This is a genomic window from Paenibacillus sp. CMAA1364 (genome assembly GCF_054373195.1).
Genome location: NZ_JBITNB010000012.1, coordinates 1 through 57,671, shown reverse-complemented (window position 1 = coordinate 57,671; position 57,671 = coordinate 1). Strand labels below are relative to the sequence as shown.

At 40.7% G+C, this 57,671-nt stretch carries 49 protein-coding genes and 1 riboswitch (1 of these 50 running past the window's edge); of the genes, 14 read left to right on the top strand and 35 right to left on the bottom strand.

Features of this window, described 5'->3' with window-relative positions:
* The 4 genes from ACH8E3_RS09610 to ACH8E3_RS09595 all read right to left on the bottom strand — a co-directional run.
* A protein-coding gene (locus ACH8E3_RS09610; RefSeq protein ID WP_458632410.1) for a family 20 glycosylhydrolase crosses the window boundary here: on the bottom strand, positions 1 to 119 show its start. 1,774 nt of this gene lie to the left of the window's left edge; only the first 119 of its 1,893 coding nucleotides appear in the window; it begins with the start codon at positions 117 to 119; the stop codon falls past the left edge of the window.
* A 238-nt stretch (positions 120 to 357) separates the two neighbouring features.
* Positions 358 to 1,932, bottom strand: a complete 1,575-nt coding sequence (locus tag ACH8E3_RS09605) for a response regulator (protein ID WP_458632409.1) — start codon at positions 1,930 to 1,932, stop codon at positions 358 to 360.
* Between the two features lie 11 nt (positions 1,933 to 1,943).
* Positions 1,944 to 3,836: a cache domain-containing sensor histidine kinase gene (locus ACH8E3_RS09600; RefSeq protein ID WP_458632408.1), complete on the bottom strand. Its 1,893-nt coding sequence runs from the start codon at positions 3,834 to 3,836 to the stop codon at positions 1,944 to 1,946.
* A gap of 103 nt (positions 3,837 to 3,939) precedes the next feature.
* Positions 3,940 to 5,310 carry an extracellular solute-binding protein gene (locus tag ACH8E3_RS09595; protein ID WP_458632407.1) on the bottom strand — a complete coding sequence of 457 codons (1,371 nt, stop codon included), beginning with the start codon at positions 5,308 to 5,310 and terminating at the stop codon, positions 3,940 to 3,942.
* A 340-nt stretch (positions 5,311 to 5,650) separates the two neighbouring features.
* Between ACH8E3_RS09595 and ACH8E3_RS09590 the strand changes: the two genes are divergently transcribed.
* The 3 genes from ACH8E3_RS09590 to ACH8E3_RS09580 are packed head-to-tail and all read left to right on the top strand — an operon-like array spanning position 5,651 to position 9,752.
* Entirely contained in the window at positions 5,651 to 6,508 is an 858-nt protein-coding gene (locus tag ACH8E3_RS09590; RefSeq protein WP_458632406.1) for a carbohydrate ABC transporter permease, read from the top strand.
* Positions 6,509 to 6,525: 17 nt separating this feature from the next.
* Positions 6,526 to 7,869, top strand: a complete 1,344-nt coding sequence (locus tag ACH8E3_RS09585; protein ID WP_458632405.1) for a carbohydrate ABC transporter permease — start codon at positions 6,526 to 6,528, stop codon at positions 7,867 to 7,869.
* Positions 7,870 to 7,874: 5 nt separating this feature from the next.
* Positions 7,875 to 9,752, top strand: coding sequence for a right-handed parallel beta-helix repeat-containing protein (locus tag ACH8E3_RS09580; RefSeq protein WP_458632404.1), 1,878 nt, complete (start codon positions 7,875 to 7,877; stop codon positions 9,750 to 9,752).
* Here ACH8E3_RS09580 and ACH8E3_RS09575 read toward each other — a convergent pair.
* Complete coding sequence (locus ACH8E3_RS09575; protein ID WP_458632403.1) at positions 9,745 to 10,596, bottom strand: AraC family transcriptional regulator; 852 nt, start codon at positions 10,594 to 10,596, stop codon at positions 9,745 to 9,747. The two genes, ACH8E3_RS09580 and ACH8E3_RS09575, sit on opposite strands and share 8 nt — an antisense overlap.
* 145 nt (positions 10,597 to 10,741) lie before the next feature.
* Between ACH8E3_RS09575 and ACH8E3_RS09570 the strand changes: the two genes are divergently transcribed.
* Both ACH8E3_RS09570 and ACH8E3_RS09565 read left to right on the top strand, forming a co-directional pair.
* A complete protein-coding gene (locus tag ACH8E3_RS09570; protein ID WP_458632402.1) occupies positions 10,742 to 12,502 on the top strand; it encodes a DUF4091 domain-containing protein in 1,761 nt (586 codons plus the stop codon).
* The gene (locus ACH8E3_RS09565) at positions 12,499 to 13,626 is read left to right on the top strand and encodes a Gfo/Idh/MocA family protein (RefSeq protein ID WP_458632401.1); all 1,128 of its coding nucleotides are present in this window, start codon (positions 12,499 to 12,501) and stop codon (positions 13,624 to 13,626) included. The genes ACH8E3_RS09570 and ACH8E3_RS09565 overlap by 4 nt, the downstream gene beginning before the upstream one ends.
* A gap of 66 nt (positions 13,627 to 13,692) precedes the next feature.
* On the opposite strand, the gene ACH8E3_RS09560 is transcribed toward ACH8E3_RS09565, so the two are convergent.
* Positions 13,693 to 14,916: a glycoside hydrolase family 16 protein gene (locus ACH8E3_RS09560; RefSeq protein ID WP_458632400.1), complete on the bottom strand. Its 1,224-nt coding sequence runs from the start codon at positions 14,914 to 14,916 to the stop codon at positions 13,693 to 13,695.
* Between the two features lie 283 nt (positions 14,917 to 15,199).
* Positions 15,200 to 16,516: an alpha-L-fucosidase gene (locus ACH8E3_RS09555; protein WP_458632399.1), complete on the bottom strand. Its 1,317-nt coding sequence runs from the start codon at positions 16,514 to 16,516 to the stop codon at positions 15,200 to 15,202.
* Between the two features lie 113 nt (positions 16,517 to 16,629).
* Between ACH8E3_RS09555 and ACH8E3_RS09550 the strand changes: the two genes are divergently transcribed.
* Positions 16,630 to 17,508: an AraC family transcriptional regulator gene (locus ACH8E3_RS09550; RefSeq protein ID WP_458632398.1), complete on the top strand. Its 879-nt coding sequence runs from the start codon at positions 16,630 to 16,632 to the stop codon at positions 17,506 to 17,508.
* Between the two features lie 833 nt (positions 17,509 to 18,341).
* Here ACH8E3_RS09550 and ACH8E3_RS09545 read toward each other — a convergent pair.
* From ACH8E3_RS09545 to ACH8E3_RS09485, 13 genes are all read right to left on the bottom strand, one after another.
* Positions 18,342 to 19,565: a glycoside hydrolase family 16 protein gene (locus ACH8E3_RS09545; protein ID WP_458632397.1), complete on the bottom strand. Its 1,224-nt coding sequence runs from the start codon at positions 19,563 to 19,565 to the stop codon at positions 18,342 to 18,344.
* 229 nt (positions 19,566 to 19,794) lie between these two features.
* Positions 19,795 to 21,096 carry an ABC transporter permease gene (locus tag ACH8E3_RS09540; protein WP_458632396.1) on the bottom strand — a complete coding sequence of 434 codons (1,302 nt, stop codon included), beginning with the start codon at positions 21,094 to 21,096 and terminating at the stop codon, positions 19,795 to 19,797.
* Positions 21,089 to 21,994 (bottom strand): ABC transporter ATP-binding protein, encoded by a 906-nt coding sequence (locus ACH8E3_RS09535; RefSeq protein ID WP_458632395.1) that lies wholly within the window; start codon positions 21,992 to 21,994, stop codon positions 21,089 to 21,091. Before ACH8E3_RS09535 ends, ACH8E3_RS09540 begins: the two co-directional genes overlap by 8 nt.
* Before the next feature lies 1 nt (position 21,995).
* Positions 21,996 to 22,910: an ATP-binding cassette domain-containing protein gene (locus ACH8E3_RS09530; RefSeq protein ID WP_458632394.1), complete on the bottom strand. Its 915-nt coding sequence runs from the start codon at positions 22,908 to 22,910 to the stop codon at positions 21,996 to 21,998.
* Positions 22,911 to 22,917: 7 nt separating this feature from the next.
* Positions 22,918 to 23,322, bottom strand: a complete 405-nt coding sequence (locus tag ACH8E3_RS09525) for a GntR family transcriptional regulator (RefSeq protein WP_458632393.1) — start codon at positions 23,320 to 23,322, stop codon at positions 22,918 to 22,920.
* 36 nt (positions 23,323 to 23,358) lie between these two features.
* Complete coding sequence (locus ACH8E3_RS09520; RefSeq protein WP_458632392.1) at positions 23,359 to 24,078, bottom strand: hypothetical protein; 720 nt, start codon at positions 24,076 to 24,078, stop codon at positions 23,359 to 23,361.
* Between the two features lie 221 nt (positions 24,079 to 24,299).
* Positions 24,300 to 24,764: a DUF420 domain-containing protein gene (locus ACH8E3_RS09515; protein ID WP_458632391.1), complete on the bottom strand. Its 465-nt coding sequence runs from the start codon at positions 24,762 to 24,764 to the stop codon at positions 24,300 to 24,302.
* Between the two features lie 75 nt (positions 24,765 to 24,839).
* Positions 24,840 to 25,733 (bottom strand): cytochrome c oxidase assembly factor CtaG, encoded by an 894-nt coding sequence (gene ctaG / locus ACH8E3_RS09510; protein ID WP_458632390.1) that lies wholly within the window; start codon positions 25,731 to 25,733, stop codon positions 24,840 to 24,842.
* 80 nt (positions 25,734 to 25,813) lie between these two features.
* On the bottom strand, positions 25,814 to 26,134 hold the full coding sequence (locus ACH8E3_RS09505; RefSeq protein WP_458632389.1) for a cytochrome C oxidase subunit IV family protein: 321 nt from the start codon (positions 26,132 to 26,134) through the stop codon (positions 25,814 to 25,816).
* Positions 26,135 to 26,137: 3 nt separating this feature from the next.
* Complete coding sequence (locus ACH8E3_RS09500; protein WP_458632388.1) at positions 26,138 to 26,764, bottom strand: cytochrome c oxidase subunit 3; 627 nt, start codon at positions 26,762 to 26,764, stop codon at positions 26,138 to 26,140.
* 2 nt (positions 26,765 to 26,766) lie between these two features.
* Complete coding sequence (gene ctaD, locus ACH8E3_RS09495; protein ID WP_458632427.1) at positions 26,767 to 28,611, bottom strand: cytochrome c oxidase subunit I; 1,845 nt, start codon at positions 28,609 to 28,611, stop codon at positions 26,767 to 26,769.
* Between the two features lie 72 nt (positions 28,612 to 28,683).
* Positions 28,684 to 29,733 carry a cytochrome c oxidase subunit II gene (gene coxB / locus ACH8E3_RS09490; protein ID WP_458632387.1) on the bottom strand — a complete coding sequence of 350 codons (1,050 nt, stop codon included), beginning with the start codon at positions 29,731 to 29,733 and terminating at the stop codon, positions 28,684 to 28,686.
* Positions 29,734 to 30,190: 457 nt separating this feature from the next.
* Positions 30,191 to 30,379: a hypothetical protein gene (locus ACH8E3_RS09485; protein WP_458632386.1), complete on the bottom strand. Its 189-nt coding sequence runs from the start codon at positions 30,377 to 30,379 to the stop codon at positions 30,191 to 30,193.
* A gap of 290 nt (positions 30,380 to 30,669) precedes the next feature.
* Between ACH8E3_RS09485 and ACH8E3_RS09480 the strand changes: the two genes are divergently transcribed.
* Positions 30,670 to 31,566: a diacylglycerol/lipid kinase family protein gene (locus tag ACH8E3_RS09480; RefSeq protein ID WP_458632385.1), complete on the top strand. Its 897-nt coding sequence runs from the start codon at positions 30,670 to 30,672 to the stop codon at positions 31,564 to 31,566.
* 107 nt (positions 31,567 to 31,673) lie between these two features.
* Here ACH8E3_RS09480 and ACH8E3_RS09475 read toward each other — a convergent pair whose 3' ends face one another.
* From ACH8E3_RS09475 to ACH8E3_RS09455, 5 genes are all read right to left on the bottom strand, one after another.
* Positions 31,674 to 33,008, bottom strand: coding sequence for a nucleobase:cation symporter-2 family protein (locus tag ACH8E3_RS09475; RefSeq protein ID WP_458632384.1), 1,335 nt, complete (start codon positions 33,006 to 33,008; stop codon positions 31,674 to 31,676).
* Between the two features lie 33 nt (positions 33,009 to 33,041).
* Positions 33,042 to 33,614, bottom strand: coding sequence for a xanthine phosphoribosyltransferase (locus ACH8E3_RS09470; RefSeq protein ID WP_458632383.1), 573 nt, complete (start codon positions 33,612 to 33,614; stop codon positions 33,042 to 33,044).
* Positions 33,615 to 33,823: 209 nt separating this feature from the next.
* A riboswitch (purine riboswitch) is annotated at positions 33,824 to 33,923 on the bottom strand.
* Positions 33,924 to 34,008: 85 nt separating this feature from the next.
* Positions 34,009 to 34,296, bottom strand: a complete 288-nt coding sequence (locus ACH8E3_RS09465) for a hypothetical protein (RefSeq protein WP_458632382.1) — start codon at positions 34,294 to 34,296, stop codon at positions 34,009 to 34,011.
* 31 nt (positions 34,297 to 34,327) lie between these two features.
* Positions 34,328 to 35,140 carry a TrmB family transcriptional regulator gene (locus ACH8E3_RS09460; protein ID WP_458632381.1) on the bottom strand — a complete coding sequence of 271 codons (813 nt, stop codon included), beginning with the start codon at positions 35,138 to 35,140 and terminating at the stop codon, positions 34,328 to 34,330.
* 62 nt (positions 35,141 to 35,202) lie between these two features.
* Positions 35,203 to 35,922, bottom strand: coding sequence for a zinc ribbon domain-containing protein (locus tag ACH8E3_RS09455; protein WP_458632380.1), 720 nt, complete (start codon positions 35,920 to 35,922; stop codon positions 35,203 to 35,205).
* A 254-nt stretch (positions 35,923 to 36,176) separates the two neighbouring features.
* Here ACH8E3_RS09455 and ACH8E3_RS09450 point away from each other — a divergent pair, with 254 nt between their 5' ends.
* Positions 36,177 to 38,276, top strand: coding sequence for an ATP-dependent helicase (locus ACH8E3_RS09450; RefSeq protein WP_458632379.1), 2,100 nt, complete (start codon positions 36,177 to 36,179; stop codon positions 38,274 to 38,276).
* A gap of 87 nt (positions 38,277 to 38,363) precedes the next feature.
* Here the strand turns inward: ACH8E3_RS09450 and ACH8E3_RS09445 are convergent, their stop codons facing one another.
* The 3 genes from ACH8E3_RS09445 to ACH8E3_RS09435 all read right to left on the bottom strand — a co-directional run bounded on the left by ACH8E3_RS09445 (position 38,364) and on the right by ACH8E3_RS09435 (position 43,210).
* Positions 38,364 to 39,215: a M15 family metallopeptidase gene (locus tag ACH8E3_RS09445; RefSeq protein ID WP_458632378.1), complete on the bottom strand. Its 852-nt coding sequence runs from the start codon at positions 39,213 to 39,215 to the stop codon at positions 38,364 to 38,366.
* 112 nt (positions 39,216 to 39,327) lie between these two features.
* Entirely contained in the window at positions 39,328 to 40,050 is a 723-nt protein-coding gene (locus ACH8E3_RS09440; RefSeq protein WP_458632377.1) for a hypothetical protein, read from the bottom strand.
* A gap of 58 nt (positions 40,051 to 40,108) precedes the next feature.
* Positions 40,109 to 43,210: a DEAD/DEAH box helicase gene (locus ACH8E3_RS09435; protein ID WP_458632376.1), complete on the bottom strand. Its 3,102-nt coding sequence runs from the start codon at positions 43,208 to 43,210 to the stop codon at positions 40,109 to 40,111.
* Positions 43,211 to 43,554: 344 nt separating this feature from the next.
* On the opposite strand from ACH8E3_RS09435, the gene ACH8E3_RS09430 reads away from it, so the two are divergent.
* Positions 43,555 to 44,313, top strand: a complete 759-nt coding sequence (locus ACH8E3_RS09430) for a tryptophan-rich sensory protein (protein WP_458632426.1) — start codon at positions 43,555 to 43,557, stop codon at positions 44,311 to 44,313.
* Here ACH8E3_RS09430 and ACH8E3_RS09425 read toward each other — a convergent pair.
* The gene (locus ACH8E3_RS09425; protein ID WP_458632375.1) at positions 44,310 to 44,975 is read right to left on the bottom strand and encodes an NAD(P)H-binding protein; all 666 of its coding nucleotides are present in this window, start codon (positions 44,973 to 44,975) and stop codon (positions 44,310 to 44,312) included. The genes ACH8E3_RS09430 and ACH8E3_RS09425 overlap by 4 nt on opposite strands.
* Before the next feature lie 116 nt (positions 44,976 to 45,091).
* The gene (locus tag ACH8E3_RS09420) at positions 45,092 to 46,348 is read right to left on the bottom strand and encodes an MFS transporter (RefSeq protein ID WP_458632425.1); all 1,257 of its coding nucleotides are present in this window, start codon (positions 46,346 to 46,348) and stop codon (positions 45,092 to 45,094) included.
* A 548-nt stretch (positions 46,349 to 46,896) separates the two neighbouring features.
* Between ACH8E3_RS09420 and ACH8E3_RS09415 the strand changes: the two genes are divergently transcribed.
* From ACH8E3_RS09415 to ACH8E3_RS09400, 4 genes are all read left to right on the top strand, one after another.
* Positions 46,897 to 47,793, top strand: a complete 897-nt coding sequence (locus ACH8E3_RS09415; protein ID WP_458632374.1) for an FMN-binding protein — start codon at positions 46,897 to 46,899, stop codon at positions 47,791 to 47,793.
* A 77-nt stretch (positions 47,794 to 47,870) separates the two neighbouring features.
* Positions 47,871 to 49,745 carry an FAD-dependent oxidoreductase gene (locus ACH8E3_RS09410; RefSeq protein ID WP_458632373.1) on the top strand — a complete coding sequence of 625 codons (1,875 nt, stop codon included), beginning with the start codon at positions 47,871 to 47,873 and terminating at the stop codon, positions 49,743 to 49,745.
* 210 nt (positions 49,746 to 49,955) lie between these two features.
* Positions 49,956 to 50,414 (top strand): hypothetical protein, encoded by a 459-nt coding sequence (locus ACH8E3_RS09405; protein WP_458632372.1) that lies wholly within the window; start codon positions 49,956 to 49,958, stop codon positions 50,412 to 50,414.
* Positions 50,415 to 50,418: 4 nt separating this feature from the next.
* Positions 50,419 to 51,399 (top strand): polyprenyl synthetase family protein, encoded by a 981-nt coding sequence (locus ACH8E3_RS09400; protein ID WP_458632371.1) that lies wholly within the window; start codon positions 50,419 to 50,421, stop codon positions 51,397 to 51,399.
* An 85-nt stretch (positions 51,400 to 51,484) separates the two neighbouring features.
* Here ACH8E3_RS09400 and ACH8E3_RS09395 read toward each other — a convergent pair whose 3' ends face one another.
* The 5 genes from ACH8E3_RS09395 to ACH8E3_RS09375 are packed head-to-tail and all read right to left on the bottom strand — an operon-like array spanning position 51,485 to position 55,909.
* A complete protein-coding gene (locus ACH8E3_RS09395; protein WP_458632370.1) occupies positions 51,485 to 52,357 on the bottom strand; it encodes a UbiA-like polyprenyltransferase in 873 nt (290 codons plus the stop codon).
* A 25-nt stretch (positions 52,358 to 52,382) separates the two neighbouring features.
* Complete coding sequence (locus ACH8E3_RS09390; protein ID WP_458632369.1) at positions 52,383 to 53,213, bottom strand: energy-coupling factor transporter transmembrane component T family protein; 831 nt, start codon at positions 53,211 to 53,213, stop codon at positions 52,383 to 52,385.
* Positions 53,210 to 54,049, bottom strand: coding sequence for an ATP-binding cassette domain-containing protein (locus ACH8E3_RS09385; protein ID WP_458632424.1), 840 nt, complete (start codon positions 54,047 to 54,049; stop codon positions 53,210 to 53,212). The genes ACH8E3_RS09390 and ACH8E3_RS09385 overlap by 4 nt, the downstream gene beginning before the upstream one ends.
* Positions 54,050 to 54,072: 23 nt before the next feature.
* A complete protein-coding gene (locus tag ACH8E3_RS09380; protein WP_458632368.1) occupies positions 54,073 to 55,533 on the bottom strand; it encodes a Gx transporter family protein in 1,461 nt (486 codons plus the stop codon).
* Entirely contained in the window at positions 55,517 to 55,909 is a 393-nt protein-coding gene (locus ACH8E3_RS09375; RefSeq protein WP_458632367.1) for a NusG domain II-containing protein, read from the bottom strand. The genes ACH8E3_RS09380 and ACH8E3_RS09375 overlap by 17 nt, the downstream gene beginning before the upstream one ends.
* A 174-nt stretch (positions 55,910 to 56,083) precedes the next feature.
* On the opposite strand from ACH8E3_RS09375, the gene ACH8E3_RS09370 reads away from it, so the two are divergent.
* Complete coding sequence (locus ACH8E3_RS09370; RefSeq protein ID WP_458632366.1) at positions 56,084 to 57,139, top strand: FAD:protein FMN transferase; 1,056 nt, start codon at positions 56,084 to 56,086, stop codon at positions 57,137 to 57,139.
* The last annotated feature ends 532 nt before the right edge of the window (positions 57,140 to 57,671 follow it).

Sequence of the window (57,671 nt, the reverse complement as noted above, 5' to 3'; positions counted from 1 at the left end):
TCTGTTTTTGAGAATTGAACTTGTACTCCCTCTTTAGACAATTGAATATCTAGTAGATGCGCAACATCAGAGATAGCTAGTATTTGCTGTTCACCTAAGCCAGTAATATTAATATTCATGAGATCACCCTTTCACTGAGCCTGCTGTCATACCTTCAACAATATATCTTTGCAACAATAAGTATAACAGAACCACAGATACAATTGTTATCGTTAATGCTGTAAATAACAAACCTACAATCATGCTACTCGATATACATTTGAAAATAAGCCCTTGATAGACAAGGACTTTTGATCCTTTCAAGAGCTTTGTGTTGCACACCATACCGCTCTTCTCAAAGCGTTTATTAGGATGTATCTACATTACGCTATCATTTTTATAATCCTTTGGTGTCATTCCTGTCGCACTCTTAAATAACTTGCTAAAATACCGTGGACTATCATAACCAACCAATTGGCAGATATCATATATTTTTAGGGAAGGGTCTTTAAGAAACGCCTTGGCTTTAGTCATTCTTATTTCTGTTACGTAATCAATATAATTCACACCCGTCTTTTCTTTAAATAATCGACTTAAATAAATGGGGTGGATAAAAAATACATTCGATAGCATATTGAGACTGATATCTTCTGCGAAATGCTCATGAATATAACGTTTTATGTTCTCAATCATACTTCCACTGCCTGCGTTATTCTCCAATCTAATCAATTCATCATTTAAGCGCGTCAAATAGTTAGCCATATGATCTTTAATATTATTGGCATGGGTAGTCATTAATAGCAATCTAATAGATGAATATAACGTGTCTTGGAAATCAGACGTCACACTACTTAAACTATGAACATGCTGGTTTAACATATACATGGTCTGGATACAAAAGGAGTGAATTTCGCTTATACTTTGTCCGCTGGAATGATCCATATTATCAATCGCTGAATGAATTATGGTGATCAGCTTCTCTCGTTGGAGAGGAATCGCAACCATTTGAAGCATATCCATTACTATTTTCTCATCAAGACTGTAGTTGTTTAGCTGTGAATCTTCTATATCTGAATACATACTTAATTTCTGTGTATCGTGAATGATAGCATGTTGCAGAGCTTTTCCCGCTTCTATGTACGATTCTTTCACCTCAATGATTCCGACATGTCGTGAACTAATTCCGATGAATGTATCAATCCCACTCTGGGTAAGTAATGCTTGTATTGCATCTGTGAAATGTTGAATAGCACGCAACCCTGTGAGTGGCATGAACAAACAAGATATTTCATTGAGTTCATTATTAAACACATGAACTATTCCAATATGCTCCGCAGCTTCACCAACCATATGATGAATCTTATCTTTCACTGTAGTTAACGTATCATAATGATCGTAACCATCATTCAAATGAATCCGGATCAAATAATAATTCTCTTCATCTGACATTGAAAATAAGGTGCGTTGTATATTTTCAGAAGTGACATCCGTTATATATCCTTTGGCAATATTATTTAACAAGTTGTTAAGCTTCATTTGATTGTAATCCTGTTTATAAGAAGACTCGGTTCGTTCAGTCTCCATTTTATGATATATCGTTGCTAGAAGTCTCTTTAATTCACCGAAATTAACAGGCTTAGTCAAAAAGTCAACCGCACCCAAACGAAGTGCCTTTTGCGCAAATTCAAATTCACCGTATCCACTTAATATAATTGTGAATACATCTGGATATTCCACCTGAATTACTTCGAGAAGTTGTAGGCCTGTTTGTACGGGCATTTTGATATCACTTATGACAATATCCACTGGATGATGCTCCATAAATACAAGTGCCTGCGCAACCGAGTTGGCTGCTCCAACCACCTCATAGCCGAGTTCATGCCAATTCACGAACTTGGTAAGCCCATCGCATACGATTGCTTCATCATCGACAAGCAAGACTTTATAGTACATATAACTTCCCCCTAATTCGCTTCATGTGTGATCGAACTTTGTGTATCCTGCTTCATAGGTAATCTAACCAGAATAGTGGTACCTAGTTTTGATTCACTGCTTATGTGTAGTCCATAACGTTCTCCAAAGTGTAGTTTCAATCTTTGATTCACATTATTCAGTGCTATACTTTCTTTCAATGGAGACACGCCTGCTAGAACCTTCGTTAATTCTATTAGCTTCTCTTTCTCCATGCCTACGCCATTATCCATTATACGGATCATAATATCTGATTCTTCTATATATATATCCATGTGAATTGTCGGTTGAGAGACTTCATCATCAAAGCCATGAACGATAGCATTCTCTATTAAAGGCTGGATGGTTAACTTCGGTATATAGTAATTATTCATGTTAAACTTACAATCTATCATTAAGGCTATTTTTTCTCGATGTCTAAAATTAATGACTTCAATATAAGTCTGAGCATGTTCTAATTCCATCTCAATCGGTATCATATCTTCGCTTTTTTTGATGGTCATGCGCATTAATCGGCAAAAGTCCTCAATCATTCGACTTGCCTTACTCTCTCCACCTGTTTCATACATTGATTCCCATCGAATAATATCTAGTGTGTTGTAGAGGAAGTGTGGATTGATTTGCATTTGTAGCACATTCAACTCCGCATTCGTCTTATTTAATTCCAAAGTCTTTTGCTTGATCTCAGCTACATAGATCTGATCGATCAACACATTCGTATTGTCTACCATTTCATTGAACTTTTCACCGAGAACTGTAATCTCATCATTACCAGACACAGAATAATGTACAACGAAGTTATCTTTTGTAAATGTCTTCATTGCTCTCATTAACTTATTCAGGGGCAAAGATATACTAATCGTTGTCCAATAGACAACGACAATCGATAGCATAATAAGTACCGCTACTATTGTTAAACATAAATTACGAATCTTATACGCATTCTCAAGCAATCTATCTTTATTCAAGATATGAACAATAGATAGATCAGTATATGGAACGAGTTTATACACCATAAAAATATTAGTTCCTTCGACCTTACCACTATAGGAACCTTCTGGAACACGATAAATATGTTGGTTCATATAGCGAAAGTCAGAAAAGTTAGGCTCCGATATGTTCGAATGAATTCCCTTAATGGCTCCATTGCGTCCGAAAAGAAATGTGTTACCGCTTCCATAAAATGCGTAAGATTTCAATGAATCCGTTAGCACACTGATATTGACATTCAAGACAAGAACACCGATAAATTCACGTGTCTCAATGTTGTAAATAGCTTGCGTCATCGTGATCACATCTGACATACCATATTTGATACTTTCGCTCCTATAGAACATATCACTTTCCTTACTTGTATCGAACCAGACCGGATAACCATGCTGTTTAAGTGCTTCGGTATAGTATTCACTTTTTCGGAATCGATCGATGTCCCGAATGTATGCGCCGTTTCGATTACCGAACTCATCCATCATATTAAATTGGCTCTGAGGGGTAATCACTAGCATATTCGCGACGTTTCCATTATTCTGCGCTATCGTATTCAGCTTTCGTCCAATGATCACACGATTATCGTCAGACTCCGTATGCTGTAGCTTACTTACAGTCGTGCTATCGGAGTAGAATTGAACCGCTACTCGCTCTAAGGCGGTAAGCTTATCCGTCATTTGGACGTTCACGTTTTGAACGAGTAACGAAATGAACTTCTCCATATTACTTTCAATTTCAATGACATATTTATTGTACGTAAATAATGTAATAAAGATTGTGGGCAATATTACAAGAATTAGGAAGGCGATAATTAGTCGTTGAAGAATATTGATTTTGCGCAATATTTTAATAATATTATGCGAAAAGCGGCTAAAGCCATTCTGCAAGATCTTCATCATGAGTATTCACCTGCTTTGATTTATACAAGTTATGAGCTTGGATTACATTATAACCTATCTAATCAAAAAAGGACTGTTTGCACAGTCCCTTTTCTTAATTACATTATTCGTTCTTAGCTTTCTCATTGAAACTATCAAGAGCTTCGGAAGTCGCAAGTTTCTGTGCCGCTTCAAATTCCTTTACTGGATCTGCATTCGGATCTGTCAATAATTTCTGTACTGCGCGGTCGACATATATTGCGAATTCTGCCTTACCGTAGAATTCAAGTCTTCCAATAGATTTCACTTCATTCAAGACTTCTTCATATTCTTTAGGGAATTTATATAAGTCTGCGATGTTGATATCGTCTCTGACCATAACGATTGGATTCCCTGCACCTTTACTTGCAATATTCTCATGGAATCTAGTCATATAATCCTTGGACATTTGGAATTGAATATATTCCCATGCTGCATCCTTTTTATCTTGCGATGTCTTGGCGTTAATTACATAAGTACTACCACCAATTGCGGTTTTGGTAATCCCTGTTGAACCTGCTGGAGGCAACATAAGACCAATATCTTCAGGCTTCATACCGAGCGAGACAGCCCAGCTTACCCAATCCCCAGCAAACGGCATCATACCAATTTTGCCTAAGGCGAACTTTTCTACTAAGTCATTAAATTTAAGTGTAATATCGGATTGCATTACTTTCGTGGAACGTAATTTCTTATAGAATTCTGCAGCTTTAATAACTGCTGGATCAGTAAATGTCAATTCAATAGTGCCATCTTCATTCTGCTTCGTTAAGTCTCCACCTTCTTGCCACACATAATACTGAAAGAACCACTCTGTCCATTCTGCTGCAAGCGTTGCATAACCAGCAACTTGATTCGATGGATCATTGACCTTCTTGGCAACCTCAATAGCTTCGTCCCATGATTTAGGAAGTTCTGTTATCCCCGCCTTTTCAAACAGCGCTTTATTGTAGCCAAATAGCATAGGTGCGACCGTTGCTGGTATACCAAGCACTTGACCATCCATTGTAAACATATCTACGTACTCTTTAGTGAAATTACTCCATTCATCCCATTGATCGACATACCCGTTAAGTGGCTCCAGAATGCCTGCCTTCATAAACTTATCCATCATTGTAAATGATACGTTCACGTAATCAGGTGCATTCCCGGCTGCTACGGCCTGATAGAATTCGTTACCAGGGTCTCCTTCTTTAACAACCTTATTTAAGGTAATATGCGGATGACTATCTAGGAACTCCTTCTCTATGTTTGTTAAAAAGTCGTCTTGCTCCCGGCTTGTAACCCACATTGTTAATGTTACAGGTTCTTTCTCTTTCGCCTTCTCTTCTACTCCTTTATCAGGAGCAACTGGTGTAGGTGATGCTTCATTCCCCTTACTATTCCCACCACAAGCACTAAGCGTTGAAACGATAAGAACGAGTGCGAAAAAAGTTACTAATAATCTTCTTAACATTGACTAGACCCCCATTTTTTAGCGTTTTTTGTGTCTTTTCTGAATAAAGTCACCTGGTGTAATTAGAAGTATAGATCACCATGCCACAAAAAAACATGTATCAATTTGAAGATTTAGGTATGCATAATTAACTTTATGTAAACGCTTCATATTCGGTAAGTCCATTCAAACAAATTAAGGTAAGGAAGTTGAAAATGAGACTATTAGAAGTCAATAATGGATAGTTTCTATTCCCATCTTTTCTTGATAATCTGTAATTGTATTCACACTACTTACTATATGGAGGTCTCTTACAGTGGTTAATTTAGCACAAACCCAAATGCATTCGAGAGGTTACTTTTTGAGGAATAAGTTAGCCCCTTGGCTGATATTGGCTCTACCTATTGTCCTGACGGCCTGGCTCAAGTACTACTTAATTATTAAGGCGTTTTATATTTCTCTGTTCGATTATGATCCAATTAATACGCCAGGTAAGTTCATCGGTCTAGGTAATTATTCTCGCATGTTCTCAACGCAATACTATTGGGAGGCATGGAATAACACCTTCATCTTTCTATTATTAAGTATTGCGATGACTTTCTTCATTCCCATTATACAGGCATTATTTCTGAATGAAATCATTCGCATGAAACATGTTTTTACAACGCTTTATATTTTACCTGCACTCATTCCAACTGCTGTAAACGTTATCATTTGGAAATGGATTTGGCATCCCGACTACGGAGTTGCGAATCAGATTGTCCAATTCTTCGGTGGTCAACCTCAAGCTTGGCTAAGTGACCCATCTTGGACGAAATTCTGTATTATTTTCCCTGGTGTGCTAGGCGGCGGAATCAGTGTTCTTCTATATTTGTCCGCTATTCAAGGGATATCGACAGATATTATGGAATCGGCAAAGCTTGATGGATGTGTAGGTTGGAAGCGCATTCGCTATATGATTCTACCTAATATCAAATTTCTGATTTCTATCCAATTGGTAATGGCAGTTATCGCTGCGATGCAACTACTAGATGCCCCTTTCATGTACACATCTGGAGGTCCAAGTGGTGCTTCAACAACGATGGGTATCTACATTTTCAACACGTTTAAACAAGACTTTAATTATGGCCGAGGATCTGCAGCTTCGATGGTATTGTTAGTTGTGATCGTAGTGATCACCGCCATTCAAATGAGACTTGATCGTGCTGAACGCAATTAAAAAAGGAGCGACATACAATGAACAAGAATAAAAGTAAATTTAACTCGGATCGGTTGCTGCAAATAACTGCGTATGTTATCACCATTGCGTTCGTTATTTGTATGATGTATCCATTCGTGTATACCATAAGCAACGCAGCCAAAGATAACCTTAAAATTTATGATGTTCCGCCGAAAATACTACCTGACGCTGCCCAGAGTATTTCCATTGTCATGGATTACTCCGATATGGCAGGAAAAAACGAACAAGATCTTTTAGAAATGGTATTACGAGATAATACACTAGCCATGTTCACGACCAACTACGAGTTTCCAAGGGATTCCATTTTTGAATTTGAAGTATATGGTGTGATGAATGATACTACGATCTTCTATTCCAGAGCACATAAGATGAAGCTGGAGTTAATCCGAGATTTCGGGGTGTATCAGAATTCTGTGGTGAGTTCCGATGTTTTGTTACATGGAGACCGGTATATCCGAGCCAACGATTCGATAGGTTATGAATTTAATCTCTCCGGTCTTGATAAGAGACCTGCGTTGGATCAACGTGAGAACACATATACCTCATCTTTAACCAATCTGCTATCGGATAAATACCCAACAAGCGGAAAGTTCACAGTTAGTGCGGTTTCCAAACAAAATATACTGCTCCTTGAAAGCTTTAAATATTATTTCCAGTTGCCGTCGTATGTATATGCGAATAACCCAACAATTGCTAAGTACAGTTTCTTAACCTTTGTCCTTAATTCATTCATCGTAATCGGATGGGCCATTGTGACACAAGTTATCTTAAGTTCGGTTTCTGCCTTTGTTATCTCTCGTCTGCTTGGCCCAAAGGCTGGTCGTATTGTACTACTGTATTTCTTAGGCGCCATGATGATCCCATTTGCCTCCATCATGCTTCCACAGTTGATCATGTATAAAAATATGGGATTTTATAACAACTATGGCGCATTACTACTGCCCTTTTTGTATCCATTTGGATTCTACATTTATTTATTCAAAGGGTTCTTCGACCGTATCCCTGGGGACTACTTCGAAGCAGCTAAACTGGATGGGGCATCCAACCTTTATCTTTATTCAAAAATCTGTATGCCGCTTTCGAAGCCTATTATTTCACTTATTGCCCTACAGACCTTTATTGGGAACTGGAACGACTTCTTCTGGGCATGGATGGTAACCGAAGATCAGAAATTATGGACACTGAACGTTGCACTCTATAACTTGTCCATGAACGGTAGCACGAAACAGAACTTCATTCTTGGACTGTCACTTATCACTATCATTCCAGTAATTATACTCACCGCTTTAAGTTCCAAGCAATTGAAGAAAGGCATTATGGATTCCGGAGTAAAGGGGTAATGACTATGACAACATTTGAGATTATTCATATTGAGATTGAACTGCCTCACCATAAAGATGGAACAACCGTTAGCGTCATTGATTTCGGTGCGTCAACGGATAAGAAAGTATGCAACCAACAACCATTTCAGCAAGCCATTAATCATTGTAAAGATATCGGCGCATCAAGACTCATCATACCGAAAGGAATCTATCACTTTCATACTGATCCACCTGAGGGAGCTCACCTAACTCTTGATGGTTTCTCAGACTTCACAATAGAGGGTTACGGATCTGAACTCATCTTTGAACATACTAAAAAATATATTCACGTGGTGAATTCAACACGAATTCGATTGGCTGATCTGATTCTCGATTGGAATTGGGATCTCTCCCCATTGGCAAGTGTGGGGGTTATTACAGATGTGGAATCTCAGGGTGCTTACTTCGACATGAAGTTTCCGACTTATCAAGACATACCGGAAGTTTGGCCAATCCGTATTGTTGGCCCATATGATCCTATCCGTTATTCCCCTGGAGTGGCATCTGGCGTCGAATACCGTCCATACCGAAATGAGCATGCCTTAACAAGTGAACAAGAGCAGACCGATTCCCTCATGCAAGAGTTAGTGAGAGAACTATCTAATATCATTCTAGGTATGGAAAAGGTCAACACCAACACGATGCGTTTCTATACGACGAATGCCGATTGGACTATTCAACGTATAAAGCAGGGGCAATGTTACAATCTAAGACATTATGAATATGATATGATAGCCATCTTCTTATTCGATAGTAGCCATATTACGGTGGATCATGTCACCTTATACTCTTGCCCAGGAAGTGGCGTTGTCGGTAATGGCAGTATTCATCATATTCATATGAAAAGCTGTACAATAACCATCCGTCCAGGTACCGATCGTACGCTTTCTACTGCAGCAGACTGCTTCCATATTGCTAATTCTAAGGGTTATTTCATTATCGAGGATAGTGATTTCAGTTATGCAGGGGATGATTGCATCAATATTCATGACAATACAACGATGGGTATCCGCCGAATGGATGATTACACCCTGTTAGCCTTACGTGTAAGAAGAGAATCTGTATTGTTCGAAGTGGATGACGTCGTTGAATTACGAAATCCTGATCTCTCACCGATGCAATTCGAATCCAACCTTGTAAATGTAAATTATGACGAGAGAGAACTCGTATGTACCCTTACCTTTAAGGATAAGCTGCCCGACAATTTGGACGAGAATTCGGTTCTATTTAACCGTAAATTCTCAACGAACCACTTCATTATTCGGAATAATCGATTTACGAACAATCGTGCTCGCGGAATATTGATCCATGGATCTTTAGGGATTGTGGAGCACAATATATTTGATAGTATCCAGGGGGCAGCCATTCAGATTGAATCTGGATGCGAATCTAGATGGTCTGAAGGGACTGGCGTACATCAATTAGCTATACGCAACAATATATTTCGTAATTGCGATCTCAATGCTTGGCAGATGGCTGTCATTTATATGGGTGTGTATCTACCTGGTGGTAGAACGTCATACCCTATCTTTCATCACATATGGATTGAAGATAATACAATCATCAATTGTCCACGGATGGCTATGTTCCTGTCGTCTTGCAGCCATGTAACGATACGCAGAAATGCCATCATTAACTCGAATCAGATTCACCTTGATCAGCATAACTATGGTTCGAGCCAGCAAGAAAAGCCTGTCTATAATGAGATCTACGGTGGTGTCATTCATATCATGAAAGCGAGTGATGTTCACGTCACACGCAACAAATGTGTCTCGACAACTATTCAGCATGAGCATGCCATTGTTGCAGATGCCGATTCTACGCACAATATCACGATCGAGCACAATGTGGGTTTTAATTAAATCGAATAAGGTATTCAGATGGCGTTATACCATAATACTTCTTGAACATTCTACTGAAATACAGCTGATCTTCAAAACCTACAAGGCTAGAGATCTGCTGTATATTAAGGTGGGTATGCTTCATGAACTCACACGCCTTCTCTAGTCTGAATCGAATGATGTACTGCAACGGTGTTGTATCCATCATATTCTTGAAGAGTGTCGTATATCTATCGGTACTAAGATACGACATTTCAGCTAACTTACTCACATAAATCTCCTGTGCATAGTGTTCATGGATATATTTAATAGATTCATATATTTCTGCTCTGTTGTTATTCGCTTTAAGATCAAACCCTTGCGAGATTCTTCTTGAGATTATCGACAACATATAGGACAAAAGCGATGCAGAAGCAAGCTCATAGCCTGCTTTCTTATCACGCAATTCATTCATAATATCTTTGAATAGATCAGGCACTTCATTATTGACACCTACAAAGTATGGTCTGTCTTCCCCCAGTTCTGAGGCACCAAGTAGTTCCTCCACACCATAGCCGGTAAAATGAATCCAGTAGGAGATAAACTTATGTTCCTTGTAATGACCGTAGTATTGTTCTTCATGTGGCCGATATACAAATAGACTTCCCGGTTGCAGCAAATGCTCTTGCCCCTCACTTCGTACGGTCATAGGTCCTAAATAATTATAAAGAAGATAAAAGTCCTTACGCCCTTCTGCCCTGTGAGACATCTTGAAGAAAGATTCGTATTCATAGAAGCCAACAGAATTTACGAGCAGATGGCTATTCAGGTCAACAACACCAATATCATCGTCATCTGGTATTCGATAGGTACTTAGAAATTTCATCTTGTCACCCCTTCAGGAACATTTTAACACATCCTTATGTAAATACGTGAATCATCCATATACATAAAGGAAATATACATATGGTTTTGGGTTTGCAAGTTCTATACTGAAGCTATTAAATACTTAATGTAAATGGAGGCTCTTCATGAATATCTCAGTAGGTTTAGAAGATGCAAGTTATAAATATGTATACGGTGTAGTAAATAATTTTCAGATACCTTTCAATGCAAGTAAGGAGATTTCCCTTGTGTGCGGTAAGAATGATCGGGCTGCCGTTCAACTTCTTATCTATTCGGAACAGGAAACGTTAATCTCTGTTAATGATGATGCTTGCTTCTATGAAAGAGGACCAATCGATATTGTTCGCGTACATGTGGATGTACCGGGTCTGAAAAAAGGAAGCATTAAGGCTAACCTTATCGGTCTTGTGGAAGATGATGATCGTCAATTAAAGTCCGATATTATTCTTCAACAGCCGTTCATCCACGTAGTTGGTCGAAGAGTTCAACCTGTCTGGATCGAAGTAGAGATCGATAAAGACGTTAAGCCAGGTATGTATAAGCCTCAAATTAGCGTATTTGGACATCGATTGTTCGAAGACGAGGTCCTTATCAGACAGCTATCGTTCGACATCCAAGTCCTGAATACAACCCTAATGGATGCGACGGATTATTCATTTAACCTGAATTTATGGCAACACAACTCCAATATCGCTCGCAAATATGACTTAGCCCTGTGGAGTGAGGAGCATTTCGCTGTCATGGAGAACTATATCGCATCCTTGGCTGATCTTGGACAAAAGGCATTATCCGTTATCGTATCCGAAATCCCTTGGTCAGGCCAATCATCAAGCTATGATCGTATCGATCCTGCGAATATGTTCGAATATAATATTGTTCAAGTCACACGCTTAGCCAATGGTGATTGGTCTTATGACTTCGATGCTTTGAATCGTTATGTAGACATTGGTATGAGACATGGTATCACACAAGAGATTGAAGTGTTCGGACTGCTCAACATCTGGGTTCTTGAAGATGCTGGTCTTGGAAAGGTCATTGAAGATTATAGTGATGCTATCCGTATTAGATATTGGGACGAGAACACGAATACTTTCCGATACATCAAGGATATAAAAGAACTAGAGAAATATGTTCAGGCATTAGAAAAGAACTTCACCGATAAAGGCTGGATCGATATCGTAAGAGTCATCGCAGATGAACCTGCTGATTTAGAAATTTTCAATCACAGACTTAGCGAGCTTAGACAAATGGCACCTTCCCTTAAATATAAAGCAGCCATTAATCATGCCAACTTCATAGAAGAAGATATTGATGGCATGATGGATTATATCCCAGTCCTAGATTGTATCGCTAATGAATTCGACCGGATTCAGGAATTGAAGGGTCAGATCAAAGGGAAAATGTCCTATTATGTCTGCTGTGTACCTGAAATTCCGAATACTTTTATTAAATCGCACTTATTAGAGAGTAGACTTATCCCTTGGCTCGCCTTCCATATGAACATCGATGGCTTCTTACGATGGAATTATACGGTGTGGCCTAATGATCCATTGAATAAGATTGCCAATCACTTTCCAATCTTCCCAGCAGGTGATACGAACTTCGTCTATCCGGGTCGAAATGGTCAACCGCTACTATCCTTACGCTATAAATTGTTACAAAAGGGTATTCGAGATTATGAAATCTTCAATAGCTATATCGAGCAAGGTGGAGACCGCGATAAGGTTCTGGAAAAAATGAAGAGTATATTCTTATGGTCGTTCATAACTGAGCTTCATCCAAGTGCAAGAAAGACGAAAGAAGAACTCTTTTCATTACAGAATAAGGATTATGAGGATATCATCTCTGAGATTCTCACTGAAATGGTCGAAGGCGACGCTGTATGAGAATAGGAATAGCGGGTTATGGACTTCGTCTTCAGCATCTTCATACTATGTTAGCCACAATGCCCTTAGATTGTCAGGTTGTAGCCATTGCTGATCCTCGTTGTGACCAGATCAAAATGGAAATGACTATCGGATCTGAATCGATCACGTTCTTCGATAATGTAGATGACATGCTTGAAAAGATGCCGCTGGATGGTGTGATGATCGGAACAAGATGTGATCTTCATACCGAAATGGCACTGAAGGTGCTGAAGAAAAACCTACCGCTGTTTCTTGAGAAACCTGTAGCTACGAACTACCATGATTTACTTCGATTAAAAGCGGGGTATGAAGCTTCTCAATCACAGGTTATTGTCTCTTTCCCCCTTCGCCAAACAGCACTTGTCACATTGGCTAAGGAAATTATAGATTCAGGCAGAATCGGTACCGTCGAGCATGTACAAGCGGTTAATAACGTTCCGTACGGCGGTGTCTATTATCACAGTTGGTATCGTGACGAGCAAATTACGGGCGGGTTATTCCTGCAAAAGGCAACGCATGACTTCGACTATATTAACTATCTCATTCAGGATAATAATCCTATATCCGTATGTGCCATGAAATCGAAACAAATCTTCAAGGGCGATAAACCAGCCCTTCTCAAATGTAAAGAATGTGATGAGAAGTATACTTGCGCTGAAAGTACAATCGATAACGAGGACAATGGTGAGTATTGCTGCTTCGCTGTGGATACCGGAAACGAGGATTCAGGTAGTGCATTGATTCGTTATGAATCTGGCATGCATGTCTCCTATTCACAGAATTTCTTCGCACGTCGAGGCGCAGAGAAACGCGGGGCTCGCTTCCTAGGTTATAAAGGTACACTAGAATTTGATTTGTATACGAGCAAATTAAGTGTTCATATGCATCATGAAGCGAGGGTTGAGACTTATCAACTCGATACGAATACTGAAGGACATATGGGTGGAGACGCTAAGCTATTACAGAACTTCGACGATATCATGCGGGGCGGTCCATCTCACTATCCATTAGAAGATGGCTTGATGAGTGCACTACTTTGTATAAAAGCGAATGAATCTGCCAACACTAACAAGTTTTGTGATATCACATGGAATAATGAATAAATAATAATAGAGGCTATCCTACAGCAATATGCTGCGCGGATAGCCTCTTGTTATGATGAATGCTAATTACTGTTTATACAGCTCAACATCATCCACTACAACCCAATCTCCGGTTCCACCTTTATAATCCGTAGCGAAGCCATATTCGACTTGTCCGTTCGTTACATTAATATCGGATATGACTATCTGATTCCAGTTCGTTCCGTTAATGTTAACTGATCGCTCTACATCGCCGTAATTCTTAACATACATCTTGCTCGAATTATAATTCGTTGCACTACTCTTAACGACCCATGCCTTCAACGTATAGAGTCCATTGTCCAATCCACTCTTAACCTGATAAGTATTTACAATGTAAGGTGCATTAGCAGCATGCTCTAGCTTATAGTTGCCTCCATGCGTACCACCAGGATGACGAACCACATAACTTGCCGCCGTATCACCAGACTCTAGCCAACCCACCGGATTCTGGCCACCATCAGACTCAAACCCTGCGTTTACAACGGGCGTACTTGAATATACCCTCACATAATCGATCTGAAAGTCAGATGGTAAGAATGCATCTACTGGATTCCCTGCGTGTCCTTCAATGCTGAATATGACATTTCTAGGTTGGGTTGCAAATTCCGTAATGACAGATGCATTATATTCCCAGAATTTCACGCCATCCAAATAAAATTTAAGCTTTCCGTCTTTGCGCTCTAACCCATACACATGAAAGTCGCTATCTAAGGGTGATGGAGCATTGTGTTTCTTGTTACCTGCAACGAAGTGGAAATCAGGACTTACTGGCCACGTATGAAGCGTGCTTTCCACTCGGTTAGGCGCGCCCTTAGGATTTAAAGTCTCCATGATATCAATTTCCACGTTAGGATTACTCCATTGTTGCGGTTGATCCGATAACCACAATGCAGCTGTAACATTGGCATCTTTATTTATCATTTTGGCTCTAATCTCCGTGTAAGAGTCCCCTCCCACCTGGAACTTCGATTTCAATACACCTGCGGTATAGGCTTTACCATTGTAATTTTCCTTTTTTACAGATAGATTCATATTTCCACCACTTACAGATACATTGTTCGGGTTAAATGCTAAGACACCCGATGTATCATACCATAACGAGGTACCCCACTTACTGCTATTAAACGAATCAAATTCATCACTCTTAGCGTTATCCAGCGTCCAGACATTACCTCCAGGCGTAGCAGCAGATACAGTTGAAACAAAAGGGACAGAAAGAGAAGTTACCAACAAAGCCGTGGATAGGAATATACTCATCTTTTTCCTCATGATCATTACCTCCTAAGATTTCTATAGAATTTAATGGATGCGCTTTCATAATACCACTTAAAATTTTAAGAAATAATGATATAAAATAAAGAAAAAGGGTTTTATATTAACTAATCTCGATTACAAGTAAACTGCTTATGAAATGCGGCGACAAGACCAGCGCTTTAACACGGTAATATTGGGGGACATTGTGTACTTGGGCACAAGAAAAGCCACGGTAAAAGCCGTGACTGCTCAATTCATATCTATCACTTTTATTTGTTAACACACAAGTATTGTAAGACTAATCCTGTAAAATAAACTCCACTACTGTATCGTTCTCATCCGGCAGCGGATAGCTAAAATGCTCTGGCTTAGCAAAGTTGAAAAATGCATCGTTAGCAAACATAGTCACATTCCACGGTATCGACACGTAAACCTCTGCACCGTCAGATAGCATGCGCGCCTGCTTCACCTTCCCAGCCAATCCAGGTAAGTTAATCGCGCCAATCGACTCCTCAAAAATATGCGCATATAGCTTATTACCTTTCCTTGTGAAACGACCCCAATCCGGTTTTGAAAAAGAAGCTTGACCACAGCCATATATACTTTCACCATTGCGCTGCATCCACTTTCCTACTTCTTCTAAAATACGCAATGATGGCTCAGGAATTTCTCCTTGTGCATTTGGTCCAACATTGAGCAATAAATTTCCGTTTTTACTAACACACTCTACTAATTTGCGAATGACAGTGCGTGATGATTTGTAGGTTATATCCGATGCAGCGTAGCCCCAGTTATTATTAAGCGTTATGCATGCTTCCCACGGAATAGAATTGCCTGCTTCATCCGTTATCCCTTGCGGCGGAATCATTTGCTCTGGTGATGCAAAATCCCCGGAATAAATAGACGGATTACGACTGTAAATACCACTGTCTCTCTGATCATTAATCTCTAGACGATTATCGATAATAATATGCGGCTGCAAGGAACGCATCATTTCTACTAGTTCTGTTGCACGCCACTTCTCTCCTACCATTTCGCCATAAGAGTAATCAAACCACATCAAATCCAACTTCCCATAATCCGTCAGTAATTCTCTTACCTGCCCATGCATATACGTTATATAGTTTTCAAACAATGCTGAATCTCGCTTATAATCTTCATTTAACCGCATAGGGTGAATTTGATCACCAAAAGCCGGATAAGCGGGATGATGCCAATCAATCAATGAATAATAGAGTCCAACCTTCAGCCCTTCAGCTCGAAATGCTTCTAAAAATTCTCTAACCAAGTCTCTCCCAGATTGTGTTTTTGTAGATTTATAATCGGTCAACTTGCTGTCAAACAAACAGAAACCATCATGATGCTTAGCCGTAAGAACAGCATATTTCATACCTGCAGCCTTAGCTACCTTCGCCCATTCACGCGGATTATAGCGCTCCGGATTAAATTCATCAAAGTACGTCTGATAATCGTCTACACTAATATACTCGTTGTTTCTTACCCATTCGCCTCGTGCCGGGATTGCATACAGGCCCCAATGAATAAACATGCCAAAACGATCTTCCAAAAACCACTTCGTTCTCTCTGTACGTTGCTCGATCAAGCTATTTGTCATCTATCATGTCCTCCATCTATTAAGATACCCATAGTTTAGCAACGATTTGCTATAATCAATAGGCAAGCAATTATCTTTCATGGGGATTAGATTAACTTTATTGAGGTGAGTTGATGATAACGTTGGATAAACATACTAAATTTATTGCCGACCTGTTACAAAATCTGCAGGTTCACCTTGAGAATGCACAATTTACCCACTGTTATCCTGAGTGGCAGGAGCTTAATTATATCCCAAATTACAATAAATTTTACCTGATATGCGACGGCGAAGGCTGGCTTAAAATTGGCGGTCAAGAGTTCAAGCCAGTGGCTGGTCAGCTCTGCTTGATGCCTGCACATGTCGAACAATCCTATTCCACTATTAATGATCATAGGTATAGTAAATATTGGTGTCATTTTACAGCAACAATGGGTGATCTCGATTTATTTCAATGGCTTGAGGTACCCTACTGCTTGAATCTTACACACAGCTTCGAGTCGTTAAAAAATCTGTTTGAGGAATTAGCAAGTTTACATGAAGATCCATCCTTTATTTCTCGCATCAAAGAAAAATCCATTTTATTAGAAATTATTGCTTTATTTCTACAAGAAGCTGACCAATCAGAAAACTCTCACATTCAATTTACAGCCGGACGTGCTCAGGACATAGAACGATTACATGCAATCGAGCAATTCATCAACGATCATATGTCGGAGCCTGTATCTCTTGAACAAATTGCAAAACAAGTTCATCTTCATCCAAACTATCTAGTACGCTATTTCAACAAATATTTTGCTGTCTCTCCACTTAAATACTTAAATCGTAAAAGAATGCAAAAAGCTAGAGCACTACTCACCACTACCTCACTTACGGTTAGAGAAGTAGCTGAAGCAGTCGGATTTCCAGATACTAATCATTTCGCCAAAGCCTTTCGCAAAGAAAACAGCTGCAGTCCAACAGAATATCGCTCACAAGCTACTTTAGACCTTAAAAAAACGGTTCATAACTAAAACCTGTCCTTGACGATCCAGGCAATTTTTCCAATTATCCTATATTTTAGTCGAATATTTAATAAACATTTATGTTTCTCCTCTCACTACATCATGAACATCTCGGTACAAGGGAGCCTGCCGCCTAAAATTAGCTGAAGAGGATTTCCGCTTTTACTTGTTGACGTGTATTTATGGGAAGGCTCAGTTGGACAAGACTCTCAGTATTAGAAGCCATGACCAAACTTTCAAAGACAATGAGAGCGCATGAAGAAGACTTTCTTAGGTAGTTCTACGATTGAATGATAAATGGAGTGCTAGAAGACATTAATGGACCTGTGACGCAGGGGGTAGTGGGAAATGTTACTTTTGACGAAAGCTAGCAAGACGATATATCAGATAGGTGGTGTTTGAGACGAGTCCAAATGCTTTTAATTAGTAACGTATGGAAGGAGTTCTTTTCCTTTTCTAGGGCCAGAACGGGCACTTTCCTTGTTCCTTCATGGAACGATTGATTTACACGGTCACAGAGCCTTTCAATGTATTCTTGAAGTTCGGGTAAGTCTAGCAAACTATGAATCTCGATATTGTATTGAACAATCAACGTGATGTACATATTTATTCCGGAGATTTTGCATCACCAATGCAAATGCTTCCTCCGCAAGGGGAAACGGAGGAAGTAAGCGCGCAGGCTTTCTGACGATGCACTTTTCAACTTTACTAAGCCAGGGCATTTTAGCTATCCGCTGCCGTATGAGAGCGATACCGTAGTGAAATTTATTTTGCAGAATTAGGCTTATAATACTCAAAAAGTAATATGCTACGCGGGTAGCCTCTTGTTATGATGAGTGATTTTACTGTTTATACAGCTCCACATCATCCACTACAACCCAATCTCCAGTCCCACCTTTATAATCCGTAGCGAAGCCATATTCAAGTTGTCCGTTCGTAACATTAATATCGGATATGACAATCTGATTCCAGTTGCTTCCGTTGATATTAGCTGATCGCTCTACATCGCCGTAATTCTTAACATACATCTTACTCGAATTATAATTAGTTGCACTACTCTTAGCGACCCATGCCTTCAGCGTATAGAGTCCATTGTCCACTCCACTCTTAAGCTGATAAGTGTTCACAATATAAGGTGTACTAGCAGCATGTTCTAGCTTATAGTTGCCTCGATGCGTACCCCCAGGATGGCGAACCGCATAACTTGCGGCCGTATCACCAGACTCTAGCCAACCCACCGGATTCTGACCACCATCCGACTCAAATCCTGCATTTATAACGGGGGTACTGGAATATACCCTTACATAATCGATCTCAAAGTCAGATGGCAAGAAGGCATCTACTGGATTCCCTGCGTGTCCTTCAATGCTTAATATGACATTTCTAGGTTGGGTTGCAAATTCCGTAATGACAGATGCATTATATTCCCAGAATTTTACACCATCCAAATAAAATTTAAGCTTTCCATCTTTGCGCTCTAGCCCATACACATGAAAGTCACTGTCCAATGGTGCTGGAGCATTATATTTCTTGTTGCCTGCAACGAAGTGGAAATCAGGACTTACTGGCCATGTATGAAGTGTGCTTTCCACTCGATTAGGTGCGCCCTTAGGATTTAGACTCTCCATGATATCAATTTCTACGTTAGGATTACTCCATTGTTGCGGTTGATCCGATAACCACAATGCAGCTGTCACATTGGCATCTTTATTTATCATTTTGGCTCTAATCTCCGTGTAAGAGTCCCCTCCTACTTGGAACTTCGATTTTAACACACCAGCGGTATAAGCTTTACCATTGTAGTTTTCCTTTTTTACAGAAAGATTCATATTCCCACCACTTACAGATACATTGTTCGGGTTAAATGCTAAGACACCCGAAGTATCGTACCATAACGAGGTACCCCACTTATTGGTATTAAACGAATAAAATTCATCACTTTTAGCATTATCCAGCGTCCAGACATTACCTCCAGGCGTAGCCGCAGATACGGTTGAAACAAAAGGGACAGAAAGAGAAGTTACCAACAAAGCCGTGGATAAGAATACACTTATCTTTTTCCTCATGATCATTACCTCCTAAGATTTTATAGTACTTAATGTATACGCTTTCATAGTATCATTTAAATTTTTACCATATAATGCTGTAAAATAAAGAAAAGGGACTTTATATTAACTAATCTCGATTAGGAGTAGGTAGCGTAGAAACACTGGTTACTGATGAAGTTGGTGAACGTCAAGAAAAGGCCATGATAAATACCATGGCCTTTCAGTATATTCCTTCTAGTCTCCCTACCTAAATCTTATAAGCCTTCATCGCTTTACGAATCTCCTTCATCGTTGGACGCTTACCATACATGAGTACACCTGTACGATAGATCTTGGCGGATAACCAGCCGAAGAATAGAATCGATATGATTAGCGCAAGTAGTGATAACCATATCTCCCAAGCAGCCACTTCTCCGATTCCGATACGCACAATCATCGTCGTTGGAGAGAAGAACGGAATGAATGAGGATACTTTCATTAAGATGGAGTTAGGAACACTAATGCTGAAAGTCCCGATATAAAAGGCAGCTAATGATAACATCGTGATTGGCATGACCGCTTGCCCAAGATCCTCTGTACGGCTAACAATCGATCCGACTGCTGCGAATAACACAGCGTACAAGAAGTATCCTAACACGTAGAATATGAATCCGTAGATTAACACATCTAGACTGATCTGGGATAGATTCAAGTCGAAGTCTGCCATCAGTTGTTTGTTCTGCGGCATCAGTACGTTAGCTATAAGCACCACGGCGAAGATTCCGATCTGGCTCAAGCCAACGAGGAACATCCCTATTATTTTACCAAACATTTGTGTTAATGGGGACACACTTGTGATGAGAATCTCCATAATGCGTGAACTTTTCTCTGTCGTCACTTCCGCAGCTATCATATTTCCGGTCGTCATCGAAGTGAAGAAGAAGAGAATGATCAGGATATACACAACTCCGAAATTCAACATCTTGTCTGGTCCCTCTTCAGGGGCAGGATTGCCGGTACCCCCAGACTCTAAGTTGATACTCTGTGTATTGAATTCGACAGGTACACTTAGCTCCGCAACTTGTTCATCGGTTAGCGAATCTTTTACAATACTCTTGGTCTTTACTGCTTGCAAAGCACCTACAAGTTCCGACTGAGCGACTGGATTCAAATCGTCATCATCTGCGGACGAATAGATCACAGAAGGAAAATTGGCGGTATTGTCATCCGAGAACTGTAGATAACCTTCAATGATTCCCTCTTCCATATCCTTCTGTAATGCTTGGGTATCTGCAGTATCATACTTAACGAATGTGAAAGTGTCATTATTCTGCTTCTTCCAATAGTTCTCTAATTCCGCAGCATTCTCAACCTGCTGTCCATAGACTAGACCAACCCTCGTCGTCTCTGAACTTCCCTTTAGATCCTCTCCTGAGAACAGTTGAATGAAATAAGGAATATTAATGGCAATCGACATGATGAGAGCTAATACTACCGTTGTTATAACGAATGCCTTCGTCTTTACTTTATTGCGAAATGTGAAGCCTATGACTGTCCAAATATTACTCATGTGATTCACCTACCTCTTTAATAAAGATTTGATTCAGTGTCGGTTCTTTCAATTCGAATTTCTCCACCGTACTTTGTTGCATCGCCGTCTGTAAAATCTGTTGTGCAGCGGATACATCAGAAATCGTAATGAGATACGTTCCTTGCTCAGTCGTCTCCACCTGTCTTACACCTGCAATCTCGCCCAGTCCAGATACTTCACTTGTTGTTACAAGTGCAACTTCCTCCCGCGGATATCGACCTTTGATTTCTTTCAAACTACCTTGAATAATCGGATTAGAACGATCCATGATCGTGATGTGCCGACACAATTCCTCGACATGCTCCATTCGGTGAGTGGAGAATAATATACTTGTTCCTTCGTCACGAAGTTCTTTTACTGTAGATTTTAACAACTCCACATTGACTGGATCCAATCCACTGAACGCTTCATCTAGAATGAGGATCTGTGGCTTATGTACGACCGCAGCGATGAAGCCAATCTTCTGTTGATTTCCCTTCGATAATTCTTCTATCTTTTTATCATAATATTCGGGCACTTCAAATCGTTGTAGCCAATAACGTAGACTCTTATCTGCATCCTTGACCGACATGCCCCGAAGTTGTGCTAAATATTTAAGCTGATCACTCACTTTAAGCTTGGGATAAAGACCTCGTTCTTCGGGTAAGTACCCCATCGTTTGTCGAAGGTCGTTGCTATGAGGCTTGCCATTGTACAGAATACTCCCATTGTCCGGATATATAAGTCCTAATACCATTCGCATCGTCGTTGTTTTACCCGCGCCATTGGCACCTAACAAGCCGTAAATTTCTCCCTCTTCTACTCGAAGAGATAATTCATTCACTGCCGTCTTATCTCCGAATTGCTTCACTACTTTATCCAATTGCAATGCATCCATATTATATTCCCCTTTCTGATTGTACGCTCACTGACTCATCTCTGCGGATCCATAAATTCAATATCTCATCAAGCTCCAAACCACGTGTCTTTAATGGCTGTATACCTGTAGATTGAAGTACATCTTCCAACGCAAGACATTCTGTCGTTATTATTCTTAGAATTCCACCAGGGTCAAGCTCAACTTGAACAATTCCGGGTAGGCTATCTAGCGATACATGTTCACTGTTCACCCATACTTCCTTCCAATTGTCTAAAAGACTATCTTTTTCAACCATTCCGAGGACTTGACCTTGGTGCATCAGCACGATGAAATCTGCAAGCTTCTTGATCTCATCAGCCATATGCGTAGACATGAGAATGGTTGTATCCCCTTGTTGCATATATTCCTGCAATTCCGCTATCATTCTTTTCCACCCAAAAGGGTCTAACCCAGACGATGGTTCATCTAGTAACAATAGCTTCGGTCTAGCTGCCAATGCCACTGCAATTTCCAACTTTCTTCTCTCTCCCTTAGACATCTTCGTAAGTCTGGTCTGCTGGGGAACTTTGAAACTCGTCATTAATTTCTGAAAAAGAATGTGATCCCACTTGGGGTACCAATAGGAACGGAAATTCGCTATTTCTTCTGCCGTCATATGATCTTCACTGCGAGTTGTCTTCTCTGGCACATAACCGATTTGCTGTTTAATCTGCGTCGGTATACTTTGAGGATACGACTGTCCGAACCAATGTATGACACCATCATCGGGTATAACCATCTGCATGATCATATTCATTAATGTGCTCTTCCCGGAACCGTTCTCCCCCACCATAGCCACAATATATCCTTGTGGAATGGAGAGATTGAGCGGTCCTATTAGTTTATTGCGTCGCACCTTGTGAACATTCACCATTTGAACTACTACTTGCTCCATAGAAACTTCACTCCTTCCCATTCTTAGGATGATATTTCAAAGTTACAATTTCTAAAAATAGCTCCTTCAGCTCTTCTTCACTACATTGAACGGATAACCCAACATCGATGGCCTTCGTTATGGCTTCCTTTACCGCACTATGTCTAAAAAGTTCTCGTTGCATTTTCTCTACGGGAGCTACAAAAGTACCGGTTCCTTGCTTCGTTCTTAACAGCCCTTCATTCTCAAGATCCTGATAGACTCTTCGAACGGTGATCACACTACAATGTAACAAACTAGAGAATTCTCTGATCGATGGCAACAGGGTATTTTCTTCAATCTGTCCATTGATAATAAGCGCTCTAAGTTGGGTCTTTATCTGATGATATAGCGGCTCCGCGCTATTCTCGTTAATCTGAATGGGGATCCACAATTTCTACACCTCGTCTCTCGACCCTGTAATCATCATCTACAACAGATCTCTTTCTTGTAATCTACGAATGGTCAATTTACGCATTAGAGCGAGACTAATCACCCCAACGAGTAGTGCACCCCACATCACAGGCGATCGAGTACCCCATTCTTGACTCATTCTCAATGTGTATAACAGCAAGTTCCCATCGAACAACTGAATGGTCATTCCTACAATTACCGAAGCTCCCATGATCACCATAGACATCCAAAAATACTTTTTGCCACTGCATGTGAATTCGAGATGAATATAGATTCCTGTAACCGCTAATGCATATCCAATCCAGGTTAGTGTGAAACAGATATAATCTCCTATCGATACTCCAGTTCCCAATCGTCCGAAACCATAAATGATACTAAAGACAATGACACCATTTATCGCAAATGCGATGAGCATCTGGATATATCTATAACACATAATGACTTGAGGAGAGATCGGCAATGTGCGTAAGTAGATCAGCATCTGTGTGTATGAATCTTCCGTTAAGTATTTAAAAGCATGTCTCGAGAAATAAAATCCCAACATCGGAATCAGAGTAAGAAATAAAATATCCACGGATGGATTAAATGTATCCTTAGGATCGTACATTTCCACAACAAGCGTGCCAAGAATTAAACCAATATATCCCATAAATAATATAGAGTAAATAATGAGATATTTATCGCTTCTCATATCTCTCTTGAATAGCATCCAACCATCTCTTATTAACATTGCCACTCATTTCGCCTCACTTCTAAAAAGTATTACTTAATCGTCACATTCAAACTGTGCTTACTGTGTATATCGATATACACAGTGTATTATGATATTTACGCCTAGTCAAGACTTAAAGTTAATTTAATCCATACAAAAAGAGACCCGCAGTTATACTGACGGATCTCTTCATTTCAACTATTCATTTCATGAGTCTCATCATAATAACTCAGACACCTTGTCTACTAAATGCCTAGAATGACTTCCCATACAGGCTTCGTGTGACCACCCGGGTACAGAAGATATAACAGACTATATACAGTAGCACCTGTAATCGCTGTGAAGAACCACATGATTGCTGTTACCTTACCCCATTTGCGATGCTTCGCGAACTTCTCCTTGAAGGCAAGTGTTAGCGTCGTAATCCCAAACACGGCAGCAACGGTCGCAAGAATGATATGCATAATCAGAAAGATCTGGTAGAACCCCTTCAGATTCTCTGGGCCACCCCATTCGGTATTACCCACGAAGATCGTACGTGACATATAAATAATGAAGAACAATATTGCCGCGATCGCGCCACTAATCATGACCTTCTTATGCGCTTCTTTTTTACCCTTAATAATAAGAGCCCAACCGATAGCTACCAATATGGCACTGATCAAGATAAAAGATGTACTCAGTGTCGGTAGCAAGAAATATAAATCCATGAATATCCTCCTAAAAGTTATTTGAGCGTTACTTCAAGGCATACTTCGTAAAAAACTAACTTCGAAAGCATTGGCCTAAAAGTTATTTATTATGATCTCATCATCATCTTCGCGATTCTCGCTCTTATACCAATGATAGAATACATAGGCTAATATGGAAGCAAAAATAACCTCCTGTATAGACTTCATCATAATGCCACCCACCTGTTGATCCACTAGCGGACTCATGATGCTAAAGAATGTTGGACCACCGAAGTTCTCTAACAGGAATGAGGTATCTCCAGAAATACAATAACCCATCGCTTTAGCCCAGACATTCGGATCACTGAACGTCGCATATAACGTATGATTTGAGAAGATAATTAAACCACATGATGGAGTTAATAATACCATATTCAAAAAGATATATCCCATTTTGCCCAAACTAGACCCTTTTGCAGTCTCTGGAATTGGTTCAAGTAGGGTCCACCACATCAGCATTGCACTTATAAATAACACAATATAATACAGACGATGGACTTCGAAATGTAACATCACATAGTCATGTACAGCAGGAATATGATAGAAAGAGAACAATCCATTGAATAGAAGCGCTGCTACTATTGGCTGGGCAAGAAATTTCAACTTCTTAAAGGGATTGAATCGCAATATCGCACGCCATAACCAAGCTGGCATTCCCATCATAATCAATGGAGGCGCAACTAGATACGACAGTGCCATCGTCAACATATGGAATGAGAACATCATATGACCTAATAGACTCACAGGCCCTCCCTGGGCCAAGTAGAGTGTGAACATTCCAGCAATGAACATAGCCTTTTTGACCCATGACACAGGTGGTTCTTCCTTCGCAAACCTTTCACTTAGGGGTCCCACAATAAGTAAATATCCTGCTGTCATCAATAACATGAATACCAAGAATAGGGGACTCCATAAATCTGCAAAACTAAAGTATTCTAATCCAAGCATGTGATATCCTCCTAGCTTAACGTGTTTCGTGTGCTTCTTTTCATTTAAAAAAGAGGTGGCGTAAGCCACCTCTTCTTATCTTACCACCACATCCAGAAGATTGCTGTAACAACTGCAGTTCCTGCTACGAAGAATCCACCTAACATGAATACAATCGGTAACAAATGTCCTTTATCCTTCAGGTGCATCCAGTATGCCATTTGAACGAATACTTGTAACACAGCCATTACCAATAATAAGGTAATCGTAAAGGCTTTATTCACTTCCCCTGCTGCTACTGCTGCAAATGCGATAAGCGTCAGTACAATGGAAAGGATAAACACGACAATATGTTTCTGAGGTCCTTCTTGTCGAGGACGGCGATTCACTAATTTGTGCTTGATCTGTTCATCCATAGCCATACGTTAGCCCACCTTTCCAAGCAAGTAAACGACCGTAAAGACAAATACCCATACCACATCGACAAAGTGCCAATACATCGCTGACACATACACTTTAGGAGCCGTCACCACGGTTAACCCTTTTGTGTACAACTGTCTTATCAAGAAGCCGATCCAGCATATTCCGAAAATAACGTGAGCACCGTGAAAACCGACTAATGTGTAAAATGCGGAACTAAAGGCACTTGTCGTCATACTGAAATCTTTATGAATCATGTACTCATAGAACTCATAGATTTCGATAACTAGAAACCCAAGTCCCAATAACACTGTAAACATCAACCATTTCTTCAATGAAGCTAGGTTATGACGATGCATAGCTTGGATAGCGAATACACTTGTCAAACTACTAGCTAACAAGATAAGTGTTGCAAGTCCTGTCAATGGTAAACTAAAAAGTTCAAATCCTGATGGTCCATCATTCGTCTGATTACGAAGTGTAAGGAACGTGGCGAAGAGTGTTCCGAATAGTACAGCTTCGCCTCCAAGAAAGAGCCAAAAGGCAAGAATTTTGTTACGTCCTTCCAATGTTGCTCTCTCAGGATGTTGAGGTAATTGATCTGCTACGTGGTCTACATGTGTTGAAGCCATCCTTATACGCCCTCCTCTTCCAGTTCGTCTGTTTCAATATGCCAGCCATGATCATCAAAGTGAGATCTTAGCAGCATGGATCCGAACGTGATAAGAAGACCTAGACCACAAACAATCCAATTATTAAATATTAGGCTCATAAATGAATTCGTGAATTGTTCTTTGCTGAACATAAATCCAAGTCCAGCGATGAAGATTCCAACAGACATTACAAAAGGAATGATTGTTGGTGATGGCATATGGATAGGTCCAACTGGTTCAGCAGGTGTCATCTCTGTGTGACCTGCAGCCTTCTCTTTCCAATAGGCATCTAGACCGCGTACAAGCGGTATTTGTTTGAAGTTATACTCTGGTGGTGGAGAAGGAATCGTCCATTCTAATGTACGTCCATCACCCCATGGATCATTCGCTACACCTTTAGGTTTTCTAGATGTAAGGAATACATTCGTTAAGAATATCATTACACCAACACCCATTAAGAGCGCACCGATCGTACTAACTAAATTCATCATATCGAATCCCTGATTCGGTAGATATGTGAATACACGACGTTGCATTCCAATCAAACCAAGGAAATGCTGAATGAAGAACGTCATATGAAATCCAATGGCAAAGGTCCAGAAAGTCCATTTACCAAGTGTTTCACTTAACATGGTTCCAAACATCTTAGGCCACCAGTAGTGAAGACCTGCGAATAATCCGAACACCATACCACCGACAATAACATAGTGGAAGTGAGCTACTACGAAATACGTATCATGGAATTGAAAGTCTGCTGGTGCAGAAGCTAGCATAACCCCTGTGACACCGCCCATTGTGAACGTTGGAATAAATCCAACTGCGAAAAGGTTAGGTGTCGTAAAGGATACTTGCCCTCCCCACATCGTAAACAGCCAGTTAAAGATCTTAATTCCAGTAGGTACAGCAATTAACATCGTAGAGATGGAGAACAGGGCGTTCGCCACTGGTCCAAGTCCTGTTGTAAACATATGATGCGCCCAGACCATAAATCCCAAAAAGGCAATCAAGATTGTAGCGAACACCATGGAACTGTATCCGAATAGACGTTTACGTGAGAATGTAGGGATAACTTCTGAGATTATACCAAATGCCGGTAATATTAGAATGTATACTTCTGGATGCCCAAAGATCCAGAATATATGTTGCCAGAGAATCGGGTTACCCCCGCCACTAACATCGAAGAAGTTCGCGCCTAGGATCCGATCAAATGATAAGAGTACTAGGCCAACCGTAATGGCTGGGAAAGCAAACAAAATCATGGCAGACGTAATGAATGAAGTCCAAGTAAACATAGGCATACGCATAAACGACATTCCTGGAGCTCTCATTGTAATAATCGTTGCTAGAAAGTTAATTCCACCAATTAATGTTCCTAATCCTGCAATCTGCAATCCAATAGTATAGAAATCCACACCATGCGTTTCACTGTACTGAGTACCAGATAGTGGTGCATAAGCAGTCCAACCTGCATCCGGCGCACCACCCATAATCCAACTAAGGTTTAATAGAATCCCCCCAAATAGGAAAGTCCAGAAACCAAGCGAATTCAGAAATGGAAATGCAACGTCACGTGCACCGATCTGAAGCGGAATAATAGCATTCATAAGTGCAAATACAATCGGCATAACACCTAGGAAGATCATTGTTGTTCCATGCATCGTAATCAGTTCATTAAATGTTTGAGCATCGAGTAAATTATTCATTGGTTTAATCAATTGAAGACGGATAAGTATTGCTTCAATCCCACCAATACCGAAGAACAATCCTCCGCCCAATAAATACAGGACCGCGATCTTCTTGTGGTCAACTGTTGTTAACCAGTCCATTAAGCCCTTGTAGCGCTTGACACTTTGTGCGTGAGCCAAGGTTTGTACCCCCTTTAGAGTCCTTGCTGATATTTAATAATCTAATTTGTAGTTAGCTAAATATGCTGCAATACCATCAATCTCTGCATCCGTAAGCCCCATATCCTTCGGCGAAGGCATTTTATTACGAGGTTTTACCTTTTGTGGATCATGAAGCCATTCCTTCATGTTCTGTTCCACTGGATTTGCATATTCTCCAGCCGTTTCAGAATTCAGCAAGATACTTGCAACCGATTCACGTGAACCAATTCCTGTAAGGTTAGGTCCACCCACGCCTCCTTGATCTCCAACAGCATGGCAAGATAGACATGAGTTCTTGAATGTTTCTGCCAGTGCGGGATCTTCTATAGCTATCATTGGCTCTTTCATAGCTGCAACCCATTTATCAAAGGATTCTGGACTTACCGATTTTACTTTAAACTCCATAAATCCGTGTGATGGTCCGCAGAATTCCGCACATTTACCTAAGTACACACCTTCATTGGGAGCACTGAAACTGAACTTATTAATGGTGCCATCCGGATTCGTATCTAACTTACCTGATAGTGATGGTACCCAGAAAGAGTGGATAACATCTGCCGTCTTCAGCTCAAATGCAATCGGCTTATTCGTTGGAATAATTAGATCTTGTGCAGTAGTGATACCATATTGGGGATATTCAAATTCCCACCAATATTGATGTGAAGTTACTTTCACTTTCACAGCATTCTCATCATCAGCATGATCATTACCAAAAGCAAATACTTCTTTGACTGTTGGTACTGCTAGAACAAGAACTAATATCAATGGAATGACTGTCCATATCAATTCTAGCTTAAAGTTACCTTCTACTTGTTCTGGCATTTCTGTGTGTTCTGGTTTTCTTCTGAATTTAATGAGTACAAACGCTGAAATCGCAAACACAATAATTAATACGAAGAACATTATTGAGATGGACAGCTTGATTAAATCGTACTGCCCCTGTGCAACAGGTCCCTGCGGTCTAAGCACAGACAAGTCCTCACGTCCACAACCTGCCAATAGCAAGGTGAACATTGCTAGCAAAGGAAGAAGTTTCTTCATGCCCTGCCATCTTTTCATCATTATCTACCCCACTTTTTATGCAATTTGAAATATTTTTTCTAACATTGATCACAAAGAACACCTTTAAACTAACTATAGATATGTATTTGTCAATTAAAAGTATCACCTATTTTAATATAAGTTTAAGGTACTGCTTTGTCAATGATTGATGGATAGTTCACAAATTGTTCAAATATTAAAAAAGTAGCTATGTGTAGCCATTTGTAATCGCTTTCAGTTTTGGTTTCCGTTTTTATTTATTCTATTGTTCTCACATATATTCCTAGTTTTCTATCTAAACATCTATTCATCTTTATTTGCCAACTTTGTGAAGTTAGATACATAACTGTCACATATCTAATTCATCACCATCTTTACAGGTTTCGAACCTTCTATAACATTAAAAAAACCGAATTCCACGGTATAAAACCGCAGAAATCAGTCTATAAGGGCACATCCTAATATTCAATAATAATGACTACAATACAGAAGAGTTCATCCGCCCTAGTTCATGTTCTACTACAGAGGTTAATTCCTCTTCGTATCCTCCCATAATATGATACTTCCTGACGTAATCCTTTACGAATTTCTTTGGATCCTTAGGCTGGAAAATACGTGTCATTTCCCTTAGACTTTCCTTGACTTCGTTATGACCTTTTGTTGCCATAATTGTTCCCTCCCATACGCTGAATGAAAAGCTCGGGTTAAGAGAATGCCGAAAAGATCTTCCTTGAAACATCTTGGAGTAATATTCATTATATGATGGAGAGCTCACTCTTCGTTAACCTATCGAGTATCTAATAACTCAATACCCGAAAACTATTGTAGCTGAATCACTCAACCCTATTGTATCATACTTCATCACAGGTTACAGTAGTTGGGATGGATGATTATCCTTTTTTTCTTTTTATTTCAATTTATCATAAGACACTAATCACATTATTTGGAGGAAAAGAGATGTATTTATTTATCATCAACAAGAAGTCTGGTAATGGACATGGACTTCGTACGTGGAATAAAGTACAACCCTTATTACATTCCAGGAAAATTAAGTACCAGCATATCTTCACTGAGAATTCTATTCAAGCTAAACATATGCTATCAGAATTATTGCAACCGTCTACTCGTTGGCTAGCTGTCGTGATTATCGGTGGGGATGGAACCATTCACAGCACACTTCCCATTCTACAAAAGACAGGCATACCTTTAGCCGTCATTCCAGCTGGTTCTGGAAATGATACAGCACGTAATTTCGGCATTCCTCTGGATACGGACCAAGCTCTAGAAATTATTCTTAATGGAAAAGTTCAGACAGTTGATCTCATATCGACCTCAGGCGTCCTCATATTGACTGCACTTGCTATCGGCTTCGATGCAAAGGTAGCCCAGAATGTGAATAGAAGTTGGTACAAGAAATGGTGTAACCTTTTTCGTGTAGGAAGATTAGCTTATATTATTGGTATTCTTCATACGATGCTCACTTATAAACCTAGCAAGGTCAGCGTCACATGCGATCAATCCACAACTACCTATGAGAATACTTGGATGACTGCCATCTCTAATGGGGTCTCCTACGGTGGCGGATTAATGATCTCTCCCAATGCTCTTCCTAACGATGGTCAATTGGATGTCTGTATTGTGCATGGATGCTCTCGCATGCAATTATTGCGCTTATTCCCTTCTGTTATTAACGGCAAACATGTCCATCTTCCTTGCGTCACCATGTTGCGAGGAACCTCTATTTCTTTTCAAAGTGAGCACAGTAGACTAGCACTAGGTGATGGCGAGAATCTACCCAATCGCCCCCACGATTCGATTGTCTTTCCAAGTTCCCTACAGATCATGACCCCCTAAGGAACACCCTTCTTAAGAACAGTAATCCATCCCCGAAGACAAAAAGGCTAGACATTCATATCAACGAATGACTAGCCTCCATATGTAATTCAAATATATTATATACGTTATACTTTCGATTCGATCGAATGATTACCTTTCAGACCATTGAAAATAAGATTCATCATGATAGCTGTAACACTACCTGCAACGATACCATTATCGACAAGAATACGAACGCTTGTAGGCAACTGTGCGAACACTTCTGGAACCACGGTTACACCTAGACCCATGCCTACAGAACAAGCAATGATGAATAAATTCTCATAGCGGTTCAGATCCACTTGGTCTCCCAACATCCGAATGCCCGATGAGACCACCATGCCAAACAAGGCCACCATCGCTCCACCTAATACGGGGGTAGGTACAAGTTGTGTTAATGCAGCAATCTTAGGAACGAAGCCAATGACAATGAGTATACCACCAGCGACAACGATGACATCCCTTGTTTTGACACGGCTCATTTGGACAAGCCCCACATTCTGTGAATAGGTGGTGTACGGGAATGAATTGAATATTCCTCCAAACACGATAGCTATCCCCTCTGCACGGTATCCGCGAGTCAGATCCTTGGATGTAAGTTCTTTGTCCACTATTTTACTTAGAGCCATGAACACACCCGTCGATTCCGCGATACTAACGATGGTTACCAATATCATCGTGATAATAGCAGATGCATGAAACGTCGGTTTACCGAAATAGAACGGTTGTACAGCTTGGAACCAACTTGCATCCCTTAAAGGGCTGAGATCAACATGACCTAACATACCCGATACCACAGTACCGACAACTAAACCGATGAGGACAGATATAGAACGTATAAACCCTGTCGTAAATCGGTTCATCAGAATAATAAATAACAGAACACCAAAACCAAGAGATAGATTCAGTGTACTTCCGAAATCTGTCGCTCCCGCTCCCCCGCCAATGTCCGTTAGAGCAACCGGAACGAGTGTCACACCAATTATCGTCACAACTGATCCTGTGACAACAGGTGGGAATAAGGCTATCAGTTTGCCGAATAATCCTGAGAATAAGATTACAAAAATACCAGAGGCTATGATAGCGCCATATATAGCGGATATACCTTGATTCAATCCAATTGCTATCATTGGAGATACCGCCTGAAAGGCACATCCCAGCATCACGGGTAGACCAATTCCGAAGAATCGATTACCAAATACCTGTAGCAACGTAGCCACACCACAAGCTAAGAGATCAATAGATATCAGATACGTTAGTTGCTGTGAAGAGAGTCCTAATTGTCCCGCTACAATTAGGGGTACAATCACTGCACCCGCATACATTGCTAATACATGTTGAAGTCCTAGAGATAATGTCTGAACCGGATTTCTGTTTCTTTGAAAAATACGATCTTGTCTTTGTTGATGATGTTGTTGCATATTTATATTCCTCTCTCCTAGTTGTCAACCCATCTAATCTACAAACGTTACCGTTCCATTATCCAACGCTGCAATACGAACAAGAGATTCAACACGGTGACCTGCTTCTAGTAGAAGCTGACGCCCAGGTTGGAATGACTTCTCAATGACAATACCTATCCCAACGACTTGCGCCCCTGCTTGCTCCACAATTCTAGCTAGTCCGAATGCCGCTTCACCATTTGCAAGGAAATCATCAACAATCAATACGCGATCCGTAGGGTCAATGAATTTCTTCGAGACCGTAATCTCATTCGTCTCTTGCTTCGTGAAAGAATACACCTTCTGCACATAGATATCTTGTTTGAGCGTCAAGGACTTCTGTTTACGAGCGAAGATCATTGGTACATTTAATTCCAGCGCAGTCATAATTCCAGGTGCAATACCGGATGATTCAATCGTTAGCACCCTAGTAATCTTCTGATCCGCAAATCTGCGCGTGAACTCCATACCCACTTCTTTCATCAATACCGGATCCATCTGATGGTTCAAGAAAGAATCCACCTTCAATACATTATTATTGAGTACGATCCCTTCATTTAGTACTTTATCTCTTAGTAATTGCATATCCATTCCTCCTTAAATGATATCCTTGCTTTGTTGCATAAAATGATAGCCATACCATTCCCTTTAACGAGATGCCCCATTCTCAGACAAAAAGAAGCCCTCTCATCACCGCTATCTACAGCGGAAAATTAAGGGCTTCGGGTTAATCATCATACCATCACATGATGTGCTATATTCTCAATCAAATACATGGAATAGAACGAAGGAATGGGTATATATAATTAACCCGTAGTCCAATCATTCCGGTGATCGGGTAGAGACATGCAGGCCAATCCCTGCACCTATACGGCATGTTATGACGATGTAAATGTGAAATGTAACCTATGCATTATAACGCATAACACATCAAAAAATAAAGAGGTAAAGCCTTACTTCTTGTGTAGATTCAATGAATCTATAAAAAGTTACTTAGGAGAGACTTTAAATCCCTATCTTCCGTATACCGTTCTTGGCCCATATCAAGCTCTCTAATACGAATAGATATGTAATCAGCTGTAGAATCAACAGGCTTATACAGTAATGAATCCCAATCAGAGATCCTGACATTATAATTCATATCTTTGAGCATTTGTACAAGTTGCTCGTCTCCAGGTTGCTGATTCTTATTCAGAAAAATAATCCCTCTTAATTGTTTGATTTCATCCTTATGCTTCACTTCGAAATGAACGAGACACTCTTGCATGTCAACATTCCTCCATATCATATGATATATTCTAACTATCTGTCTCTGAGTCAACACCTACATACTTCTTGTATATCTGCTCATAATGAGAACCATATCGTTGCGAAAGCATATCTCCAATATCCTTCTCGATTTCAAAAAGAACCATCTCTTGCGTGAAATGGCTAAGCAATAATTCCGTCATCATGGGATGAATACTTACCATAGCACTTGTCTCTGCGTCTTCTCCTCGCGTACCAATCATGCACCATTTACGATCAACGACGAACGAGAACTTGCGTCCCATAGTGATCGAGGATTCTACCAATAATGAATCCATCCCCGGAAGGATCATATGTCGACCAAAGGATGTTTCCCCACCATCTGTAGTCCAGAGTAACTTCACCCCCCTACGCTCAGCACGCTCTAACTCATCACGTAGTAGTGTCGCTTCCTCATGTGATACATCGATAACGATTTCCTTCTCTGCGCTCTCTAGCTTATGAATCAGCGTTGATACAATGTGCATATCCCCCTGCATAGAAAGAAAAGGTGAATCTTGCGATTCCACTCTGGGCATCTGGCTCTCTATAACAGACAGCGATTCATGTATTTGGCCTGTAATCTTACGCGTCAGTTCTGAGGTCTTAATCATACTATAACGTACAGGCTCGCCAGAACTACCATGGAGATATCCCTGCTGAAAAAGACGTTGCAATGTAGCATATACATTAGAACGTGATACGCCAAGTCTTTTGGCCACCTCATAACCTGATGAAGGGCCTTTACCTGCCAATTCCACCATCACCTTAGCTTCCATCTCCGTGAACCCTAGATTTCGAAGATGATGTAATAATTGATCCATTCTTATGTCCTCCCAAGTTGCCATTACAATTGCGATCATCGAATTCATTTAACCATTCTTATTTAGATCTGTTCCGCACCACAACGCGCACACCACTTCGACCCTACAGGTAAATCAACAGCACAAATTTGACATTTAAATGTATCCACAGCTTCTTCACTATCTTGCTTCACTGTCGATTCTTCGCCATCTTGCCCTTTCCAATAACGAATACGACGATCCAGTTCTAATTGTCTCTCACGCTCACGCTCTAGCACCTCAGCTTGCTTTCGTTCACGATCTATATCCTGTGGTTGCTTCTCTACTATCTCTTCATAAGGCTCTTCCAGAATATGATCTACATCATTCACACTTAGTATTTCCAAATCTTCATGTCTTATAGACTCTTTCTTGGCTGCGACGACCTTCTCCTGCTTATCCATCGCTTCACTTTCAGACAACTTTGTGCCACAATGTGGACAATAATTCACATTCAGTTCCACCATGTGACCACATGGACACATTCTTTCATTCTGTAATTCCGCTATACGTTGACGATGCAATTCAATTTCCTCCGTTAGCGTATCACATTCTTTCGATAATCTAACAATTTCCACCTCAGCGACACTCATGTCATCCGTTTGATAGCCACTGTAGAATACTTTTCCCATCTGCAAAAAGTAAATATCTAATGCTCTTTCAATTTCGGTGATATGACTTTTGATTTTGTTGACTTCTACCATGTTTTGAGCTTTCTGGGTTACTCGATTAGCTCCACTTTTAATACGATCCATAATATCCATATCATAGCTCCTTCTTCATTTAAATGACGATAACTATACTTATTCACACTTCATAACATTCAGCATAAATAAAGATGCTCTATCTTTTGCTATTAACATCATGAGGATTTGCCTTTCCTCTTCTGATTAGCGTTATAATGAGTATTACTGATCTTCTTTTTAACCAGAACAAGTATTTCTGACTCTATCATAACAAATTTATAGTTGGATTGTGAAAGGGTATCTCCTATACAGTTCAGAAAGGTAGGCCGTAATTGACACAATTAAGCACCACATACCAATCGCATCCGGCTGGCGTGCCTATTTCCACACCACTACCCAAGACATTATATGCACCCACAACGACAAGTGTAGATCTCGTACTTGAACCAATGAAGGATGCATTCTATTTCCGCAACCTTGAGCAACAAGGGATTTACCTCAACGGTCCTCAGATCGAAGCGGTACGTCATGGTCAGGGACCACTATTGACACTGGCTGGTGCTGGGTGTGGGAAGACAACAGTATTGGCTGCACGAACAGGTTATTTAATAGCGGTGCTCGGGGTTCCCGCTTCTCAAATATTGTTGGTCACGTTCACGAGTAAAGCAGCCGCAGAGATTAAGGGTAGAATCGCGAACATTTCTTGTATTTCATCTGCTGCGGCACGTTCCGTACAAGCTCGTACATTCCATTCCTTTGGATTATCCTTATTGCGACAGTCTGGTCAACAAGAACAAATCCTTAGCGACTTCTCAACTAGACATACGATCATGAAGATCATACTTCGTCGGCTACAACTAGGTGGCACTTATGAACCTGAGACACTCTTATCTGCATTATCCTCATGGAAGATGAGAGGAGAATGGCCGAAGGATCTACCTTCTTCTACCGAAGAAGAAAAAAGGATTAAGCATATCCTCCTTACGTATGAAGAATGGAAACAAGGCCGTAATCAATGGGACTTCGATGATATTTTATTACATACAACATCCTTGCTACAAGATGCATCCACATTGAGTCAACTCCAGTCGCGGTTCACCTACGTCATGGTCGATGAATTTCAAGATACCAACACTGTTCAATATGATATCGTTCAACGATTATCTGCTGCACATCATAATCTCATGGTAGTTGGTGATGATGATCAGACCATTTATTCCTTTAATGGTGCGAAGCAGGAATCCGTTCTACATTTCGATCAAGTATATCCTAAGGCTACCATCATCACGCTACCGATTAACTATCGAAGTGATTCAAGAATCTTGGGTCTTGGTACGTCACTGATATCACATAATCAATTCAGACGTCCCAAGCAACTTGTTGCCGCAGGAGCGGAAGGTCATGCTCCTTATTATGCTTCTCCTGCGACAGTAGAAGATGAGGCATGCTTTGTTGCCAATCATATCGAAGAACAAGTGCGACTGGGACAAGTCTCTTATTCAGAGATTGCTATTCTCCATCGTACGGCTAGCAGTAGTCGTTCCATGTTAGAACAACTACTCCTTCGCGGAATTCCGTTTATCCAACACGGTAATAGTACGGTATTCTACGAGCAGACAATGATCAGAACATTGATGGATCATTTAAGATTATCTATTAACCCGCGGTGTAAGGATGCCTTTTCAAGTGCTCTAGGCCCACTATATATACCACGCGAAGAAGGCATGAATTATGTAATGGAACAAGAGAAGAAACAATCCAAGAAGTACCCTCTCATTCATCTTTCTCATTGGGATCGGCTCAAACCTTTTCAACGAGAAGCCGTGAGGGATCGAATTAAATTAATCAAGAAGCTTGCATCACTAAAGCCATTGTACGCCATTCAAGAAATGAGACGTATTTTCTATGATAAGTATCTAGAAGCTGGCGACCCCCTTCTTCATACGCAATATAAGGAGACCATAACAGACAGTCTGGATGAGCTAGAGAGCGCTGCTACGCACTTCAATAGCGTTGAACTATTCATAGCTCATGCTGACGAATTAACGTTACGTCACAACCAAATGCAGGCACATCGCAATGATGATGTAGGTCAAGCAGTACAATTACTAACCATACATCGAGCCAAAGGTATGGAATATCGCCAAGTCTACTGGATTGGTGCAAGTGAGGGCGTCCTTCCACATAGTACTGTTCTTAGAGACAAGCCTACACAAGAGATGAGAGCGACACATCCCAAGATAACCGATGCTAGCCTCGCTATCTCGGCACTTGAAGAGGAACGACGCTTAGCTTATGTAGCTGTAACTCGGGCGAAGGAGAGACTTTATATCACCTCACCTCAACAACATCATGGCAAGGCTGTCGATCCATCTCGCTTCTTACTTGAAGCATTTGGTGTATTGGGAAGTCAGACTCATGTGACCAAATAAAAAAGAAACAGTAGCCAAAGGCGTATCAGATGCCATAGGTTTACTGTTTCTTTTATTATACTTATATTTATCACATAGGTTGCGCTGTTATAACTTAATATTGCTCTCATCAAAGTATTCTTCCACCGTTAAAGTACTTGCATCTATTGCTGGTGCAAGATCCGTACCGAAATATCGAATATGCCACGGTTCATAGATATACCCCGTCTTATCTTCAGCGTCTTCTAAATATCGAATGACGAAACCATACTCTGGTGCATGTTCTGCTAACCACTTGCCTTCTTCTGTCTGTCCGAAAGTCTGTTCTAGGGCATTGCCTACACTCGGACTAGAGAGGTCCATCGTGAGACCCGTCTGATGTTCACTATGCCCTGGTGCGGAACTAACTCGAGAAGCTTCTTCCTTACCTCTATTGCGAACATTCGTATCATAAATGACCTTCTGTCGTGCATAGGAACGGTACCCCGATACAGCCCGCAACTCAATACCTTCGGATTGCGCTCTAGCAAACAACTTCTCTAAAGCTTCCGCAGCTTCTTTACGCATCATCCGTTTCTCATGCGGTCCATCAAATGAAAAGGGTACATCCGGTTCTACAAGATCTTGCGGTTCATACCCTTCTGGAAGACGCCGCTGTTTATTTACAATGACCGTGACCGCTTGGGGATTCGTTACGATTGATTCACCATCTAATTCATTCACTGTCGCCTGCAACGAATTTTCATTGCGCTTCGCCATTACCGGATCGACCGCTTGTCCACCTTGGATTACTTCCTGTTGATCCCCTTGACCTACAGGTGCCGCCTGTAATGCTTGTCCCTCTTCTTGAGCAGAGCCTCCTGTTTCAGATTGACAGCCCGCAAGAAGGAGACTAGATGTTATCATCACTGGTGCAAGCACATAGCACCAGTGCTTCAATTGCCATATCTGTAATTTCATACAAATTCTCCTCTCAGTAGCATCTTTCATATCTATGAGTTTCAATTCAATATTTTCACTTCTGTTGATTACTTCATCATACACGATATTTCTTGCATATGCATGGTCCATTCTATTCCTTAAACGATGTTTTACGTCGTTTCTCTGCATGATCAGCAGTCTTTTTTATAATTAATCGGAGTGCCTTTTGTACACCCGGAACACCTTCAAGTAATGGGGTCCAATCATCTGCATGTAGTTCTGAATCGTCTGGAGGTGAAAGGTTGATTGTCATATCTTTATAAAGAGCGCCAGGATCATGCAATCGTCCCTGCTCAGCCGCTTCTGCAAGCCAATCTGCCGGTGTTGGACCTTGCTTTTCTTTCTCTTTCGTAAGCGAAGCCTCCATTGTAGCGATCTCTTTCGTCTTAGATTCCTTTAGGGTAGACCAAGCACGAAAGATATCGGACAACAATTCTTTTCGAGACAATCCTAGAAGTGACATCATCATCAATGGATTATCATCAAGTTGTCTGGAAGCATAGGACTGCATGGATACCACATATGCACAGTTCACATCCCCACACGTACAGGTAGCTTCTCCAAGAAATATACGGATAGGTGAAGGTAATAAGGTCTGCAGCCATGAAGGAGTCTCTCCGCCAAGCAGACCATACACATCATGCGCATTCTCCGTTAGTCCCGTAACAATCTCTTGTTTCATTTGGGAAGAAATCACTTCCGTTGTGATGCTCCATTCATGACTGTTATGATCGGATAATTCATCTGAAGATACAACATACGTGCCAGTCAACAATCCTGGACGTACATCCAACTGCATTTGAGCTTCTAACACACTTCCCCCTCCTTTTCCTGATGATCGAGTACATCACCTCTTCTAATTATTCTTATACTTACATCCAATCTTCGCCTTGTAGAGCAATGAGGTCTTTCAGTTCATGATCTGACATCTCTGTTAACCACGTCTCCCCGGATCCCACTACCTGTTCTGACAGCGACTTCTTATTCTCAATAAGTTCATCTATTCGTTCTTCTAATGTCCCTTGGCAGATCAATTTATGAACATGAACATTCTTATGTTGTCCAATACGGAATACGCGATCTGTCGCTTGGTTCTCCACTGCGGGATTCCACCAACGATCATAATGAAACACATGATTAGCACGTGTTAGATTAAGACCTACACCACCAGCTTTTAACGAAAGCACGAGGAATGTTGTTCCCTCTCCCTCTTGAAATGACCGAACCATTTCATCTCGTTCTTGCTTCAGTACACCCCCATGTAAGAAGGCAGGTGCTTTGCCATACCTTGCCGCTAGTCGCGCTACAAGCAAATGTCCCATCGAGACATATTGAGTGAAGATTAACGCTGATTCGCCAATCTCTTCAATACTGTCCAGTAACTCCAACAAACGTTCCATCTTACCCGAAGCCTCAGCTTTTGTAGGGCGAGTCTCCTCCTTACCTAACAGTAGAGGGTGATCACAGATCTGTTTTAGCTTAGTCAGTGAGGATAAGACTAGACCCTTCCTAGCGATTCCTGTACGCTGCTCAATCTGCATTAACATCTGATCCACAACCGCTTGATACATCGCTCCCTGTACATCTGTTAACGTACAATACGATTTCAATTCAATCTTCTCCGGTAAATCCTTCGCAATGTCTGGATCACTCTTTAGCCTGCGAAGCATAAAGGGTGATACTAATTTATGCAATTCGTGTAACTGTTTCGGATCAACATCTCCTGTATAACGTTGACGGAATGAGGATGAGGTTCCTAAATATCCTGGATTTAGAAATTGAAATATCGACCATAACTCTAGCACACGGTTCTCTACAGGTGTTCCTGTCATAGCAATACGATGTGTAGCAGATAACTTCATTACACTTTGCGCTTGCTTCGTTCGATAATTCTTAATATATTGCGCTTCATCTAGTACGATTGCATCCCATAACACCTGTGCTAAGTCCACACCATCTCTCCCACATAGATGATATGTCGTCAGGATGATATTATGTTGTGTCACTTGTTCTAGAAATTCTTCACCGTGCAAACGTTTATTCCCATGATGGATATAGATAGACATATCTGGTGCGAAGCGCTGTAACTCACGTTGCCAGTTCCCAAGTAAGGATGTGGGGCACACAATAAGCACAGGTCGAGTCTGTTCAGGCAATCTTTCAAGAATACATGTAATCACTTGAACGGTCTTCCCAAGCCCCATATCATCAGCCAAACATACGCCGAACCCCAGATCTCTCATGGCAGCAAGCCATTGGTATCCACGTTCCTGATAAGGACGTAATACACCATGAAGCGATTGCGGAATAGGTCTAACCGGCACACTTCTAGAATTCGTTCCATCGAGAAGAGAGGATAACATGCCTATGGTTTGCATATTCATTATGGATAGACCCTTCCACAACCGCTCATCGCTATCTTCAGCAGTTAGGTGCATCCAATCGGATATTTCCATCTGACCTTGTTCATGACGTTTAATATATCGAAGTACCTGACGTATTTCTTTGAGATCTACTTCAATCCACTCGCCCCTAAATTCTGCGTAGGGTACGTTGGCTTCAGCTAACTTCGTCATTTCTTCTAACGTAAGGGTTATTCCACCCAGCGCAGCTTCCACTTCAAATGATATTAAATGATCCATTCCAAGAGATGAAGGCATATTCTCTGTATTCTCCGTTGCATCTGATTGAATCATCTTAAGGGATACACCAACACGTCTGCGGTCTTTACTCCAACGAGAAGGAAGTTGAACGCTAACCCCAGATGCCGTTAATAATGGTACAACTTCTCGTACAAAAGAGAATAATTGTTCCGGTGTGAGATCCACACCTTCTGGCGCAGGGAACGCCATAGCATCACGGATGTCAGAAGATAGAAGTGATGCTTCACCTAACAAGATTAGAAATTGTTCTTGAATCGCATGATATTGTCTTCCTCTGATCTCAAGTTCATTAAGAGACCTACCCCAGATGAAGCTTGCAGGCAACCATGTCCCATAATCGTCTTGTATCTCCGCCCAGAAGGACACATACCAACGTTGTTCATCCCCAACTATGCTAGGCTCCATTCGGATACCTAAGCTCAGACTTCCCTGCTGTAGTGAATCATCATCATCATCCTCTTCTTGCCCAAAGCTAGGAACAGAAGTACCGCCTATCACAGATACGGATTGGATTAATTCTCCCACCTCCCCAGGTGACCCTTGAATCGAAATATCACGACTCACTGTCAATAGCCCATCCCACCACAATTCAGCTAGTGGAGAATACCCTCTACGGTAATTAGCCATATAGCGAGTAAGTTTGGCTTCTATTCCTTGTATCACATCTTTAATCTCCATATGAGTAATTGCACTTAAAAAGGAATGCAGTACTGCAGCACCAGCTTCCTCCTTCGTCTGTAATCCCGCAAATGCAGGAACACCAAAGGCAAGTGGTGGCATCGATGCCGCCAATTGCAAGAAGCGCTCTACCTCTCTTTTGCCTTTCAACCTAGGCATCCAACGAGCCGTGACAATCTGCTCGCTTACACGTCTACGAGCCCCTGGCGTAATCAGTGGTGCTGTACCTGGTGCAATGCCACCATGAAGTAGCAATTCCAACGCAAAGCGAGCCACCATCACCCAATAGTTCATTTCAGCACCAGGTTGTATCCCTTGCGCAAGACAAGCCTCATCATCCCATGCTAATAACATGAGAAACGCATCTTGTGGCGAAAGGGCAAGACCTTCTAACGTCCTACCCATCAATTGACGTCTTTCGCCTCGTCTATTCGTAGCTTTGAGGTTCACAGTAGTGGATGGATATCGAAGTTCAGCTAATCTTAGTACCCCATTACCGAACGGTCGGGTGCCATCCTTCCATTCGAACTGTTTCACTACTTTCCTCCAGGCATCCACTCTTGGTTCAGACACCTCACCTGAAAAACAAAAAAATACATCGCCTAACCATACGCCAAATAGCGGTTGATTCATCGTTGTCTCCTACCGTTTCACTACGCACATATTTTTATTACCATCACATCAAGTTATTGTTGGACTTATAATGTAAAAAAACCCACCTAATGCTTACTTTCCAAGGGTGGGTTTGTAGTCTGTTCACACGAATTGATTAATTCATGAATCATATTAGAAACGCACTGTCCATTATAACATACGCATAGAATCAATAACAACCAAACAACAATCATATCAGGTGATTAACTCCAAAAAATCGGACGAGATGAATACTATTCTTACAATTATGGGTATAGATTAGATATAAGTATACAAGTTGTAAGATATCTAACCATTATGAATTCACAAGGAGGCCAATAATGATGATGAGAACTAATCCTTACAAGTGGTGGAACCTGATTTCATTCCTAGCTATGATTGCTATCAATGCATTAGCAAACACAACGCTTCTTGGCGGAAGAACAACTAGCGATGTATCTGACATGTACCCCACCTATTTAACACCCGCTGGATATGCCTTTTCGATCTGGTCCCTCATTTACATTCTGTTAGCAGGATTCATTTATTATCAATTCAGACAGTATAATGCACATCGCGAATCTGTTCAGGTCATCGGCATTTGGTTCACGCTGAGCTGTATAATCAATATCGTGTGGCTATTATTATGGCAGTACCTCTACATAGAGCTCTCTGTGTTAGCTATGATCTTCTTATTGCTTACACTCATTGTCTTGTATAGACGTACACGCAGACTAACTCGTCCTACAATTATTGAATATTGGCTTGTACAACTACCATTTACTCTTTACCTAAGCTGGATCAGTGTCGCCACGATTCTAAATATTTCTATCGCTCTCACCAAAAATAACTGGGGTGGATTCGGCTTAGAAGAGACCACTTGGGCTGTTATTATGCTCTGTGTTGGTGCTGTGTTATGCATCATGGTGAGCTCACCTTACCGAGATAGTGTATTCCCATTAGTATTCGTATGGGCATATATAGCCATCGCTATGGAGCAGAAGTCACATGAGCAAGTGTTCTTAGCTGCCTGCATCCTGTCAGTCATCTTATTCTTCTATAGCGTCTGGTTATTCTTTGTACGTAATCGCGATCGTAATTAATTCAATCCAATGGCATGAATAACATCATTGGAATACACATGTGTACCTGGAGGTCCATTTAGTGCCATGTTTATCATCGCTCTGGCTACGACTTCAGCTGGAATAGCGCGATACTTTGCAGCTTTTCCTTGAAAGAGAAAGTCGAATGTAGTCATGAATCTACTACCTAACTCTTCACCAATCCGTTTCTCATCACGTGTACCTAGCAGAAGAGAGGGACGGAACAAGTGCAGACTGGGGATTCCTATTGCGCACAGTGCTTCCTCCGTCTCTCCTTTCGTCCGATTATAGAACAGACGTGATGCGGGATTCGCTCCCATGGCGGAGATGGCTAGATACTGACTTACGCCCTTAGCTCTGGCTAGCTGTGCCGCAAGAACAATATAATCAAAGTCTACTTTACGGAATTGTTGTTGGGAACCCGCCTTCTTAATGGTGGTTCCCAAGCAACAATATACGTCCCTCACATTGGTAAATACCTCATCATATTGATCCAATATATCCCAATCAATAATAGTCTGCGATAGCTTCGGATGTGAGATGTGGAGTGGTGTTCTTACCAGAAGCTTCACGACATCATATTCTTCCCGTTGTAACAATTGTTCAACAACGTTACCACCCACTAATCCAGACCCGCCTAATACAACCGCCTCAACCCCCATGTTTGGTTACCTCCTAAAAGTTTTTAGAGCAAGACTTCACAAGATATACTTCGTTAAAAACTTACTTCGAAAGCATACACTTCGTTTTTAGAGCAAGACTTCACAAGATAATTGAATTACGCGTCTTTGAGTATTTTCTTTCCGAACGTAAGTGCGACAACGAGCATAAGGGTTCCTACCAAGCTCTGCAAACCATACTGTTGAATGGCAACTGGAAACACTTTGATCACTTTGAATATTTGTCCGCCGATCATTGGACCAAGGAAACATGTAAGCCCTGTAATTGCAGAGTACATGGCAATAAACATAGGCCGTTCACTCTTAGGTGTATCTCCAATCGTGAAATTAAAGACCATTTGGTTGAATCCACCTGAACCGACACCTAACAAAATATGTGAAACCATCAACACGAGTACCGTTGGCAGAATGGAGATGAATCCCCAGACCATACAAGAAGCTGCTATGATCGGTAACGTCCAGAATAACAACGTCTTATTACTGAATCTAGCATTTAGATTTCCCCACACATAGAAACTAATCATCATCGCAATCGTCTGCACAATCGTTAGAAGAGAAATCGTTTGATAACTAATATTTAATATATCAAGCATGACATATGAGAATAACGGTACAACTATCGTCTGAAGAAGTAACCACCCCGCTAGAAATATCGTAGAACGCATAAATGGCTTATCTTTAAACGGCTTCTTCATCATGGGTATTAGCTTTTTTTCCGTAGATTTCTCAAAAGGTAAATCCGGATAAAAAAAGAACGTCGCAATATTAATGAATGCAAATATAAATATAATAATAAAGAGTATCATAAACCCTTTACTCTCAGTGTTACTATCCAATATTTTACCACCAATAAAGAGCGTAAGTCCGCCTAATGCATTTAATACCGTGTTCCTAATTCCAAAGTATCTCCCTCTAACACGAGCCGGCACAAGGTCACTAATCAGTGATGACCATAAGACGCCTCCAACAGCATTGGCAATAAAGGCAGATGTATAAATAGCAATAAAGGCCGGTACCCACCATTCTTTATCAAATATAAAAGGTACGAGTCCAGTCGACGCCCACAGTAGTCTGTGTAGCGCTACGAACAATATCATCATCCACTTGCGACTCTCCAACTTCTGAATCATAAATGCGATAAATATTTGAGATACGTTAACTAACGTTGAAATCGCAAGCACGAATCCGATGACTGCAGAACCTGCACCAAGGTACAATAAATAACCTGTTAAAAAGGGGCCTCCTAGAAGCGTCTGAAATATAGTGGCCGCTGTTCCTTCTGCCGTCGCAATGGATAGATTCCTTCGTTGAACGGATAATTTCCGACGTTGTTTGAGCTTAGTTACTACAAGTATTGGAAAACACTCCTTCTTATGTCCTGGTATTTTTTAGTAGAGATGAAATTGTAGTTCACCAAGTTTTGCCTTAGTAAAGAAATCTCTCTTTTGTCCCCATTCTACACGCAAGCTGTCATCTGTCAATCCGATTTCACAACCAATTAAATACTAGCGTTTTTGAATCTATTTTTAACTCGTAAAATTTGTGTCTTCTACTAAAATCATTCATTCAACAAATCTATCATTTTATCTATTACAGTGAAACGCTTACAATCATTTGCAAGAACGAAAACCATTGATTTTATCTAAAATTATGGTAATTTAACTCTTCCCTATTTCGACATATGGTGATATAGTTTACATGTAGCGTGCTATTCATTATTTATTCCAAATATTAATTTCTCTATAAGTGATTTATTTCACATATGTTGAGATATTTATCATGTTACCCTTTTATTATCAAAAGTCTACTAAACTGATTTTGCTTTTTGTAAGTGTCCCAATATTCACCGGGTTCACTCTTTAAATAAAAAGATGTATTCAAAAAACTACTGGGGGTCGTAATCATGAAAAAGAAATGGACAGTTCTTCTATGCAGCTTGATGTTGGTTGGAGTACTATCAGCTTGCGGAAGCAACAATGAAGGTGCTAAGAATACCAATGATAAAGGTAATGCAACAGAAACAGTTGTACCAGCCGCTGGCGAAGAACAAGGTCAATATAAAGATGGTTCTTATTATGCAGAAGGTACGTATGATCAAGAAAGCGGATGGAAACCTTATGTAGTATTGACAGTTAAAGATGGCAAAATCGATACTGCCAATTGGAACTTCGTAAGCTCCAAGGGTGGACCAGATAAGAAAGCTGTCGATAAAGCTGGTAACTATGGTATGAAGGAATTTGGTAAAGCGAGTGCTGAGTGGTATGAGCAAGCAGAAAAAGCAGAAGCATTCCTAATTGAAAAGCAAGATCCTGCTGCTATCACATTAGATAACGATGGAAAATCAGATGCGATCTCTGGCGTAACGATTCATGTCAATGATCTTGCTACATTAGCAAAAGAAGCACTTGATGCAGGTCCTGCAGCACCAGGAACTTATAAAGATGGTTCTTATCATGCAGAGGCTAAAGAATTCGACGCTACATCCGGTTGGAAGGGTACTGTTGATCTTACTGTAGCAAACGGTAAAATTATCTACGCATTCTTCAGCGGTGTGAATGAAGCTGGCGAAGACAAACAAGCTAACTCCATCGAAGGTAAGTATGGTATGAAGGCTAATGGTGGATCTATTGCTGAATGGCATGAAGAAGCACAAGCAGCACAAGACTTCTTGATCGAGAAACAAGATCCTGCTGCAATCACTTTGAACGAAGAAGGAAAGACAGATGCAATCTCTGGCGTAACTATTCATGTATCTGACTTCGTAACATTGTCTCAAGAAGCACTTGAAGGTGCCAAATAATAACTGTTAATCTCTTTTAACACTTGGTATTATTATACATTGAAACACAATACAAACCATTGAGGTGATCTTTCATTTTGAAGAAAATCGTTCTATTGGGTGGCGGTTACGGTGGTGTCCTCACCGCAAAGAAATTGGCTAAGAAATTTAAGAATAATACAGATGTTCAAATACAGCTGATTGACCGCAATCCCTATCATACCTTATTAACTGAATTACATGAGGTTGCTGCGAATCGTACTCCGGAAGATGCAGTTAAAATTGATCTCAAGAAGATTTTTGCGAATCAGAAAGTGGATATTGTTCTTGATGAAATTCAGAACATTGACTTTGAATCAAAACAATTGACATCCAACACTACAACCTATGATTATGATTATCTAGTTATCGGTACAGGCAGCAAACCAACATTCTTCGGAATCCCAGGCGCGGAGGAGAATTCCTTCACACTTTGGTCTCATGAAGATGCTGTGCGTTTGAAGAGACAGATTCGCACCATGTTCACTGAAGCAGCTAAAGAAAGTGACCCGGTTATCCGTAAAACAAAGCTTTCCTTCGTAGTTGTAGGAGCTGGATTTACAGGTGTTGAATTAATCGGTGAAATGGCTGAGTATCGTGATGAGTTATGTAAAGAGTTCTATATCGATGCAGAAGATGTTCGTCTAGTCGTTGCGGATATGGCTCCTAAGATTCTACCTATCCTACCTGACAAGCTGATTGCTAAGTCCGAGAAGTACCTACGTAAGGTTGGCGTTGAGATTATCACTAACGCTAAAATTACAGGTGTTGCTCCAGCAGCTGTTCAACTAGGAGATATGGAAGTCGCAGCAAGCACGATTGTCTGGACAGCTGGTGTTGAAGGTTCTGACCTCGTAGGTACACTTGATGTTAAACAACAAGGTCGTAGACGTATCGAAACTAACGATAAACTGCAAAGTTTAGATCATGAGAATGTGTACGTTGTTGGAGATAACATCTTCTTTATTGCGGAAGGTGAAACACGTCCTGTACCTCAAATGGTTGAGAATGCAGAGCATGCCGCTCCACTTATTGCTCATAATATTCATGCTGATGTCATGGGAACAGCTAAGAAATCCTATAACCCATCTTTTCACGGTACGATGGTCTCCATCGGAAGTAAATATGGGGTTGCTAATGTAGGACTTCCAAACAAAATGTTCATGCTCACAGGATTTATGGCTATGATGTCTAAGCATTTCATTAACTTGTTCTACTTATCTACAGTAGCTGGATTTAACAAAGTATGGTCTTACATGATGCACGAGTTCTTCCACGTGGAGAATCGTAGAAGCTTCCTTGGTGGTCACTTCTCCAAGCGTTCACCTAACTTCTGGATTGTTCCGCTCCGTCTATTCGTAGGATTCATGTGGTTTAAAGAAGGTTGGAATAAGATTGGTAAGATTATAGAAGATCCCAAACGGATATTCTTAATCCCGCCGTCCCCTTTAGCAGATGCTACTTCTGCTGCAAGTGAAGCTGTAAGCAATGTGGCTCAATCTGTAGATGCTCAGACAGCTGCTTCGGCAGTTGAGAGTACTGGACAGACACTAACGGCACTACCTGTTCCAGGATTCATTACGAGTATCATGAACACGTTCATGGATCTATTCTTCTATACTTCTGATGGTGGTTACACAATGCTAGCAGAGATATTCCAAATTGGAATGGTTCTTGCAGAAATTACATTTGGTGCGCTTCTGATGCTAGGTCTATTCACAGCAGTTTCATCCATCGCTACGATCGGTATGGGTGTTATGATATGGACTTCGGGTATGGCTCCTTATGAGATGTTATGGTATGTATCTGCTGCTATTGCAACGATTGGTGGATCAGGAAGCGTGTTCGGTCTTGACTACTACGTATTGCCTTGGTTGAAGAAACATTGGAAGAGGATTCCACTCGTTAGAAGATGGTATTTATTCACAGACTGAATCTAATCATTCATTGATATGATATACTACAAAGCTTTGTAAATTAGAGTAATGTGCTGTTCGCACATTACTCTAATTATTTTAGAATGATTCGCACAACTAATACAGACCCGCATGGACAGTATCCGTCTTTGCGGAAATATAAATATAGATCAAGTGATTTGATATGTATTTATATTTACACAAAACAGATGCCATGAGGTGAATCATATGCAAACAAAACTTATGAATGAAACCTTTCGCTTACTCCAAATAGAGTGCTCACCCCAAGCTAGGATTTCATTAGATGGACATGAAGCAGACATGCTTGTCGCAGCTTCTCTGTTAACTAGATACGAATTAACGGACGATCGTAGACTTCATCTTTCAGTCCTATATATAGTTCTTCATATTGCAACAATTCGTCATAAGAACTGTGACTTTTCTGATCCAGATCTCACTCGCAAAGTGTTAGATGGAGATTATTTATACAGCTTATATATACAACTAGCACTCCAGTACAAAGAGTTCGATCTTATTACATTCCTAGCACCGCGCATCAAGAAATGGCAAATCCAATGGGCTGAGGGAGATTCCGAAGTCGAGTTATTATCTCATACCTTTGAACAGTACCTGAACGTAGAATTTCAACGTGATGTAACCTATACATCCGTTGAACAGGTAGGTTAAGAATATGAAATTACATGAGACCTTAAACATTAATCTCCCTCGTATGAATAGAGCCATTGAGCATATCGTCAAATCGGATAAAGATCTTCCCTCTACCTCCTTTATATCTAAGAACATTCTTGCTCTCATTCGTTCAGGTGGTAAGCGAGTACGGCCTTTGATGGTTATTGTAGGAAGCAGATTTGGTACCACAAGTTCTGGAGCGCGACAGATTCAATTAGCTGCTGCTGCTGAATTCATTCATGTAGCCTCTCTTGTCCACGATGATGTTATTGATCGGTCTGATACGAGAAGAGGCCACCCCTCAATGCATACTTCAACTGGCGTATCCGAAGCTGTCTACATTGGCAGTTATATGTCAGCACGGGTCATAGAACTTCTATCTAGCGATAATATAGATCGAGATCAGTATGTCCACGATCTATCGGCAATTGCAACTGCTCAACTATGCATTGGAGAATATGAGCAACTCGAGCATCGTTTTAATTACGATTTCACATTAGAGCAATATCTCGAGAAATCACGTAATAAAACCGCTCAGTTGATGGCTACATGTTTACGTGTTGGAGCTTTGTCTACTGAAGCCAATCCGGAGGTTGCGCAATTACTCTATGAATTTGGAGAGCATATCGGCATGTCATTTCAGATCCAAGACGATATCCTTGATTTCACCCAGAGTACAGATCGTCTAGGTAAGCCCAGCGGTAGCGATCTCATACAAGGACAAGTCACTCTGCCTGTTATATATGCACTTCAAAAACCGGAGATTGCAGCTACAATCAGATCTATTTATGAGGCTTCTACGACGGATGAGATTAATGATGCAATTGATATCATCCGTTCATGCGGAGCACTTGAACAGACGGAAGAGCTTAGTCGTTACTATTTAGCGCAAGCCCAATCCATCATTAACCAATTGATGTCATTTCCCGCTCATAAAGATCTTCAAGCTTTACTTGATTACTTTGGTCAAAGAGATTATTAGCATAAGCACAACTAACAAAACACCCTCCCCAATCATCAACACATGATTGGGGAGGGTGTTTCGTATACATATCATTAACTGCCAACTATATAATGAAGAAGAAGTCGATTAAGGTACAGACGACAATAACCATACTGATGACTTGATTTAATTGATAGGATGCTACTTTCATTAATGTCGGCTTGCTAGGTTGTATAATGCCATGTTCCACCATAAATAGGATAGCTGCAATGCCCAACCCTATCAGATACATCCAACCCAAGTCTCGGAAGAAATAGAGAAATAGTAACAATAATAACATAATCATATGCATTCCCCGAGCAATCCAAAGTGCAGACTTCAGCCCGAAGCTACTTGGAATAGACCACAAGCCATGGGCTCGATCGAATTCAATGTCCTGTGTTCCGTATATAATGTCAAACCCTGCGATCCACAACATGACAACTGTTCCAAGCACAAAAGGTGTAAAGGCGAATTGTCCTGTTACAGCGAACCATGCTCCAATTGGAGCTGATGCAATCACAAATCCAAGATACAAATGACTAAGCCAAGTGAACCGTTTGGTGTATGAATACACCGTGATTAGTAGAATGGCCACTGGAGATAATATCATACAGAGTGGGTTTAACATGGATGAAGCCACGATAAATATCATGTAATTCACAATAACAAATAAGGTAACTTCTTTCTTATGTAATACCTTTTGTGGAAGATGCCTTGTCGCCGTTCTTGGGTTCTGTTCATCGAACCAACGATCAGCTATTCTATTGAAGGCATTCGCTCCATTTCTCGCAGCAATTAATGCCATTAACCCCCATAACATTACCCACCAACTCGGCCACCCTCCAGCAGCCCAGACCATTGAAATGACTGCAAAGGGTAATGAGAATAACGTATGTGAGAACATGACGAGTTCACCAAATTGCTTGCCTTTCATCATTACTTTCTTATAATCCATAAACCTGTTTCATCTCCATACTTTTTTAGAGCGACCAAATATCCCCACTTGATGACACGGATATCCATATTACAATGATCAACATCATGATAAATACACTAATAAATATGCTATCTTTCTTTCTCCACACCAATCGATGGTATTTCGTTCTTGGTTCTTTGACACGAAACCCTCTAGATTCCATTGAATGAACTAGATCTTCAGCTCTTCTAAATGCACCTACTGTGACAGGAACAAGTAAAGAGACGAGCATCTTCCCCTTTTCTTTCCACGGAAGCTCCTTCAGATCAGCACCTCTTGAGGCTTGCGCCTTTAGAATGATCTGAGTCTCTTCTAAGATTGTAGGGATAAATCGAAGTGCAATGCTAATCATAAGCGTAAGTCGATCAGGAGAAACTCTGATCCAGTGAAATGGCTTTAGTACACCCTCTAGCCCTTGATTAAGTCTTCCGGGTGTTGTGGTGAAGGTAAGAATAGCCGTGAAGGATACAAGAAATACCATTCTCAGAACGGCAAACAAGCCTAGTTGAAACCCTTCAAAGTATAAATTCCAAGAGCCAATACGAATAAGGACAAGCCCTTCTTTATCTACTACCTTTAAGCATTGCACGATAAAGATAAACACCATTAACACCCATAGCGGCTTGGCTGCTCGAATATAGTACTTCAGTGGAATACGAGTTGATGCTATGATAACAAGCGAGAATAAGAGTAAACATCCCATCTCGATCCATGTGTTAGACATAATGATCATAACAACATATAGAAGCATTGCGATCATTTTGGCACGGGGGTCAATACTATGCACCCACGATCCTGTATCAATGGTTCGGCCGATTAGCAATTTCTCGCTCATATCAATCCACCTCTTCCTTGAGACTGATCGATGCTCAAATGCTGTGCAATCCTTGCAGAAATAGCCTCAGTACTCAAGCAAGGCTGCTCATCAGACCAGCCGAAAGTTTCAGATAGGGCTCGCCAATAACGAATAGATTGTGGAATAGCAATCCCGTAAGACTCCATTTGATCTGCTTGCGCAACAAATGCTTTCACATCCCCTTGAAACTTAGCTTCACCATCTTGCAGAATAAGCCACTGATCTGCATAAGGTAATAACTCATCGAGTCGATGTGTAACGATGATGATCGTTTTACCTTCTTCACGACACAAACGATATAATAATTGAATGAGCTCCGCTCGACTCACAGGATCTAGCGTTGCCGTGGGTTCATCTAGCACTAATAGGTCCGGATTCATTGCGAGTACGGAAGCTATCGCTACCTTGCGCATTTGACCACCACTCAGTTGAAATGGATTACGAGAGAGTAATTGTAGGTCTAGCCCCATTTGGTCCATGGCGACACGCGCACTTTCCTGTGCTTCCTCTAGATTCATTCCAAAGTTCATTGGACCGAAGCAAAGATCCTTTTCAACCGTATCTTCAAATAGTTGTTGCTCTGGAAATTGAAATACAAGTCCTACCCTTTTACGCAATTGCTGTAGCTTTGGTGACTTCTCACCAGCCACTAACGTATGATCAAGCACTTGTACCGTCCCTGAGGTAGGCTTCAATATGCCATTAAACATCTGTAGCAATGTTGACTTGCCCGAGCCAGTTGCTCCAGCAATCCCAATTAGTTGACCTGCCTCTATATGCAAATTCAGCTCTTTTAGTGCAGCTTGACTCCACATACTGTTGGCATCATATTCATAATTCACTTGTTTGAATGTAATGGCCATAGTGTCTCTATAAGCTCCTCTTCGCTATTAGGAACCGAAATCTCCACACCATACCTTTGCAGATCATTCCTAAGCCTAAAGGCAAAGGGTGCTGCCAAGTGACACATTTCTAGCATAGATTCATTCTGGAATAGTTCCGTTGGTGTTATATCAGCAATTAGCTTTCCTTGGTGTAATACGAGCGCACGGCCTGTTGCGGCAATCTCCTGCGCATCGTGAGTAATGGATATGATCGTATACCGTCCACTCTGATGCATATCGGACAAGATCATCATTAAGTCGTTCCGGGTCTTCTCATCTAGCATGGAAGAAGCCTCATCGAATATTACAATCTCTGGCTCCATACTTAAGATCGATGCAATGGCTACACGTTGCTTTTGACCGCCTGATAACTCACTAGGATGTTTATGCAGTAGCTCAGAAATGCCAAGCTTAGCTGCATACGTCTTCACTCTCTCCTCCATCACTTCAATGGGTAAGCATTGGGCCTCAAGTCCAAACACAATATCATCTTCAACCGTTGTTCCCACAAACTGATTATCTGGGTTCTGAAAGACCATGCCAATCATCTTGCGGATGTCTCCGACCGTATCCGATTGCAATTCGAGCCCCTTGACTCTTATTATGCCATCCTTTTTGGGAAGAAGTGCATTCAAGAGCTTGACCAGCGTAGATTTACCGGAGCCATTCGCGCCAACGATACTCACCCATTGTCCTTGTGAAATGTTCAGTGATATCCCATTCACAACAGGCTGGCCCTTGTCATAGCCATACGTTACGTCTTGTAGTTCTAATATTGGATGCCCCACGCCATGTATCGCCGTGGTTATACGATTATCCGAAGTTATAGGTTCAACTGTATTCTCCAACGGGCTGTTGGTCGCTTGGCCTTGATTTTGGAACTCATCAAATAATGATAACTTTGTTAAAGAAGGTACCAAATATTTAACGGCCATACCTACTAGTATGCCAGTAATTAGTCCAGTTAATAGTAACAGTGGCAAGTAATAGTATATATTTGTGGTCTGAAATACGATGGATGCCGCTGTAATCTGACCGAAGTTATGCGCAACACCACCAATGACACTCACGCCAATTAGACTCACCTGATTGCGACCTAACTTCATCACTGCGAACATCACGATAAAGCTAAATAATGATCCGAATAGGCTAAATAGCATACTGCTGAATGTCCCAAAAATAAATGCTGTAATAATCGTCTTCAATATAACCAACATTAGAGCATCTCTACCTCTTAAAAAGTATAAACAGGTTAGAATCATAATGTTTGCTAATCCTAATTTAGCACCTGGAATTTGAAGATTCACTGGGATAATCGATTCAACTATACTGAGAACAACAGCTACCGCAGCAAAAATCGCCACGATCACTATCCTTTTTAATACACGAGTAGATTCTTCAGTTGACAATGACATCTGGTTCATCTCCTACATCTTGCATGCCATTAATTTCAACCATAACCCGATGTGGCAAACAAATAATACTTTGTTTAGGTCGATCAATAAATCCAAAGGTCTGACATACTTTATCCGGGCAGTCCGTATCATACATTTCCACACCATAATCATGAACTTTAATAATATTGGTTCCTTTTGTAGATTTAATCTCTATGATTTGTTCCTCTTTCGTCAAATCAATCGTCTGGTACAGCTTACCATTCAACGTAATATCAGCTGTCAATATATTATTGTGATTGTTTTCACTAGCGTCTCCGGGGAACCACCTTGGAACTAGGAAGAATAAAGCCACAGCAGCAACGATCGTTATAATCAGTAGGTCTCCGCGTTTCATGGATAGCTCCCTTATATTTTAATGGTTTGAAATCTATACTTTTTAATTATACCTATCTTCCAGACAAGCTTCAATGTTTGATTCATATTCAGTCAAATGCGATAGCTCGCTTTCTTTTCAACATTATATCTGATATAATCCATGTCGAAAATGAGCTGGAAATGAGGGAACCCTATGAAACCATTCAAACATGCACCATTCCTACTAATTTTATGCCTAACCGTCATCTTGTCAGCGTGTGGAAACAGTAAATCTTCCCCTAATGTGAAGGTTGAACCTGTAAGTAAATCATTCTATGTGTTCGATACGATTGTTCAAGTTAGAGTGTATGATGGCAAGCCGACAGAGAAGAACTTTGAACATATTAAGGATATTCTTGATACGATTGAGATCCAAATGAACCGGAGTAATGATCAGAGTGAGGTTGCCGAAGTCAACCGAAATGCAGGCATCAAGCCTATCCATGTCTCTGATGATACGTATCACGTCATCTCTGCTGCGTATGATTATTCCGTACGTTCTGATGGAAAGTTCGAAATGGCTATTGGTCCATTAGTCTCTTTGTGGAATATTGGTCACGAAGGTGCAAAGGTGCCTCCGATGGACAAGATTAAGGAAGCTATTGAACTTAGTAATTATAAAAACGTGAAGCTTAACCCAGACAAGCATGAAGTGTATCTAACTGAACAAGGGATGTCACTTGACCTAGGCTCGATTGCCAAAGGGTTTGCAGCTGATAAGATCGTTGAATATTTACAAGCTGAAGGGTTCAAAAGTGCCATTATCGATCTTGGGGGTAACGTATTCGCTATGGGTAAGAAACCAGGTGACCAACAATGGACAATTGGCATTCAAGATCCGAATGAATCACGAGGTAATCCTATTGGCAATATCCATGTCGATAATATGACCATTGTAACTTCCGGGGTGTATGAGCGATATTTCATGGAGAACGGGAAACATTATCATCATATCCTTGATTCTCAAACCGGTTTTCCCGTTGTCAATGAAATTAATAGTGTTACGATTCTAACCGATCATTCTATCGATGCTGATGGATTATCAACCACATTATTTGCATTAGGTATTGAAAAGGGATTAGCATTTATAGAGGCTTTAGACCATACAGATGCTCTCTTTATTACGAAAGACAAGAAGATCATTGCATCGTCTGGCATCCGTGATTTACTTACAATTACGAATAACAGTTACTCATTAGCGTCCGAATAATTGATTGAATATCAATATTAGAGCATCCGCTCGTTCTTCGAGCGGATGCTTGTAATACAATTCAATTCATGTTATGATTAACTTTGCATTTAAAATTTTAACCCCCTAGCGTTCCTCGCAAGAAGAATAACCTTCACAAATGAAGTTTGAAATTTCTATTTTTACAAACCCTAATGAAGTAGAGTTTTAAGGACGTATCTGATTCACACTGGCACGGTCATTGGAGCCGTAAGGACAAAAGAGAGGTAGGGCTTTTGTTGTGTTAGAAGTCAATTATTCTGTAACCCATCTGTGCAAAGGGACCAACTGTAACCATGTAATCTTGGTTGACAGGGGTTAAATATAGTGCTTGTTATGCTGCAAGCGAAAGGGGCTGTCCCAAAAGTCATGAAAATGACTAGGGGCACCCCGTTTGTTTTTTTGTAGGAGAAGGTTAGGTGTTCTGAGAGGACGCTCCGAGAACGGACCGTTTCTCCAATCGCTTTTACGAAATCGTTCCGTCCTCTGCGCTACTTTAAGCAGACTTTTGCAA

What these genes read in the sequence shown, in the direction of transcription:
- ACH8E3_RS09605 (WP_458632409.1), bottom strand. Translation starts at nt 1,932, where the DNA reads ATGTACTATAAAGTCTTGCTTGTCGATGATGAAGCAATCGTATGCGAT.
- ACH8E3_RS09600 (WP_458632408.1), bottom strand. Translation starts at nt 3,836, where the DNA reads ATGATGAAGATCTTGCAGAATGGCTTTAGCCGCTTTTCGCATAATATT.
- ACH8E3_RS09595 (WP_458632407.1), bottom strand. Translation starts at nt 5,310, where the DNA reads ATGTTAAGAAGATTATTAGTAACTTTTTTCGCACTCGTTCTTATCGTT.
- ACH8E3_RS09585 (WP_458632405.1), top strand. Translation starts at nt 6,526, where the DNA reads ATGAACAAGAATAAAAGTAAATTTAACTCGGATCGGTTGCTGCAAATA.
- ACH8E3_RS09580 (WP_458632404.1), top strand. Translation starts at nt 7,875, where the DNA reads ATGACAACATTTGAGATTATTCATATTGAGATTGAACTGCCTCACCAT.
- ACH8E3_RS09575 (WP_458632403.1), bottom strand. Translation starts at nt 10,596, where the DNA reads ATGAAATTTCTAAGTACCTATCGAATACCAGATGACGATGATATTGGT.
- ACH8E3_RS09570 (WP_458632402.1), top strand. Translation starts at nt 10,742, where the DNA reads ATGAATATCTCAGTAGGTTTAGAAGATGCAAGTTATAAATATGTATAC.
- ACH8E3_RS09565 (WP_458632401.1), top strand. Translation starts at nt 12,499, where the DNA reads ATGAGAATAGGAATAGCGGGTTATGGACTTCGTCTTCAGCATCTTCAT.
- ACH8E3_RS09560 (WP_458632400.1), bottom strand. Translation starts at nt 14,916, where the DNA reads ATGAGGAAAAAGATGAGTATATTCCTATCCACGGCTTTGTTGGTAACT.
- ACH8E3_RS09555 (WP_458632399.1), bottom strand. Translation starts at nt 16,516, where the DNA reads ATGACAAATAGCTTGATCGAGCAACGTACAGAGAGAACGAAGTGGTTT.
- ACH8E3_RS09550 (WP_458632398.1), top strand. Translation starts at nt 16,630, where the DNA reads ATGATAACGTTGGATAAACATACTAAATTTATTGCCGACCTGTTACAA.
- ACH8E3_RS09545 (WP_458632397.1), bottom strand. Translation starts at nt 19,565, where the DNA reads ATGAGGAAAAAGATAAGTGTATTCTTATCCACGGCTTTGTTGGTAACT.
- ACH8E3_RS09540 (WP_458632396.1), bottom strand. Translation starts at nt 21,096, where the DNA reads ATGAGTAATATTTGGACAGTCATAGGCTTCACATTTCGCAATAAAGTA.
- ACH8E3_RS09535 (WP_458632395.1), bottom strand. Translation starts at nt 21,994, where the DNA reads ATGGATGCATTGCAATTGGATAAAGTAGTGAAGCAATTCGGAGATAAG.
- ACH8E3_RS09530 (WP_458632394.1), bottom strand. Translation starts at nt 22,910, where the DNA reads ATGGAGCAAGTAGTAGTTCAAATGGTGAATGTTCACAAGGTGCGACGC.
- ACH8E3_RS09515 (WP_458632391.1), bottom strand. Translation starts at nt 24,764, where the DNA reads ATGGATTTATATTTCTTGCTACCGACACTGAGTACATCTTTTATCTTG.
- ctaG (WP_458632390.1), bottom strand. Translation starts at nt 25,733, where the DNA reads ATGCTTGGATTAGAATACTTTAGTTTTGCAGATTTATGGAGTCCCCTA.
- ACH8E3_RS09505 (WP_458632389.1), bottom strand. Translation starts at nt 26,134, where the DNA reads ATGGCTATGGATGAACAGATCAAGCACAAATTAGTGAATCGCCGTCCT.
- ACH8E3_RS09500 (WP_458632388.1), bottom strand. Translation starts at nt 26,764, where the DNA reads ATGGCTTCAACACATGTAGACCACGTAGCAGATCAATTACCTCAACAT.
- ctaD (WP_458632427.1), bottom strand. Translation starts at nt 28,611, where the DNA reads ATGGACTGGTTAACAACAGTTGACCACAAGAAGATCGCGGTCCTGTAT.
- coxB (WP_458632387.1), bottom strand. Translation starts at nt 29,733, where the DNA reads ATGATGAAAAGATGGCAGGGCATGAAGAAACTTCTTCCTTTGCTAGCA.
- ACH8E3_RS09485 (WP_458632386.1), bottom strand. Translation starts at nt 30,379, where the DNA reads ATGGCAACAAAAGGTCATAACGAAGTCAAGGAAAGTCTAAGGGAAATG.
- ACH8E3_RS09480 (WP_458632385.1), top strand. Translation starts at nt 30,670, where the DNA reads ATGTATTTATTTATCATCAACAAGAAGTCTGGTAATGGACATGGACTT.
- ACH8E3_RS09475 (WP_458632384.1), bottom strand. Translation starts at nt 33,008, where the DNA reads ATGCAACAACATCATCAACAAAGACAAGATCGTATTTTTCAAAGAAAC.
- ACH8E3_RS09470 (WP_458632383.1), bottom strand. Translation starts at nt 33,614, where the DNA reads ATGCAATTACTAAGAGATAAAGTACTAAATGAAGGGATCGTACTCAAT.
- ACH8E3_RS09465 (WP_458632382.1), bottom strand. Translation starts at nt 34,296, where the DNA reads ATGCAAGAGTGTCTCGTTCATTTCGAAGTGAAGCATAAGGATGAAATC.
- ACH8E3_RS09460 (WP_458632381.1), bottom strand. Translation starts at nt 35,140, where the DNA reads ATGGATCAATTATTACATCATCTTCGAAATCTAGGGTTCACGGAGATG.
- ACH8E3_RS09455 (WP_458632380.1), bottom strand. Translation starts at nt 35,922, where the DNA reads ATGGATATTATGGATCGTATTAAAAGTGGAGCTAATCGAGTAACCCAG.
- ACH8E3_RS09445 (WP_458632378.1), bottom strand. Translation starts at nt 39,215, where the DNA reads ATGAAATTACAGATATGGCAATTGAAGCACTGGTGCTATGTGCTTGCA.
- ACH8E3_RS09435 (WP_458632376.1), bottom strand. Translation starts at nt 43,210, where the DNA reads ATGAATCAACCGCTATTTGGCGTATGGTTAGGCGATGTATTTTTTTGT.
- ACH8E3_RS09430 (WP_458632426.1), top strand. Translation starts at nt 43,555, where the DNA reads ATGATGAGAACTAATCCTTACAAGTGGTGGAACCTGATTTCATTCCTA.
- ACH8E3_RS09425 (WP_458632375.1), bottom strand. Translation starts at nt 44,975, where the DNA reads ATGGGGGTTGAGGCGGTTGTATTAGGCGGGTCTGGATTAGTGGGTGGT.
- ACH8E3_RS09415 (WP_458632374.1), top strand. Translation starts at nt 46,897, where the DNA reads ATGAAAAAGAAATGGACAGTTCTTCTATGCAGCTTGATGTTGGTTGGA.
- ACH8E3_RS09405 (WP_458632372.1), top strand. Translation starts at nt 49,956, where the DNA reads ATGCAAACAAAACTTATGAATGAAACCTTTCGCTTACTCCAAATAGAG.
- ACH8E3_RS09400 (WP_458632371.1), top strand. Translation starts at nt 50,419, where the DNA reads ATGAAATTACATGAGACCTTAAACATTAATCTCCCTCGTATGAATAGA.
- ACH8E3_RS09395 (WP_458632370.1), bottom strand. Translation starts at nt 52,357, where the DNA reads ATGGATTATAAGAAAGTAATGATGAAAGGCAAGCAATTTGGTGAACTC.
- ACH8E3_RS09390 (WP_458632369.1), bottom strand. Translation starts at nt 53,213, where the DNA reads ATGAGCGAGAAATTGCTAATCGGCCGAACCATTGATACAGGATCGTGG.
- ACH8E3_RS09385 (WP_458632424.1), bottom strand. Translation starts at nt 54,049, where the DNA reads ATGTGGAGTCAAGCTGCACTAAAAGAGCTGAATTTGCATATAGAGGCA.
- ACH8E3_RS09380 (WP_458632368.1), bottom strand. Translation starts at nt 55,533, where the DNA reads ATGTCATTGTCAACTGAAGAATCTACTCGTGTATTAAAAAGGATAGTG.
- ACH8E3_RS09375 (WP_458632367.1), bottom strand. Translation starts at nt 55,909, where the DNA reads ATGAAACGCGGAGACCTACTGATTATAACGATCGTTGCTGCTGTGGCT.
- ACH8E3_RS09370 (WP_458632366.1), top strand. Translation starts at nt 56,084, where the DNA reads ATGAAACCATTCAAACATGCACCATTCCTACTAATTTTATGCCTAACC.